At 39.7% G+C, this 46,254-nt stretch carries 49 protein-coding genes and 1 other RNA gene; 6 read left to right on the forward strand and 44 right to left on the reverse strand.

The genetic code is table 11. The annotated features are described in order from the left end of the window. Window positions 1-268 precede the first annotated feature (268 nt). Together A3O17_RS01615 and A3O17_RS01620 are read right to left on the reverse strand one after the other, a co-directional pair. Complete coding sequence (locus tag A3O17_RS01615) at window positions 269-658, reverse strand: CvfD/Ygs/GSP13 family RNA-binding post-transcriptional regulator (protein ID WP_064208528.1); 390 nt, start codon at window positions 656-658, stop codon at window positions 269-271. Window positions 659-660: 2 nt separating this feature from the next. Continuing rightward, window positions 661-1,245 carry a peptidylprolyl isomerase gene (locus A3O17_RS01620; protein ID WP_064208527.1) on the reverse strand — a complete coding sequence of 195 codons (585 nt, stop codon included), beginning with the start codon at window positions 1,243-1,245 and terminating at the stop codon, window positions 661-663. A 75-nt stretch (window positions 1,246-1,320) separates the two neighbouring features. On the opposite strand from A3O17_RS01620, the gene A3O17_RS01625 reads away from it, so the two are divergent. Both A3O17_RS01625 and A3O17_RS01630 read left to right on the forward strand, forming a co-directional pair. Next, window positions 1,321-2,328, forward strand: coding sequence for an NAD(P)/FAD-dependent oxidoreductase (locus A3O17_RS01625; protein ID WP_064208531.1), 1,008 nt, complete (start codon window positions 1,321-1,323; stop codon window positions 2,326-2,328). Between the two features lie 76 nt (window positions 2,329-2,404). Further along, the gene (locus A3O17_RS01630; protein ID WP_064208530.1) at window positions 2,405-3,052 is read left to right on the forward strand and encodes a DedA family protein; all 648 of its coding nucleotides are present in this window, start codon (window positions 2,405-2,407) and stop codon (window positions 3,050-3,052) included. Window positions 3,053-3,072: 20 nt separating this feature from the next. On the opposite strand, the gene A3O17_RS01635 is transcribed toward A3O17_RS01630, so the two are convergent. From A3O17_RS01635 to ccpA, 14 genes are all read right to left on the reverse strand, one after another. Next, window positions 3,073-3,708: a TIGR01906 family membrane protein gene (locus tag A3O17_RS01635; RefSeq protein ID WP_064208526.1), complete on the reverse strand. Its 636-nt coding sequence runs from the start codon at window positions 3,706-3,708 to the stop codon at window positions 3,073-3,075. Beyond that, on the reverse strand, window positions 3,695-4,486 hold the full coding sequence (locus A3O17_RS01640; protein ID WP_064208525.1) for a TIGR01457 family HAD-type hydrolase: 792 nt from the start codon (window positions 4,484-4,486) through the stop codon (window positions 3,695-3,697). Before A3O17_RS01640 ends, A3O17_RS01635 begins: the two co-directional genes overlap by 14 nt. Next, window positions 4,476-5,075, reverse strand: a complete 600-nt coding sequence (locus A3O17_RS01645; protein ID WP_064208524.1) for a YutD family protein — start codon at window positions 5,073-5,075, stop codon at window positions 4,476-4,478. Before A3O17_RS01645 ends, A3O17_RS01640 begins: the two co-directional genes overlap by 11 nt. A gap of 95 nt (window positions 5,076-5,170) precedes the next feature. After that, on the reverse strand, window positions 5,171-6,175 hold the full coding sequence (locus A3O17_RS01650) for a class I SAM-dependent methyltransferase (protein ID WP_064208523.1): 1,005 nt from the start codon (window positions 6,173-6,175) through the stop codon (window positions 5,171-5,173). A 69-nt stretch (window positions 6,176-6,244) separates the two neighbouring features. Then, window positions 6,245-6,532, reverse strand: a complete 288-nt coding sequence (locus A3O17_RS01655; protein WP_057826903.1) for a hypothetical protein — start codon at window positions 6,530-6,532, stop codon at window positions 6,245-6,247. Further along, window positions 6,522-6,971 (reverse strand): competence type IV pilus minor pilin ComGF, encoded by a 450-nt coding sequence (locus A3O17_RS01660; RefSeq protein ID WP_064208522.1) that lies wholly within the window; start codon window positions 6,969-6,971, stop codon window positions 6,522-6,524. The genes A3O17_RS01655 and A3O17_RS01660 overlap by 11 nt, the downstream gene beginning before the upstream one ends. Beyond that, a complete protein-coding gene (locus A3O17_RS01665) occupies window positions 6,958-7,221 on the reverse strand; it encodes a hypothetical protein (protein WP_064208521.1) in 264 nt (87 codons plus the stop codon). The genes A3O17_RS01660 and A3O17_RS01665 overlap by 14 nt, the downstream gene beginning before the upstream one ends. After that, window positions 7,199-7,621: a hypothetical protein gene (locus A3O17_RS01670; RefSeq protein WP_064208520.1), complete on the reverse strand. Its 423-nt coding sequence runs from the start codon at window positions 7,619-7,621 to the stop codon at window positions 7,199-7,201. The genes A3O17_RS01665 and A3O17_RS01670 overlap by 23 nt, the downstream gene beginning before the upstream one ends. Beyond that, on the reverse strand, window positions 7,611-7,925 hold the full coding sequence (locus A3O17_RS01675; protein ID WP_064208519.1) for a prepilin-type N-terminal cleavage/methylation domain-containing protein: 315 nt from the start codon (window positions 7,923-7,925) through the stop codon (window positions 7,611-7,613). Before A3O17_RS01675 ends, A3O17_RS01670 begins: the two co-directional genes overlap by 11 nt. Then, the gene (comGB, locus tag A3O17_RS01680) at window positions 7,925-8,971 is read right to left on the reverse strand and encodes a competence type IV pilus assembly protein ComGB (protein ID WP_081255664.1); all 1,047 of its coding nucleotides are present in this window, start codon (window positions 8,969-8,971) and stop codon (window positions 7,925-7,927) included. The genes A3O17_RS01675 and comGB overlap by 1 nt, the downstream gene beginning before the upstream one ends. Continuing rightward, a complete protein-coding gene (gene comGA, locus A3O17_RS01685) occupies window positions 8,949-9,932 on the reverse strand; it encodes a competence type IV pilus ATPase ComGA (protein ID WP_064208517.1) in 984 nt (327 codons plus the stop codon). The genes comGB and comGA overlap by 23 nt, the downstream gene beginning before the upstream one ends. Window positions 9,933-10,038: 106 nt before the next feature. After that, window positions 10,039-10,962 (reverse strand): ribokinase, encoded by a 924-nt coding sequence (rbsK, locus tag A3O17_RS01690; protein WP_057826896.1) that lies wholly within the window; start codon window positions 10,960-10,962, stop codon window positions 10,039-10,041. Between the two features lie 102 nt (window positions 10,963-11,064). Further along, window positions 11,065-11,796 (reverse strand): YebC/PmpR family DNA-binding transcriptional regulator, encoded by a 732-nt coding sequence (locus A3O17_RS01695; RefSeq protein ID WP_057826895.1) that lies wholly within the window; start codon window positions 11,794-11,796, stop codon window positions 11,065-11,067. A gap of 85 nt (window positions 11,797-11,881) precedes the next feature. Next, window positions 11,882-12,886 carry a catabolite control protein A gene (gene ccpA, locus A3O17_RS01700; RefSeq protein WP_064208516.1) on the reverse strand — a complete coding sequence of 335 codons (1,005 nt, stop codon included), beginning with the start codon at window positions 12,884-12,886 and terminating at the stop codon, window positions 11,882-11,884. A gap of 282 nt (window positions 12,887-13,168) precedes the next feature. On the opposite strand from ccpA, the gene A3O17_RS01705 reads away from it, so the two are divergent. Further along, the gene (locus A3O17_RS01705; protein ID WP_064208515.1) at window positions 13,169-14,272 is read left to right on the forward strand and encodes a M24 family metallopeptidase; all 1,104 of its coding nucleotides are present in this window, start codon (window positions 13,169-13,171) and stop codon (window positions 14,270-14,272) included. Window positions 14,273-14,323: 51 nt separating this feature from the next. Here the strand turns inward: A3O17_RS01705 and A3O17_RS01710 are convergent, their stop codons facing one another. Both A3O17_RS01710 and A3O17_RS01715 read right to left on the reverse strand, forming a co-directional pair. Next, window positions 14,324-14,812 carry a hypothetical protein gene (locus A3O17_RS01710; RefSeq protein ID WP_064208514.1) on the reverse strand — a complete coding sequence of 163 codons (489 nt, stop codon included), beginning with the start codon at window positions 14,810-14,812 and terminating at the stop codon, window positions 14,324-14,326. A gap of 37 nt (window positions 14,813-14,849) precedes the next feature. Beyond that, window positions 14,850-15,272: a DUF948 domain-containing protein gene (locus tag A3O17_RS01715; RefSeq protein WP_225354655.1), complete on the reverse strand. Its 423-nt coding sequence runs from the start codon at window positions 15,270-15,272 to the stop codon at window positions 14,850-14,852. A 175-nt stretch (window positions 15,273-15,447) separates the two neighbouring features. On the opposite strand from A3O17_RS01715, the gene A3O17_RS01720 reads away from it, so the two are divergent. Continuing rightward, window positions 15,448-16,377 carry a mechanosensitive ion channel family protein gene (locus A3O17_RS01720; protein WP_064208513.1) on the forward strand — a complete coding sequence of 310 codons (930 nt, stop codon included), beginning with the start codon at window positions 15,448-15,450 and terminating at the stop codon, window positions 16,375-16,377. Between the two features lie 41 nt (window positions 16,378-16,418). Here A3O17_RS01720 and cbpB read toward each other — a convergent pair whose 3' ends face one another. From cbpB to A3O17_RS01735, 3 genes are all read right to left on the reverse strand, one after another. Next, entirely contained in the window at window positions 16,419-16,886 is a 468-nt protein-coding gene (cbpB, locus tag A3O17_RS01725; RefSeq protein ID WP_064208512.1) for a cyclic-di-AMP-binding protein CbpB, read from the reverse strand. A gap of 284 nt (window positions 16,887-17,170) precedes the next feature. After that, entirely contained in the window at window positions 17,171-18,523 is a 1,353-nt protein-coding gene (locus tag A3O17_RS01730) for a glucose-6-phosphate isomerase (RefSeq protein ID WP_064208511.1), read from the reverse strand. 195 nt (window positions 18,524-18,718) lie between these two features. Next, window positions 18,719-19,588, reverse strand: a complete 870-nt coding sequence (locus tag A3O17_RS01735; RefSeq protein ID WP_064208510.1) for a GRP family sugar transporter — start codon at window positions 19,586-19,588, stop codon at window positions 18,719-18,721. Window positions 19,589-19,852: 264 nt separating this feature from the next. On the opposite strand from A3O17_RS01735, the gene A3O17_RS01740 reads away from it, so the two are divergent. Beyond that, window positions 19,853-22,081, forward strand: coding sequence for an LTA synthase family protein (locus tag A3O17_RS01740; protein ID WP_081255665.1), 2,229 nt, complete (start codon window positions 19,853-19,855; stop codon window positions 22,079-22,081). 83 nt (window positions 22,082-22,164) lie between these two features. Here A3O17_RS01740 and whiA read toward each other — a convergent pair whose 3' ends face one another. The 19 genes from whiA to trhA all read right to left on the reverse strand — a co-directional run bounded on the left by whiA (window position 22,165) and on the right by trhA (window position 42,957). Beyond that, on the reverse strand, window positions 22,165-23,106 hold the full coding sequence (gene whiA, locus A3O17_RS01745) for a DNA-binding protein WhiA (protein WP_064208509.1): 942 nt from the start codon (window positions 23,104-23,106) through the stop codon (window positions 22,165-22,167). A gap of 15 nt (window positions 23,107-23,121) precedes the next feature. Next, window positions 23,122-24,114 (reverse strand): gluconeogenesis factor YvcK family protein, encoded by a 993-nt coding sequence (locus tag A3O17_RS01750; protein ID WP_064208508.1) that lies wholly within the window; start codon window positions 24,112-24,114, stop codon window positions 23,122-23,124. Continuing rightward, window positions 24,111-24,998 (reverse strand): RNase adapter RapZ, encoded by an 888-nt coding sequence (gene rapZ, locus A3O17_RS01755; protein WP_064208507.1) that lies wholly within the window; start codon window positions 24,996-24,998, stop codon window positions 24,111-24,113. Before rapZ ends, A3O17_RS01750 begins: the two co-directional genes overlap by 4 nt. Window positions 24,999-25,066: 68 nt before the next feature. Continuing rightward, window positions 25,067-27,895 (reverse strand): excinuclease ABC subunit UvrA, encoded by a 2,829-nt coding sequence (uvrA, locus tag A3O17_RS01760; RefSeq protein WP_064208506.1) that lies wholly within the window; start codon window positions 27,893-27,895, stop codon window positions 25,067-25,069. A gap of 15 nt (window positions 27,896-27,910) precedes the next feature. Continuing rightward, a complete protein-coding gene (gene uvrB / locus A3O17_RS01765; RefSeq protein ID WP_064208505.1) occupies window positions 27,911-29,914 on the reverse strand; it encodes an excinuclease ABC subunit UvrB in 2,004 nt (667 codons plus the stop codon). Between the two features lie 142 nt (window positions 29,915-30,056). Beyond that, entirely contained in the window at window positions 30,057-31,784 is a 1,728-nt protein-coding gene (locus tag A3O17_RS01770; RefSeq protein ID WP_064208504.1) for a phospho-sugar mutase, read from the reverse strand. Between the two features lie 74 nt (window positions 31,785-31,858). Next, on the reverse strand, window positions 31,859-32,686 hold the full coding sequence (lgt, locus tag A3O17_RS01775) for a prolipoprotein diacylglyceryl transferase (RefSeq protein WP_404802652.1): 828 nt from the start codon (window positions 32,684-32,686) through the stop codon (window positions 31,859-31,861). 21 nt (window positions 32,687-32,707) lie between these two features. Next, window positions 32,708-33,646 carry an HPr(Ser) kinase/phosphatase gene (gene hprK, locus A3O17_RS01780; RefSeq protein WP_057826880.1) on the reverse strand — a complete coding sequence of 313 codons (939 nt, stop codon included), beginning with the start codon at window positions 33,644-33,646 and terminating at the stop codon, window positions 32,708-32,710. 71 nt (window positions 33,647-33,717) lie between these two features. Then, window positions 33,718-34,062 (reverse strand): phage holin family protein, encoded by a 345-nt coding sequence (locus A3O17_RS01785; protein WP_057826879.1) that lies wholly within the window; start codon window positions 34,060-34,062, stop codon window positions 33,718-33,720. 14 nt (window positions 34,063-34,076) lie between these two features. Then, window positions 34,077-34,403, reverse strand: coding sequence for a PspC domain-containing protein (locus A3O17_RS01790; protein ID WP_064208503.1), 327 nt, complete (start codon window positions 34,401-34,403; stop codon window positions 34,077-34,079). A 15-nt stretch (window positions 34,404-34,418) separates the two neighbouring features. Continuing rightward, window positions 34,419-35,519 carry a PDZ domain-containing protein gene (locus tag A3O17_RS01795; RefSeq protein WP_064208502.1) on the reverse strand — a complete coding sequence of 367 codons (1,101 nt, stop codon included), beginning with the start codon at window positions 35,517-35,519 and terminating at the stop codon, window positions 34,419-34,421. Window positions 35,520-35,531: 12 nt separating this feature from the next. Next, window positions 35,532-36,651 (reverse strand): peptide chain release factor 2 gene (prfB, locus tag A3O17_RS01800; protein WP_225354654.1). Its coding sequence is split into 2 segments (ribosomal slippage): window positions 35,532-36,578 and window positions 36,580-36,651, totalling 1,119 coding nucleotides; the frame shifts between segments, so codons are not numbered across the junction. A gap of 115 nt (window positions 36,652-36,766) precedes the next feature. Continuing rightward, window positions 36,767-38,278 (reverse strand): sensor histidine kinase, encoded by a 1,512-nt coding sequence (locus A3O17_RS01805; protein ID WP_064208500.1) that lies wholly within the window; start codon window positions 38,276-38,278, stop codon window positions 36,767-36,769. Between the two features lies 1 nt (window position 38,279). Further along, window positions 38,280-38,996: a response regulator transcription factor gene (locus A3O17_RS01810; protein ID WP_057826874.1), complete on the reverse strand. Its 717-nt coding sequence runs from the start codon at window positions 38,994-38,996 to the stop codon at window positions 38,280-38,282. A 79-nt stretch (window positions 38,997-39,075) separates the two neighbouring features. Beyond that, window positions 39,076-39,444, reverse strand: a transfer-messenger RNA (tmRNA) gene (ssrA, locus tag A3O17_RS01815). Window positions 39,445-39,523: 79 nt separating this feature from the next. Further along, a complete protein-coding gene (locus tag A3O17_RS01820; RefSeq protein ID WP_225354560.1) occupies window positions 39,524-40,921 on the reverse strand; it encodes a L,D-transpeptidase family protein in 1,398 nt (465 codons plus the stop codon). A 213-nt stretch (window positions 40,922-41,134) separates the two neighbouring features. After that, on the reverse strand, window positions 41,135-41,818 hold the full coding sequence (locus A3O17_RS01825; protein WP_064208498.1) for a ribonuclease H family protein: 684 nt from the start codon (window positions 41,816-41,818) through the stop codon (window positions 41,135-41,137). A 78-nt stretch (window positions 41,819-41,896) separates the two neighbouring features. Beyond that, window positions 41,897-42,232, reverse strand: coding sequence for an ArsR/SmtB family transcription factor (locus A3O17_RS01830; RefSeq protein WP_064208497.1), 336 nt, complete (start codon window positions 42,230-42,232; stop codon window positions 41,897-41,899). 95 nt (window positions 42,233-42,327) lie between these two features. Next, the gene (gene trhA, locus A3O17_RS01835) at window positions 42,328-42,957 is read right to left on the reverse strand and encodes a PAQR family membrane homeostasis protein TrhA (protein WP_064208496.1); all 630 of its coding nucleotides are present in this window, start codon (window positions 42,955-42,957) and stop codon (window positions 42,328-42,330) included. A gap of 168 nt (window positions 42,958-43,125) precedes the next feature. Here trhA and A3O17_RS01840 point away from each other — a divergent pair, with 168 nt between their 5' ends. Then, on the forward strand, window positions 43,126-43,611 hold the full coding sequence (locus tag A3O17_RS01840; protein ID WP_064208495.1) for a DUF1836 domain-containing protein: 486 nt from the start codon (window positions 43,126-43,128) through the stop codon (window positions 43,609-43,611). Window positions 43,612-43,661: 50 nt separating this feature from the next. Here the strand turns inward: A3O17_RS01840 and A3O17_RS01845 are convergent, their stop codons facing one another. From A3O17_RS01845 to A3O17_RS01865, 4 genes are all read right to left on the reverse strand, one after another. Next, entirely contained in the window at window positions 43,662-44,090 is a 429-nt protein-coding gene (locus A3O17_RS01845; RefSeq protein WP_191979130.1) for a DUF805 domain-containing protein, read from the reverse strand. A 506-nt stretch (window positions 44,091-44,596) separates the two neighbouring features. Beyond that, a complete protein-coding gene (locus A3O17_RS01855) occupies window positions 44,597-45,013 on the reverse strand; it encodes a hypothetical protein (protein WP_064208492.1) in 417 nt (138 codons plus the stop codon). A gap of 129 nt (window positions 45,014-45,142) precedes the next feature. After that, window positions 45,143-45,553, reverse strand: a complete 411-nt coding sequence (locus tag A3O17_RS01860) for a hypothetical protein (RefSeq protein WP_064208491.1) — start codon at window positions 45,551-45,553, stop codon at window positions 45,143-45,145. Between the two features lie 215 nt (window positions 45,554-45,768). Further along, a partial coding sequence (locus A3O17_RS01865) for an LPXTG cell wall anchor domain-containing protein (RefSeq protein WP_155729458.1) occupies window positions 45,769-46,254 on the reverse strand: 486 nt, incomplete at its 5' end.

A 46,254-nucleotide genomic window follows, 5' to 3' on the forward strand; every position in this document is an offset into this window, starting at 1 on the left:
CATTCATTTTCATGAATTGTCCTGCACATTTGTGTGTCGAAACATTGCTCAGTTTTCAAAGATCTACTTCATATCAATGTCTTTTAACAGACAACATTTGATATTTTATCATGCAATCAGAAGATGTCAAGAACTTTTTTCTCAACAAAATCAACTGCCGACTTTTAATAGTTTATCAAAAAAATAAATATTGTCAAGAAGCGATAAGATCAAATCTCAACAACGTTTATTATATTATCTGAATTTATTCTAAAGGTCAAGAACTTTTTTATTTTCCATTCTTTATATCTTCCAAAGCATCTTCAACCCAGCCATCTAATCGTTCTGCAATCGGCTTAAATCCTTCTTCAACATGCCGATTACTCCAGTATTTCTTATACCGATGGGTGATTTCATCACGATTATATTTAAAATTAAATGGTTGCTCTAAACACCGCAATGATAATGATATCTTTCCTGTATATTCATCGATATCGACAATCATTACTTTAACCATCTGACCAACCTTCAAATAGTCGCCAACATCTGAAATAAAACCATGCTTTAACTCAGAAATGTGAATCAGTCCTTGAGTATTATCATCCAATAAGACAAACGCTCCATAAGGTTGAATTCCGGTCACTCTTCCCGTCAGAACCATTCCAATTCGATAATCCATAACTATTCCTCAATTGTGATGCCTTCAATAACGACATCTTTTTCAGGCTTATCTCCAGGAAGCGTTTTTACATTTGCAATTTTATCAAGAACATCCCATCCTGAAATTAAATGACCAAAGACCGTGTGCCGGTGATCTAACCATGGTGTTCCACCTTCACGGTATTTTTCAATAATTTCATCAGGATAACTTGCGGCCTTCATTTCCTTGATCATCATCGGATCAAGATTTTCATTTTGAACAATAAAGAATTGACTTCCGTTTGTTCCAGGACCGGCATTCGCCATTGACAATGCCCCTCTTAAGTTAAAGGCTTGATTTGAAAATTCATCTTCAAATGGTTTTTCCCAAATACTGTTACCACCCATTCCGGTTCCAGTTGGATCACCGCCTTGAATCATAAAATCTTTAATGACCCGGTGGAAGATCACTCCATTATAATAACCTTTTTTTGACAATCCAACGAAATTTTCAACTGCTTTTGGTGCAATTTCGGGGAAAAGTTGAAATTGCATCGCACCATAGTTTGTCTTGATCGTTGCTTTTGGTCCCTTTTCATTTTCAAGGTTCAACTGTGGATAATTCAATATGGACATCTCCTTCAAATTTTTCTAATATGTAGTATAACAAACTTAGAGAACAATTAAAGATGGATGGTGAGGATTTTGGAAAATGAAATTTATGACATTACAATCGTTGGCGCAGGCCCCGTTGGATTATTTACCGCAACATATGCGTTAATGCGCCAGGCTAAAACGCAAGTTATTGAAAGTCTTTCTGAAGTCGGCGGTCAGGTAACCGCCTTATTCCCCGCAAAACAAATTTATGACGTTCCCGGATATTTTAAAATTTCTGGAACTGATTTAATTTCAAACTTAAAGGAACAAACTGATTTTTTTAAGCCTGAAATTCACCTTAACGAAACCGTTGAAAAATTTGAAAAAGATGACGATGGAATTTTCCATATCCAAACAAATAAACGAACAACCCTTTCACGATCAATTATTCTTGCAACCGGAGTCGGCGCATTTGAACCGCGAAAACTTAAGGTTGAAAATGCCTCTGACTTTGAGAACACTTCGCTCTTTTACAGTGTGCCTGACATCTTGATGTTTAAAGACAAAAACGTAGTTATTGCCGGGGGTGGCGATTCAGCCGCCGATTGGACGATTGAACTAAGTAAAGTCGCTAAAAAAGTTACGCTTGTTCACCGGCGTGATCAGTTCCGCGCCCTTGAAAGCTCAATCAGTAAAATCAAAGAACTCGCAAATGTTGAAATCCTAACTCCGTATATGATTGACGGGCTTGAACATCAAGGTAATCAAACGCAAATTCGACTTAAGCGTTCACGGACAAAAGACGAATATCAAACGCTTCTTGCCGATGCATTGATTGTAAACTACGGTTTTAAAACGGACACTTCGGTTCAAAAAAAGTGGAACCTTGAAACAGCTCATAATCAAATTAAAGTCGACAGTACCCAGCAAACATCGATCAAGGGCGTTTATGCAATCGGTGATAACGCATATCAAGAAGGTTGCGTTGATTTAATTGCTTGTGGATTTGGCCAGGCACCGGTCGCAATCAACCATGCCCTTGAAACAATTTATCCTGAAAAACGGCAGCCAACTCACAGTACTCAGCTAATGAAAAACTTTAACGTTGAATAAACTTAATTGTCATCCCTCCATTAAAAAGGTATACTTCTAGTATCACTAAAATTTTTGGAGGGATATTTTGCATTTAATTTCACAATTTATTGATTTTGTTTTACATATTGATTCACACCTTGTTGCCATCGTAAATCAATTTGGTGACTGGACATACTTAATTTTATTCGGAATTATCTTTATTGAAACTGGTGCAGTAATTCTCCCATTTCTTCCCGGAGATTCGCTGCTTTTTGCTGCAAGCGCTCTTGCAGCAAACCCGGAATATCACCTTAACATTTGGACATTCGTAATTTTATTCTTAATCGCTCCAATTGCAGGTGATTCGTTAAACTTTACGATTGGAAAAACAATTGGAAAACGCCTTACGAAGAATTCGTTTTTTGGCCGTTTCATTAAGGAAGACGATCTCAATCGAACCGAAGCCTTCTTTGAAAAACACGGCGGGATCGCAATTTCACTTGCCCGTTTCATGCCGATTATCCGAACATTTGCCCCATTTGTTGCTGGCGGAAGTGGAATGAAATATTCAACTTTTATTCGGTACAATGTTCTAGGTGCGATTGGCTGGGTCATCCTTTGTTGTGGTGGCGGCTACTTCTTCGGTAACTTCCCATTTGTAAAGGAACACTTCTCATTGATCGTGATTGCAATCATTGTTGTGTCGGTTTTACCAGCAATTTTCAGTGCAATCAAAGCAAAATTATCAAAAAAGAAAGCCTAACAAAAAAGCAAGATGTTTGTTCATCTTGCTTTTTTTAATTCATGTTTACCATACCAAATTAGGCCTAACCCCGCTAAAATCCAAATTAAAAATACTAAAAGAAAACACGCTTCAAAAAAGCTTTCTGGAAGAGCTTTAATAATTGGATCGGTTTGCGGGTTAAAGATCCAATCTCGATTTCGAAATAAGGCCTCATGAAACAAAATAAAAATCCGATCAAAGGCAATCACTAAAATAAATACAAATGTCCCTAATAAAGTCAGTCCCATCTTAACGGGTAAAATCAACTGCCACATCTGATGCTCTCTTACGCGGTTCCTAATTACGATTTCCGCTAAAATTCCAAAAATAATCAAAACGACATTATTAAATTCAATCAACTGTTTAACATTTGCAAAATGAGTCAATCCCTTTGAAGACGAAGGAAGACTTGTTTGCCAATGATGAATCCATCCACATTGAAGGTAACTAATTAAATGACGATAATTGATCATCAATTCATGATTGCTCAATCCTACGAGCCGTCCGAGGTGATCACGCACGACAAAGAAATGATATAATCCCGTAAAATTAACTGTTATAAAAATTGAAAGAGATATAACTGCAATTCCAATCACAATCATATCTCTTAGTAAAATCAAATTATTTTTCTTCATCAGATACTTGCCATTCATCTAACGAATCGATTTGATAAGTTGGTTGGATCTTTTCACGGGCGACTTCTTCCTTGGTTGATAACCCAGTGTAAACGATAATTGTATCCATTCCAAAGTTGATTCCTGCCATGATGTCCGTCCGGTAATTATCACCAACCATCGCAACCTGATCCTCCGGAAGATTCATCTTTTCAAGCGCTTTTTCCATAATAATATTTTCAGGCTTTCCAACATACGTTGCCTTTTGTTGGGTAGCATATTCAATACATGCAACGATTGATCCGGCACTTGGAATCATTCCCCGTTCACTTGGTAAATTTGAATCCGGGTTTGTTCCAATAAATTTTGCCCCATTCCGAATCGCAAGGGTTGCAAGTTCAAGTTTATGGTATGTAACGTCAGTATCTAAGCCAACGACAACATAGTCAGGATCCTGTTCATTAAACCGAAATCCGCGATCTAATAAGGCTTGTTGTAATCCTAATTGACCAACCGCATAAACCTGCCGTTTTTGTTTGTCTAAATCAGCAATGTAGTCTGCCGTTGCAAGCGCCGAAGTGTACACATTTTCCTTTTTGACGTGGATATCATAGTTTTTACTTAAATTTTCAACAATCTGTTCTGGTGTCCGGGTACTATTATTTGTTACAAATAAAAATGGAATTTCGAACTTTTGCAATCGTTCAATAAACCGTTTAGCTGCCGGAATTCGTTCTTTTCCCCGATAAATTGTTCCATCTAAATCAATCATGTATCCTTTGTATAATTTATTTGGCATTTTGATCTCTCCGCTTATTATTAGTGTTATTTTTCTTCTTTCGAATTACAAAGTGACGGCTCCCTTGACGGCGATTCTTGGACTTAACCGTTTGAATCTTAGGTTTCCGATTATTATAATTCGATTTTTTATCTGAACGTTTATGATTTGTATTTGCTCGTGATCGTGAGTTTTTCCGTCGCCTTTTTTTGTGAGCTGCTGGAGCCGGAAAACTATCATGAACCTCACAATTCTTTAAAATAAAATACGCACAGCCAAAATTACAATATTCATATAAATAATCTTGCAAATGACTGATCTTTTGAGATGGTTGAACCTTACGCTTATCATCGTAAAATCCGCGTAACCGCAATTGATCATATCCCATATCACCGACAATATAATCAAACTTGGTTAAAATTGGACTGAAACGTTCACGCAACTTATCAACCTGAAAACCTTCATGATAATTTTCAACCAATTGATACTTGCGCCCATCAATGATCACATCCGTATCATTTGGTGTAACGACCGTACTTGCGTATTCTTCAATCGCCTTTGCCTTTTTCGCAAGCTGCTCTTCCATTTTTTCACGCCTTTTTTCGTTCACAATCTCACCTCCAACTTAAACTCTTCTTTTAAAATTATACACTAAAATGAATAACTAACAAAAAAGCCGTGGCACCTGCCACAACTTTTTCAAAATTATTGATTTTCTTTTACCCACGCATTGATTTCATCAAGGAACCCGTTAAATTCTTTTTTATCCTTCAATGATGGAAAATCACCCAACAAGATTTGAGATGCTTGATGAGCCTGACCGCCCTTTTTCTGAACCATTAAAATTGCTTTGCGCGATTTTTCAGATACAAATAATTCACGCGGTAAATTCAGCAATCCCTGCAAATAACCATTCTTCTGAATCATCTTCAAGAGTGGTTGGGCTTCCTTAGTTTCAAAAATTCCACTTGGAACAACAAAAAGTCCCCAGCCATTTTCGGCGAGCTTTTCGACTCCACGCTCAATCAATAAATAATGAGCAAAGGAATGACCTTCCGCAGCATGCGTTTCAAACTGTGCTGCACGATCATCAAGCGGATAATATCCGACTGGCAGATCACTAACTACCAGATCAACTTGCGGAAGCATTAAATTATCCAATGCATCCTGATGGAAAAGTTCAACATTGCTGATTCGTTGAAGAGCAAGGGAAACATCTGCAATTGCTAATAACGTATCATCATTATCGACCCCATACGCTTTTAAACTTTGATTCCCGAGAAACTTTAAATTGTTTAAAATTACAGCAAGCAGATTCCCCGTTCCAACTGTCAGGTCTAACATTGAATTTAATTTTTCCTTTGAGGTTATTTTTTCAATCAGAAAAGTTATCAAATATCCAATTGAATCTGGTGTCATTTGATGATTAGGCTGAACTCGTTCTTTTTTATATGACCCCAATAACAATAATTGGATAACTTGACGAATCTCTTCTGAAGAAAATTCACTCAGGTCCAAATGCCGGTATAACTTTTCCAACTCACCGACCGTTGAAACGTCAATTTCTTCCTTTCCATTAATCTGGTTTTCAAGCAAGTCGCTTAACGCTTCAATCAATGCGTCAAAGTATGAAAGATCAAGTTGTTTTTGGAAAATTTCGATAATTTGACTCAGTGTTTGGTATGCTTGTTCAATATCTTTTAACTCCACGCTTTAACCCTCACGTTCTAATCAATATTCGTGTAACAGTTTAACGAGTTCCAATTCTGATTGCAAGCATTACTTAAAAGGTTCGAATGAATATCGATTTCCATTTTTCAACGTAATTTCATACCGCTGTTCATGAAAACGGACTTTTCCAGTGTTAAACTTTAATTCCTGATTATCGTGAAGGTGATGGGTTTGTGCCATGTTTCGCATTGTTTGGGCTTCCTTTAAATTGATCTCTGAACGATAAAAACTCAAGTGGTTATTGAAAAATTCAAGTTGTCCCAAAAACAGCGCACTAAAGAAGATTAAAAATAAAATTCCGCTTGCAAACAATGATCCCCTAACCTTAGTTTTCATTACTTTTCCTCTGCATTACAACTTTTCGATGGTATTGATGATCGTGAACCTTGACCCAAATTTCCAAAAAAGGCTCTGAATAACGGTAACGGAATCCATCAATATTCATCATTAATGGCATAAAGCCTTGACCATTTATTCCCTGTAAAATTAAATTTCGCCGATTTTTTTTAAGCAAGTAATCATTATGCTGGGTTTGACAATATAATACTGGCGTTCCGTTGTTTTGACTTTCTTTCCATTGAAAACGCATTTGTTCTGATTCGAGCGTTGAAATTAATTTTTCCCATTGAATGCGTTCTTTACTTCCAGAATTTGAATTCAACTGCCGGTGAATTCCATAAACACTGCCGCTGATCATCAATAATCCCAAGCTTGAAATGATTAATGCAATAATAACTTCAATCAATGAAAACGCCTTAATTCTATTTTTCAACATTGATTTGATATTCTCCCGCATCCGAATGAACTTTGATCTGGTTTAACGGCTTTCCCTGATTGATTCGCGATACGCTTTGCTGAAAAGCTTCTTGAACCTGAAGATTTTTTAAATACAATTCATCTTCATTTTTCATAAAACATGACTGGTTAAAGTAAAATGTTGCAATTGCCAATGAAATCAAGGTCAATCCAATAATCGCATCACTGATCAAAAAGGCTGAAACTTTACCACTGCTGTTTGGTAACACGGTATACCCCTCCAAAACTAAGTTCAAAAATTAAATTATATGAATAATGTCCTTTCTTTGAAACAAGCGGAATCGTCGTCGGGCGGGTCACGCCTGAAGGTGAAATATAAACACTTTCAGCTCCGTATTTAATTAATGTTGCCGGATAATCTAGTTTCTCCGTGTTTCGCCCGACTAGAATCTGAACATCTTCCTTTCCAAAAAATGCACGCACAATTTGATGACGTTCTTTTCCTTGCATCGCCGCCTTATCAAGCTTACTTGTCAAATTCTGCATAAATTGTTCTTCTTTGAATTGAGCCGAACTCCGGGGCGCAAAGTAAAAACTTAATAATAAAAACAAGAAAGCTAATGCGAGAACGATGGTTGTTTCAAGTAACGTAAAGCCCCTACTTTTCATTTAAAACATCTTGAACCGTAATCTTTTGATCAGCTAATTTCTTTGCTTGCTGGTTCGTCAAGTAATGATCCGTTACCAGCATATTCGTTGTTAACGCTGAAGCCTCAGTATTGGGATGCTCCGACAAATATAGTTGAGCCTGCGTTCGAAGTTCCGTTCGCATTGCATTTGAATTAACGTTGACCGCGTTTTTACGTTGATGATTAATATTTGGAATAATAATTAAGATCAATAAACTGATAATGAATAAAACGATTGCCATTTCGATTAAAGTAAATCCTTTTACTTTCTTAACCTTGCTCATTAAGAAATCCCTCCTAAATTTGAATAAATCGGAATCAAAATTGACAGGTAAATCCCGACAATGATGATTGCGATTATTAAAAATGCGATTGGCTGAATCAGATTAATTAAGCGATCAACCTTCTTCAGTAATCTTTGATACATTGTATTGGCATAAATTAACAGATCTTCACTCAACTCTGCACTCGTTTGACCTTTATTTAAAAAGATATTTAATTCTGATGGAATGAATGCATAATGCTTAATAAATGTTTTGATTTCTCTGCCTGAAAGCAAATGCTGATTTAACCTCTCACCAAGTTGATAAAGTAACGTTTGCGGTTCAAACCGTAATAAAAAATTACAGATTTCATGAAATCCAAGGCCGCTTTTTAAAAGTAATGCCAAATTAAAAGATAGATAGTAATAAGCATAGCAGCGGTAAACATTTCCGATTAACGGCAACCGACTTAACCATTGATGCCGGGCAATTGATGGCTGCTTTTTCAACCAGTAAATTCCATATAACAAATAGACAATGATGATCAATCCCAACACCATTCCGCCAATTTTGCCACCATCGATAAGCCATTGAGTGATTCCAGGAGATTGTTTCCCTTGTTCACTTAATGCCGTAATTGTTGGGCGCAACCATGTTAATAAAACCGTGATCATCATTATTAACAATCCAAATAAAATACATGGATAAAATAAAGCTGCCCGGATCTTTTCACGCTGCTCGACCCGTTGCCGCATGTATTTTCCCAACTGCGAAACGCTCAATTCCAACTGGCCATGGCTCTCCGCAAGCATCAGTTGATAGTAGATTTTTGAATTCAAAAACTGCTGAATACTTTCACTAAACGTTTTTCCGCTTTCTAGCTGTGCCAATGCCATCTCAAAATCGTTTTTTTGTACAGGATACAGGATTGCGAGGTTAATTAAACATTGTTTTAGTGAAAAACCACTTCGAAGCATGTCGGCAAGAGTTTCAAAAAATTCTGCTTGGATTTTTAATTTCCACTTTCGATTGTTGTTTATTTTTTTACCCATAAAGGTACCTTTCATAATCCTGATGTGTAATTTCTTGACGCTGGTAAATTTCCTTAAGATTTTGTTCCCATTCTGGAGTCATTCCGCGTTGCTCTAAAATCTCATAAGGGTCATTTTTCCATAAATCCAGCTGATCAAATAATACTTTCGTTTCATGGCTGGTTGTTGGAATCAATCGCTGATAGTTAATTAACTGCAATGTTTGTTCAAGGTCTGTTAATGATATTTCAAGATTACATAACCGGGATACAACACCATAACAGTTTGCAGCGTGGACGGTACTCAAAACCAAATGGCCACTCAACGCCGCTTGAATTGCAATTTTAGCAGTTTCCTGATCGCGAATTTCACCAATAATTAAAATGTTCGGATGGTGCCGCAATGCAACCTTAATTAAGTCTTGATAGGCCATTCCCGCCTTTTCATTTACCTGTAATTGCAAAATATCGGGGTAAAAAATTTCAATTGGATCTTCAATGCTTAAGATCTGCTGATCGCCAAATTGCTCTGCAAGCTTATACATTGAAGTGGTCTTCCCTGAACCTGTTGGTCCTGAAAAAATAACTAAACCGCGCCGCCGGCATGCCGTCTTGATCACTTGCCACTGATCAGGAACAAAGTATCGCTGATGGGTAAGCTGTGCGATTGCATAAATTAATCGAACAACCAAACTTTCACTTCCCTGAAAATCACCGACACTTGATAGCCGACAATCAACCACGGTCCTTTGAGATGAATACCGCCAAGCTCCCAGTTGGGGCCGTCGGTGCTCGCTGATATTCATATGCGCTTGAAATTTAAGGTAATTGATACATTCCAATGCAACCGTTGTTTTTAATTTTTGATAGCGAACATCCAACCCGTCAACGTTAAAGTTAATTAGGTATCCATTCCGGTGCGGTAAAAAATAAATATCACTCGCATGACGCTGAATTGCATCATCCAGGACCTTAAGCACAATTTGCTGACTTTCCATTTGCGATAACCTCCTTTCACTTATAGATACGCTAAAAGGAGATTTTTTTATAAAAAAACGAGGAAGTTCAAAACTTCCTCGTGATTGATAATTAGTTTTATTTAGTTTATTTTTCAGCTTCTAAAGCAGCTTTAACCTGTGCTTCAGTCGGAATTGAAGGAATTGCGCCAACCTTTTGAACGGCAATTGAAGAAGCCTTGCTTGCGTAAATAATCGATTCTTCAAGGTTACTGAAATCTTTATTTAACCGTGAAACCAACGCCCCAAGGAACGTATCGCCCGCCGCAGTTGTATCAATTGCATGAACTTTAAAGGCCTTTACCAATTTTTCTTCCGTTGCAGTCTTAAAGTATGCTCCTTTACCACCTAATGTGATAATTACATTTTTGGCACCTAACTCTTGAAGCCGAGTAGCAGCTTCATGCGCAGTGATTTGGTCAACAACCTTGATCTCCGTTAAAATTTCTGCTTCCGTTTCATTTGGTGTGATCAAATCAACGTTTTGCAATAATTCAGGATCAACATTCTTATGTGCAGGAGCGGGGTTCAAAACGGTTACAACCCCAGCTTCCTTCGCAATCTTGAACGCATGCGTCGCTTGATCAAATGGAGTTTCAAATTGAGTAACGATAAAATCAGACGATTGAATCATTTCACGGGCATTTTCAATATCTGCATCCTTGATTTCCTGATTGGCACCGCCATAAATAATAATACTGTTTTCGCCGCTTTCTTGAAGCATAATAAAGGCTTGACCTGTTCCCTTGCTTGAAACAGTAACCTGTTCAGTATTAATTCCGGCATCCTTTAGGAAACTGAGCATCATTCGACCATTCTCATCATCACCGATTTTACCGATAAATGAAGTTGCTGCTCCTGACCGGGCTGCTGAAATGGCTTGATTTGCTCCTTTGCCGCCGCCAGCACTCCGTTGGTCAGTCATTGCTAAAGTTTCACCGGGTTGCGGCAACCGCGGGATCTGAAGAATCGTATCAACGTTTAAACTTCCTAAAACAGTAACTTTGTTCAAAGTTATTTCCTCGCTTTTCCATTTAATTCTAAGTTATCAGTTAAAAATAAACTATCCTTTAATAAGAAAAAGCCGGACCAATTCCGACTTTTCATTCTCATATTAATCTTCGTCAGGGAATTCAGCTGTCGTGAAGACTTCTGAAACATCATCTTCGTCTTCAAGCTTGTCGATCAACCGTTGAAGTTGTTCAACCTTGTTAGCTGGAACTTCCGTTGTTGTTGTTGGTACCATTGTTAATTCAGCGGTATCTAAATCATAATCTTTTTGAAGTGCATCGCGAACACTGTCAAAGTCTTTTGGATCTGTATAAATTTCAAAGACTTCATCAGAAGTTTGAACGTCATCTGCACCTGCTTCGATTGCTGCTAATTCCATTGTATCTTCGTCAACATCTAAATCTTCACGTGAGATTGCAATGTAACCTTTCCGATTAAACATGAAACTAACTGAACCGGATTCACCTAAATTACCGCCATTACGGTTAAAGTCACCACGAACTGCTGAAGCTGTCCGATTCCGGTTATCAGTCAAGGCATGTACCAAAACAGCAACCCCTGCTGGGCCATAACCTTCATATGTGATTTCTTCGTAGTCTGCACCGCCAGCACCCGTTGCTTTATCAATCGCACGCTTGATGTTATCCTTCGGCATGTTAGCAGAACGAGCTTTATCCATAACTAGCCGTAATTGTGGGTTTCCGTCTGGATCAGGACCACCTGCCTTAGCAGCCATGTAAATTTCTCGTGAGATTTTTTGGAAAATTTTTCCACGCTTTGCATCCTGGGCGTTTTTCCGTCCTTGGATATTATGCCATTTTGAATGTCCTGACATTTCGAATACCTCTTTCCAGTTTTAGAATTTGACAATTACAGTCATCTTAGATGATACCAAAAAAGTTGCCACTTATCAATATCAATTAGCGAGTTGACCCGCGTTTAATGAATCCATATTGAAGTTCAATCGTCTTGTCTAAGTCTTCGTCTTCCTTATTCATCATCTTCGTTAGGCACCGCATTGCAACCGCACCAATATCGTAAAGTGGTTGGGTAATTGATGACAATTTTGGCCGAACGATTTGAGTTAATTTCGAATCATTTCCAGTGATCACTTCAAATTCAGTTGGAATTTGAGCACCGGCATCAACCGCACCGTTCAAAACCCCCGTTGCCAATTCATCATCAGCAACAAATGCAGCATCTGCGTGAGCAGCTGACAATGCTGGCCATAATGTTTCCCCAGCCCGGTAACTGTCGTTTGTTTCAAAAACAAGGTCCTGATCAAAATCGATTCCGTTTTCAGCAAGGGCTTCTTTATATCCCTTTAACCGGTATTCGCTATTGATTGGGTAATTCAACGGTCCTGAAACAAATGCAACCCGTTTATCGCCATGCGCAAGCAAATTATTGACGGCTTCTTTAACAGCCTTTACGTAATCGACATGCACACTTACAAATTCATTTTTATGATCGATCGATCCGGCAAGGACAACCGGGGTCTTTGAACGCTTGATTTGTTCACGTAGTTTTTCAGTCAAATGGGTTCCCATGTAAATGATCCCGTCAACCTGTTTAGCAAGTAATGTATTAAATACTTGGACTTCCTTTTCTTCATTTCCATCGGAGTTTGCAAGGATAATATTATACTTGTACATTGTTGCAACGTCATCGATTCCACGCGCTAATGATGAGAAGTAGACATTCGTTACATCTGGAATAATAACCCCGACCGTTGTTGTCTTCTTACTTGCAAGTCCCCGTGCAACTGCATTTGGACGGTAATCAAGTTCATCAATGACTTCCATGACTTTTTTCCGGGTTCCCGGTTTAACATTCGGATTTCCGTTTACAACCCGTGAAACGGTTGCCATTGAAACGCCGGCCTTTTTTGCAACATCATAAATTGTAATTGATTGTTTTTCCATAACTGAGTCCCTTCATTTAGTATTGTATATTTTCATTTTCAATAATCCATATATAAATCTATCAAGTTTTCATAATAAATGCAAGCGTTTCATTTAATATTAAACCGTGGATTTGATTTCCCTCTTAGGAATTATTTTCTCCCTGAGATTTTCATTAATAACTCCTCGATTTTCTGAAAATAAGTTTAATTAAAATTTATCTTTCTTTTTTCTCATCAGATTCTTATTTTAGGCTTAAACTATGGTATACTTAAACTAATTTAAGATGAAAGGATGAGTTAAATGTCACATATTGATACTGTTCAACAATGGCTTGCTCAAAATAATTATGATATTGCATATATCAGCAACTATAAAACAATTGCCTACTTCACCGGCTTTGAAAGTGATCCGATCGAACGGACCCTCGCCCTCTTCATTTTCCCGGATCATGAACCATTTATTTTTGCTCCTGCGCTTGAAGTCGGCTCTGTTAAGGAAGCTGGATGGAAATATCCGGTTTATGGATACCTTGATCACGAAGATCCATATGCGCTGATCAAAAATCATATTGATAAAATCAATCCTAATCCAGAAAAGTGGGCCATTGAAAAGGAAAACTTGACCGTTGAACGTTTTGAAGAAATTCAAAAACAGTATCCGAATGCTCAATTCGAGGGTGACTTAACTCCCCTTATTCAACACGAAAAACTTTTCAAAACTCCTGAAGAAATTGAAAAATTGAACCAAGCCGGCAAATGGGCGGACTATGCATTCGAAGTTGGGTTCAACGCTTTACAAATGGGCCGAACTGAACAAGATATCGTTGCTGAAATCGAATATGCCTTGATGAGAAAAGGCATCATGCAAATGAGCTTTGACACCATTGTTCAAAGCGGGGCCAATGCAGCTGATCCTCATGGTGCTCCGAAAAAGGAAAAACTCCAACCAAACAAGCTTTGCTTATTTGATCTGGGTGTAATGTATCAAAGCTTTGCTTCAGATGCTTCTCGGACAGTTGCCTTTGGAAAAATCGATGATCAACAACAAGAAATTTACAAGGTTTGCCTTGAAGCCCAATTAAAAGCTCAAGATGCTGCTAAACCTGGAGTGACCGCCGAAGAACTTGACCATATTGCCCGGAAAGTTATTAGCGATGCCGGTTATGGCGAATACTTCATTCATCGATTAGGCCACGGTCTCGGCCAAAGCGACCACGAATTTCCATCAATTATGGAAGGTAACAAGATGGAACTCCAACCTGGAATGTGCTTCTCAATTGAACCCGGAATCTATATTCCAGGCTTCGCAGGAGTCCGGATCGAAGATTGTGTCCACATTACCGAAAACGGCTGTGAACCGTTCACCCATACTTCAAAGGAATTAAAAGTTATTCCATTAAACTAAAGTAATAAAAAAAGCTGGATTTAAAATCCAGCTTTTTTATTTATCCTCATTTTATAATTGAGGTTCATTATTGTCATCTAAGCTCTTTTCGGGTTCTTCCCATCCTTCTGGGAAAAATGTGACCGTCTTTAATTCGTCTTCTTCACCGAAGTTCGGATCATCAATGAAAATATCATCTTGCATTACTTCATCATGATCTTCAAATGGTTGTTCAATATCTTCTTTACTATCTTGAATGTAAGTCTTCAAATCTGAAGTTGCTTGTTTCAATGAAGAGAACGCATCTGAAACAACTGATTCATCTTTTAAATGATTAAAACGATCAGAAATACTTTGCTTAAAGTTATTGATCGTATCCCGATTTTCGTCAAGGTAATCGTGGGCATACTTATCATACTTTACAGCTGTATCGCGTAAATTAAGCAATGTTTCGTCAATCTTCATTGCAATCCGATCTTTTTGTGATTCGGTTAACTTTTTCGAAATCACAAAAGCTGAAGCGGCTGCAGCACCTAAACCTAATAAAAAGCTCTTTTTCATTATAAGCTCCTCCATTCTTTTTCCAATTAATCAAACACTATTTCTTATCTTTTTTTGACTTGGCCTTGCTAATTGCGTTGAATGCATGCTTGCCAACACTAAATAACGTTGAGGCCTGTTTCATCTTTGAAGTATCCTTAGCGGTTGCTGCAATTTTACTTGCCATCCCGCGACTTGCTTCATTTAAGTCAGAAACACTTTCACTTAAATCAACAATCGTATCGAATAACGGTTCTACCTTTTGTGATTTTTCATTAATATCCGCCATTAACGTATTGGTCTTATCTAATAATTGTTCGACTTGATCTGAAATATTATCAGCATCTTTTGTAAGTGAACTCATTGATTTTGTAAGTTGTGAAACCGTCTTTACAAGTCGTGATAATACCCGACACATAAACACAACTAAGACAAGGAATGCAATTGCGGCAATTATTCCAGCTAATTGTCCAAATGTCATTGTCACGCCTATCCCTCCTGTCCTAATAACTACGGTTTTAGAATAGCATTTAATAGGTTAAACCGCAATCATTATTAAATTGCCTAATAATGTCATTATACCAAATTTATCCGAAAAACGGGCAGTTCTTTGATATAATACAAGCAGTTATTTATTTTTTGAAGGAGGAAATTTCGTGAACCACTTTATTCTAACTGCAACTGCCGTAAGTGCCGTAAAGAATTCAAAGATTGCAAAGGAACCTGGCATTTGGATGCGGTTCATCGAAAAAATCAATTGGGATAAAATCATTTCGCTTGTGATCTCAAAAGCGATTATCTTAGTCTTGATCTGCTTTGCATTTGTGGTGATCAATTCGCTTGGTAAAAAATTGATTCGCAAATTGATCCTCCACACCACGAAAAAGGAAAAGAAAAACAGCTACATTGCTGATGGGCGCATTCGAACGATCTACACCCTTGTGAATAACATTTTTCACTACACAATGCTGTTCTTCTTGATTTACGCGTTATTATCTCTCTTCGGAATTCCGGTTGGAACGCTGATTGCCGGTGCTGGAATTGCGAGTGTCGCCCTTGGACTTGGAGCCAAAGGGTTCGTTACAGATGTTGTAAACGGCTTTTTCATTTTGCTTGAACAGCAATTTGTCGTTGGCGATTCCGTTAAAATTGCCGGAATTGAAGGAACGGTCCATGCAATCGGGTTGCGAACGACTCAGTTGATCAGCAGCGATGGAACGCTTCATTTCATTCCTAACCGCGAAATCACAACGGTTGCTAATATGTCCCGCAACCCAATGCGGGCCGTTATCAACATTCGAATTCAACCGCAAACTGATATTCAAAAAATGACAACAATCATTGAACAGGTCAACCAAAAGCTTAATCCTGACGATAACCAGGACATTGTCAGTGGACCAACTGTGCAAGGTCCGGTTGATGTTGGTAAAGGGGAACTGGTTTACAGGGTCGTCGTCATTGCCAAAAATGGAGCCCAAGCAATTATTCAACGCGAATTCTTGCACGCTTACCTTGAAGCGCTCACGAAGGCTGGAATCAAGGTTCCAACAAGTCCAATTGAATTATCAGCAGACCAAAAAGAGTAAAAATAATGAGGATGTGACATAAGTCGCATCCTCATTATTTTTTATTTGCGTTTTTCAATTTGATACTGATGATCCAGTTCATGAACCATATAATTGACCGCCTTCATGATCTCCCGGCGAGTAATAATTCCCTGAAAGACATTTTGGTGGTCGGTAACCACCAAAAATGGCTGGTCCACAAGCAGATGCAACAGCTCTTCAACACTTTCTGTATTCGTAACCGTTGGGACATCGCGTTGCATAACGTCCGCAACTGTTTGCTCGCTTAATCCCGTTGAATCAATTCCGTTTAATCCCAGCATTGAATCAGTAATCATTGCAAGTGAAATCAATCCCTTAAAATGCTGTTCATTATCTAAAACCGGAATTTTAGAATACCGTACCTTTGTTAAAACTAAAAAGGCATGGTTCAACGGATTACTTTCAAAAACATTTGCGACCTTATCCGCCGAAATCAGAAAATGTTCTCGTTGATTTTCAATTAGCGTTTCAGCTGCATTTGCAATCATCGCGTTTCTCCCTTCCACTCCTCTTTCTTTTATTTTACATGATTTTTCGTAACAATTACGAATTTTGTGAGGAAAAATAGGAAATAGTTTTTACAAAAAAAGAAGGTGTGACAAAACGTTAAAAACGAGCGTGGTGGAAGCAGAAAAGCGAACGAATCGCGCCAGCATAGATTCGGAGGTTTTCGAACTTCCGCTCAGCTCGTTTGTTTTGGAACCCGATTATGCGGATATAGCAAAGGAGGTTGCGACTTATGCCACAACCTCCTTTTAATTTCAATTAACGATTATTTATTTAACCGTTCGTCTAATTCTTTTGTTTTTTCTTCGTAACCTGGACGGCCCAAGAGAGCAAACATGTTTTGTTTGTATTCTTCAACCCCTGGTTGGTTGAATGGGTTAACGCCGTTCAAGTAACCTGAAATTGCAACGGCAATTTCGAAGAAGTACATTAAGTAGCCTAATGTGTATTCTGTTTGGTCAGGAATGTTGATGAGCATTTCTGGAACGCCACCATCAGTGTGAGCAACAACAACGCCTTCGCAAGCTTTCTTGTTAGCGTCATCCATTGTCTTACCCTTCAAGTAGTTCAAGCCATCAAGGTTCTTGTCATCCATTGGAACATCAATGTTGTGGTTTGGCTTTTCAACATTGATAACTGTTTCCATCAAAGCACGCCGGCCTTCTTGGATGTATTGACCTAATGAGTGCAAGTCAGTTGTAAAGTTAGCTGATGATGGGTAAATGCCCTTGCCATCTTTACCTTCTGATTCGCCCATTAATTGCTTCCACCATTCTGTGAAGTACATCAATGATGGTTCGTAGTTTTCAAGTAATTCAATGTTGTAGCCCTTGCGGAATAAGATATTACGTAAAGCAGCGTATTGGTAAGCTTCGTTCTTTGATAAATCTGGATCTGAGTATGCTTCACGAGCATCTGCAGCACCCTTCATTAATTGATCAATGTCAACACCTGAAGCAGCGATTGGTAACAAACCAACTGGTGTTAATACTGAGAACCGACCACCAATGTCATCAGGAATGATGAATTCTTCATAACCTTCGTCGTCAGCTAATGTCTTCAATGCACCCCGAGCACGGTCTGTTGTTGCGTAGATCCGTTCACGAGCGCCTTCCTTACCATACTTTTCTTCCAACTTTTGTTTGAAGATCCGGAATGCCATGGCCGGTTCCAAAGTTGTTCCAGATTTTGAAATAACGTTAACTGAGAAGTCACGGTCGCCAATAACTTCTAATAAATCATATAAGTATGATGATGAAAGTGAATCGCCGGCAAAGAAAATTTGAGGAGCATTACGTTTGTCAGCGCCAATTAAGTTGTAGAAGTTGTGGTTTAAGAATTCAATTGCAGCCCGAGCACCTAAGTACGAACCACCAATTCCTAAAACAACCAATACTTCTGAATCTGATTGAATCTTCTTAGCAGCTTTTTTGATTCGTTCGAATTCATCCTTATCGTAATCAACAGGTAAATTCAACCAACCTAAAAAGTCATTTCCTGCGCCTGTACCTTGACGCAATTCTTCATCTGCAGCATTAACCATTGCTTGCATTTGTCCAAGTTCATAGTCGTTAACGAACTTGCTTAAGTTTGAGCTATCAAATTTAATGTGAGCCATCGTAATATCTCCTTTTCCTAAAAATTATTACGCTTACATTATACAATATTTTTCACCGAATGACACAGAAAAAACACGATAAATTATTATTTATGCTTATAAATCCTTAAAAATAAATGATTTGATTTCAAAATCTTCTTTAATTAATTCCAAAAAAGACTGCAACCAAATTTGGCGCAGCCTTTCGATTATTTCCTATTTAAGAATTCCTAGTAAGAATCCACCTAAAATAACCATTAATGATCCAATCACAACGTAAACCCATTCACGCTTCGTCTTCTTTTCACCCAAGAAGAAGATTGAACCAAATGTTGAAATTACGATTCCCATTTGTGAGAACGAGAAACTGATTGCCAACCCAACCATTGTTGTGGCTTCAAACATGAACAGATTCCCTGTTCCCCATACTAAACCGGTAAGAATATTTTTGTAAGTTTCCTTCTTAAATGCGTTCTTTCCAAGCGCAAACATTGAAGCTCCTAAAACCATTCCGATGGCTTGCGGTAAAACCATCGCCCGGGTATCAACATTGGCCCAGTGAACAACAACGGTATAACCTAAGTAGCCAAGCGTTGATAAGATCAATGCCCGAGCCCCGCCGTTCCAGTCTTCACTGACCCGCTCAGCATTTACGGCAGCATTCTTTTTATCACGTAAGGCAGTCAATGTTGCCCCAATAACAAGAATGATCAAAGCAAGTGAACCAATTGATAATTGGCGCTTCGTTGTCCATTCATGGAACAAAATTACGCCGGCTAAAGCGTTCGTTACCAATTGAGCTCCAGTTGAAATTGGAATTGCTTTTGAAACCCCAATCGATTTCATTGCATGGAACTGTTGATTTTGTCCTAAACTCCAGAATAATCCTGAAATCAACCCAACGATCCATAATTTCCATGTACAGTTGGCCATAAAGTGTCCCCAGCTGCACAGCGTCATCATAATTGCGAATAACAAGGCACCCCAAGTCATTCCAAGAGTTTGTTGGTTAGCAGTTCCTCCCAACTTTCCACTAATTAATCCAATACTCCCCCATGCTAATGCGGGAATTAAGGCAATTAACATTGTAAAAATTCCTTCCTTCTAAATGTAATCTCTTCCAGTCAGTATTTATCCAATATACACAAGTTTTAATTTTTACGCAAGGGCTTTCAAGAATTAAATATTCACTAAATCTCAAAATTCACTTAACTAAATAGTCCAATCTGGGGTATTATGTAATAAGTATAATGAGGAGAGTTAGGTATTTTTCCTATCTCTCCTCTTTATCCATTTTTAAATCTAAATTTGTATATTTGGTTTAAATTCAAAGGAAAGGACGCTTTAATCGTGCGTTTTAAAAAGTTTCATCAATTTTTAAACACTCGATGGGGTTATTTCACGTTACTTGCCTCACTATTTTGGTTAAAAACAATTTTAGTTTACCTCATTGATTTCCGTTTAGGTGTCAAAGGAATATATGAATACTTTGTTTTACTGATCAACCCGATTGCAACCACATTGCTTTTACTTGGGTTGGCTCTTTACGTTAAACGGGGAGTTCCCGCGTACATTTTCATGACGCTCATTGACATTGCAAACACCGCGTTGCTGATGTTCAATGTTATTTATTACCGGGAATTTACTGATTTTATGACAATCAACGTTATTTTCGGCTACTCTTCCGTTTCGGAAGGATTAAGTACAAGTTCGCTTGCCCTGCTCAAGCCGCAAGATTTAATCGTCGTTGCCGACTTGATTTTGATTGCAATTGGATTTATCACCCGTTTCTTAAAGGTTGATCCTAATCCAATTCCGAAAAAGCAAGCCGTTGCAATGACCTCATTTTCAGTTTTCATGCTGCTTTTTAACATTGTATTAGGTGAAATCAGCCGGCCGCAATTGCTTACCCGGACATTTGACCGTGAATATTTGGTCAAATTTCTTGGGCTGGATTCGTTCACCGTATATGATGCAATCAAAACAGCCAAGAACAATCACGCGCGCAATAGCGCCACGAGTTCAGATTTAAATAAAATTCTAGAATTCAATAAGGAAAACTATGCCAAACCAAATCCAAAAATGTTTGGGATTGCCAAAGGGAAAAACGTTATTATTATTCACCTGGAAAGTTTCCAACAATTCTTGATCAACTATAAATTGAACGGTCAAGAAGTTACCCCGTTCTTAAATAGTTTATATAACAGCAAGCAGTTTTATAGCTTCGCCAACTTCTTTAATCAGGTTGGTCAAGGAAAAACGTCTGACGCTGAAAACATGTTGGAAACCGGGACGTTTGGTTTACCACAAGGCTCCCTCTTCTCTGCAATTGGAACTGGAAATACCTTTGAAGCTGCTCCGGCAATCTTAAACCAAACTGAAGGATATACAAGTGCCGTTTTTCATGGAAACAATGGTTCATTTTGGAACCGGGACAACGTGTACAAGAACATGGGTTACCAATACTTCTTTGATTCAAGCTATTACAATACAAGTTCAAATAACTTAACTGAGTACGGATTAAAGGATAAATTGATTTTCCATGATTCAATCAAGTATCTTGAACACTTGCAACAGCCGTTCTATGTAAAATACATTACGCTGTCAAACCACTTCCCGTTCACGATCGACCAAAAGAATCAATCGATTCAACCGGCCAATACGGGAGATGCCTCAGTTAATAATTACTTTGTAACGGCCCATTATTTGGATCAAGCGTTGCAACAGTTCTTCGATTATCTGCATAAATCAGGATTGTACGATAATTCAGTGATCGTCCTTTATGGTGACCACTATGGAATTTCAGATACCCGGAACTTGAAGCTTGCCCCATTACTTGGAAAATCAGCTTCAACCTGGAACAACTTTGACAATGCGCAAATGCAACGGGTCCCATTAATGATCCACATTCCAGGCGACAATAACGGTGGCGTACAATACCAATATGGTGGCGAAATCGACTTCTTGCCAACATTGCTTCACCTTCTTGGAATCAATACTCAAAAGTATATCCAATTCGGAACAGACTTGTTCTCACCGCAACACAACCAAGTAGTTGCGTTCCGAAATGATAACTTTGTAACACCAAAGTATACAGTCGTTGGAAATACAATTTACGAAAACAGTACCGGTGATGTGATCACGCATCCATCTGAAAGCGTCAAGAAACAAATCGCTAAGGATCGAAAACATGTCAATGAACAGTTGACCTTATCAGATTCATTGAATAACAAGAATCTTTTACGGTATTATGTTCCAGAAGGATTCAAACCGGTTGATCCAAAAGATTATAACTACCATAATGACTTTGCTAAGGTTTTAGCACGTGAAGCTCAGCTTGGAAACAAATCAGATAGTCTGTGGACGTTGAACCATGATAAGACAACGATCGACGATTACAATAGTGATGCTCCTGAACTTCAAACAACAGATAAGAACACGCTAAACGTTGAAAGTGCCGACTCATCTGCTTCGAAGTACTTCAGTAAAATGCACGAATACACTGGATTAATGTCGAAGATCGAACAGGGTCAAGGATTAGATTCTTCCTCATCTTCAACATCGAATTCATCAAATTAAAAAGGAAAATCGGATTGGAAAAAATTCCAATCCGTTTTTTTGATATCGAAAAAAGACCTCAGGAATCATCCTGAGGTCTTTTATTAGACCTTTTCACCTTTTTGCAGCTTAGCCACCATTTCATTGATTTTTCGCAGCCGGTGATTAACCCCCGACTTTGAAATCGGGCCGCCGGGAACAAGTTCTCCGAGTTCCTTCAAACTTAATTCTGGGTGAGCCACCCGAACATATGCAACTTCCCGAAGCTTATCAGGCAACTTATCAAGGCCCAAATGTTCATCCAGGTACTTAATATTTTCAATCTGCCGGTTGGCTGCATCCGCAACTTTATTCAAATTTGCGGTTTCACAGTTAACGATTCGGTTAACTGAATTACGCATATCACGAACGATTCGAATATCTTCAAACTTCAGCATTGAATTGGTTGCTCCAATCAATGAAAGAAAGTCCGCGATCTTTTCGGCTTCCTTCAAATAAGTAATATACCCGCTGCGCCGCTCAGTTTTCCGCGCATTCAAATGATACCGATTCATCATTTCACAGATCGTATCATTATGCTCCTCATAAAGCGAATAAATTTCCAAATGATAACGTCCAGTCTCCGGGTTATTAACCGATCCGGTCGCCAAGAAGGCTCCCCGTAAGTATGAGCGAACCTTCAAATCATTATCAAGAAATTTAACCGGAACCGTTTGTTTAATTTGAAATCCATCTAAAATATTCAAATCATTCAAAACACGTTCACTATTGTTACGCAGCTTAACAATGTATAAATTGTTCTTTTTAAGTTTCATTTTTCGCCGAACGATCAATTCACTTTCAATTTGATAAAATTGTTTCAACAGTGAATAAATTCGCCGCGCCGTTGCCGGATTTTCCGTTTGAACAGCTAACACAAAATGGTGATTTTCAATGCTTAATGATCCGTTCATCCGAATCAAAGCCATTAATTCAGCTTTACCGTTCCCCTCTTCATGAATCTCAAGTGTTGTGAGTTCCTTTTTTACATCACTTGCGTAGGACAAATGAAATCATCCTTTCTAATTAATCCATGAATTTGGTCGACCGATCAGTTGCATTAACTCTTCAACCACCTGCGTTCCATTGTGGAATACCCCATGATCGCGCAGTTCAAGGAAATTATCCGAAATTACCCGGCATCCCTGAGCACGTAACCCTTTAAAGTCATGTTTAACTTGATCCAAATATTCGTCATACTTTTGCCGGTCCATGTAATTTTGCGGCACTGGTTCCGTATTGACTAAAACCGTATTAATAAAATTATGGTGCAAATGATCATGCAATACGCGAACGTGCTGCGCATCCGTAAAGTGTTCGGTTTCACCCTTCTGCGTCATGATATTGCAAATGTAAACAACTTCAGCCTTGCTTTTAAGAACCGCTTCACCGACATTACTAATCATCAAATTCGGCAAGATACTTGTAAAAAGACTTCCTGGTCCTAAGACGATTTGATCAGCATTCAAAATTGCATCGATCACTTCAGGAACGGCTTGCGGTTCGGTATCATCAATGGCAGTGACCCAAACCTTCTCAATTGTCTTTCCAGCCGCTGAAATTTCAGACTCGCCGGCTAAGTGCGTTCCATCCTTAAACTTGGCATTCAAGGTTAACGGCGTATTTGATGCTGGATAAACATGCCCATCGACTTGCATCATCTTTGAAAGCTGCTGAACGGCTTCAAAGATATCATCGTTGTCCATTTCAGATAACGCCGCAATAATCAAATTTCCAATCGCATGTCCTGAGAAAAATTGATCATCCGTTTTAAACCGATATTGAAAAATCTTTTTATATAACTCGGGAACATCTGACAATGCAACCATTGCATTGCGAATATCTCCTGGCGGAACCACGTTAATGTAGTTCCGAATCACTCCCGAAGAACCGCCGTCGTCCGCAACGGTTACAACCGCGGTAATATCGACATCTTTTTTACGCAATCCCTTTAAAATTACTGGTAGACCGGTCCCCCCGCCAATCATTACAATTTTTGGTTTTACCTTACTCATGAGCGGTTTACAGTCTCCTTTCTGCGATTAACATCCCGATGAGCGATCGTTACGTGATAGTCCTTTTTTAGAAATTCACCTGTACGGCAAGCTAAAGCAACTGAACGGTGTTGACCACCAGTACAGCCAATGGCAATGACAACATTGGTCTTGCCTTCTTTAATGTATCCCGGAATGACGGTTTGCAATAGTGCTTCAAAATGGTTTACAAATTCCGTTGTCTTATCGGAATTCATAACATAGTCATAAACTTCTTGATCAAGACCGGTCTTGTCCCGAAGTTCAGGAACATAATATGGATTTGGTAAGAAACGAACGTCCATTACAATATCCGCATCAATTGGCAATCCATATTTAAACCCAAATGACATCACATCAATGTGGAATGGATACTGGCCTTCATCCGTTTGAAAACTGTGAAAAATTTCTTCCCGTAACTGCCGCGGCGAAAGTTTGCTTGTATCAACGACCAACTGCGCCTGGGTTTTAATTCCTGAAAGCAATTCCCGTTCCCGCCGGATGCCATCTAACGGCCGGCTATCGCGTGATAACGGATGTGAGCGCCGGGTTTCCTTATACCGCGCAACCAATTCTTCGTTGGAAGCATCGAGGAATAAGATCCGAATATCAATTCCTAAATTGTGCTTTAATTCTGATAAAACCTCATTGATCTCATCATAAAAATTCCGGGCCCGCAAATCGATTACAAGGGCCACCTTATGAATTTTCCCGGTTTCCTTGATCAGTTCCCAGAATTTAGGAAGTAATTCAGGGGGCATGTTATCAACGCAAAAATACCCCAAATCTTCGAAACTTTGCATTGCAACTGTTTTACCAGCCCCGCTCATTCCCGTAACAATTACCAGTTCATCTGATTCGCTCATCATGATTTCCTCCCTTGTTCATTCACCACAATCCTTAATTTAATTATTATAATACATTTAACATTAATTTACCGCTTCTTTAAAAGATCTTTTAAATATTTTCCCGTATAGCTTTGCGGGTTAGTGGCAACTTCTTCCGGCGTTCCCGTTGCAACAACCGTTCCGCCGCCTTCACCGCCTTCAGGGCCAAGATCGATCAAATAATCGGCACTCTTAATGACGTCCAAATTGTGCTCGATCACTAATACCGTATTGCCTTTATCAACCAAACGTTGCAGTACTTTCAACAATCGATTGATGTCATCTGAATGCAACCCGGTCGTTGGTTCATCAAGAATATAAAGTGTCTTTCCCGTAGCTTTCTTATGCAATTCTGAAGCCAACTTCATCCGTTGGGCTTCACCGCCAGAAAGCGTCGTTGCTGACTGTCCCAATTGAACGTATCCTAAACCAACATCTGAAATCGTCTGCAATTTCCGCTTGATTTTTGGAATCGCATCGAAAAATTCAAGGGCTTCGTCAACTGTCATGTTCAAAACTTCCGCAATATTCTTCCCTTTATACTCAACTTCAAGAGTTTCCGAATTAAACCGGGAGCCATGACATACCTCACAGTCAACATAAACGTCAGGTAAAAAGTTCATTTCGATCTTAATGATTCCATCGCCCTTGCACGTTTCACAACGTCCGCCCTTAACGTTAAAACTAAAGCGTCCTTTATTGTATCCGCGCATTTTAGCCTGATTTGTTTGGGCAAAAAGGCCGCGGATATCATCAAATACCCCAGTATACGTTGCGGGGTTGCTTCGCGGCGTCCGACCAATCGGCGACTGGTCAATGTTAATTACCTTATCAAGATTTTCAACCCCGGTAATTTTCGAGTACTTTCCTGGCTTATCGGTTGAATTATGATTGATTTTCTGAGCCAATACCCGTTCAAAAATTTGATTGACTAATGTTGATTTTCCTGAGCCAGAAACGCCAGTTACCGCGATAAACTTTCCCAGCGGAAATTCAACATCGATGTTCTTCAAATTATTTTCTGCAGCCCCATATAACTTAATTGATTTTCCATTTCCTTCACGCCGGGTTTCAGGAACGGGGATATATTTCTTTCCTGATAAATATTGGCCGGTCAATGAATTTTTGACCTTCATTACCTCTTGCGGCGTTCCGGCAGCCATTACCTGACCGCCATTTGCCCCTGCGCCAGGACCAATATCAATTAAGTAGTCGGCCGCCCGCATCGTATCTTCATCGTGTTCTACAACGATCAACGTATTGCCAAGATCACGCATCGATTTTAACGACGCGATCAACCGGTCATTATCCCGCTGGTGCAGTCCGATTGATGGTTCGTCAAGCACATAGATAACTCCTGACAAGTTTGATCCGATCTGCGTTGCCAACCGGATCCGCTGCGCTTCACCCCCGGAAAGGGTTCGGGCTGACCGGCTAAGAGTCAAGTAGTCTAATCCGACATTTTTCAAGAATGTTAAGCGGTCATGCAACTCTTTCAAAATTGGCCGGGCAATCATTTCCTTTTGTTCACTAAACTTTTGCTTATCAAAAAATTCAAGGGCCTGATCAACCGGCAGATCTGAAACCTCGCCAATATGCATTCCATCGATTTTAACCGCCAATGCTTGCGGATTCAGCCGATACCCGTGACATGCCTTACATTCCTGACTGGTCATGTAACGGCGCAAAATATTGCGGTTAAACATGCTATTCGTATCCCGGTACCGCCGTTCAATGTTCGGGATGACCCCTTCAAACGTCATATCGACATCGCGTTTGCTGCCAAAGTCATTTTCAAAGTGAAAGTGGAACTGTTTCGTTCCAGCACCATACAATAAGGTCTCCTTCTGCTTAGCCGTTAACTTGCTAAACGGTTTATCCATCTTGATTTTCTTGGCTTTGCAAAATTGACTAAGCAATGAGTAGTAATACTTTGAACTATCCGGAGCCCACGGCGCAATTGCCCCTTCTTCAAGGGTTTTGCTTTTGTCCGGGACAACTAAATCAGGATCAACTTCAATTTTTTCACCAAGGCCATCACATTCTGGACAAGCCCCAAACGGCGCATTGAATGAAAATAGTCGCGGTTCAAGTTCCTTAATTGAAAAGCCGCAATACGGACATGCCAACTTTTCAGAAAACTGTAATACCTGGTCGCCAATCACATCAACGGCAACATAGCCATCCGTGAGTTTTAACGCCGCTTCAACCGAATCAAATAGCCGTGACCGGATTCCATCCTTGACAATGATCCGGTCAACAACAACTGAAATCGAATGTTTTTTATTTTTATCAAGTTCAATTTCATCACCGATTTCATGCATTTCGCCATCAATAATGACCCGGACAAAACCAGCCCGTTGAATTTTTTTCAAAACTTCCTTATGCTGGCCCTTTTTATCCTGGACAACCGGCGCCAAAATCTGAATTTTTGACCGTTCGGGAAGTGCTAAAATTTGATCAACGATCTGTTGCGGTGATTGACTGGTAATTTGATGACCGTCATTCGGGCAAATCGGTGTTCCAACCCGCGCCCACAAAAGCCGCAGGTAGTCGGTAATCTCAGTAACCGTTCCAACCGTTGACCGCGGATTTTTCGACGTTGTCTTCTGGTTAATTGAAATTGCCGGTGACAGTCCATCAATCGAATCGACATCCGGCTTCTCCATCTGCCCTAAAAATTGCCGGGCGTATGATGATAAACTTTCAACATACCGGCGCTGCCCTTCAGCATACAACGTATCAAATGCCAGCGAACTCTTTCCGGAGCCAGATAAACCAGTAATAACAACTAATTTATTTTTGGGGATTGTCACATCAATGTTTTTCAAATTATGCGCGCGTGCGCCATGAATTTCAATTTGATCCTTTGCCACGTCAATTCCTCCTTCTTACCCAATTTCAGCTTCTAATTCGAGAATCGTATCCCGAAGTGAAGCTGCTTCTTCAAATTTCAAGTCTTTGGCCGCCTGTTTCATTTGGGTCTTCAGCCGGTCGATCATTTCTTTTTGTTCGGCCTTGGTCATCTTGCTGAATTCAACTTCGTCACTTGCCAAATCTTCAGTTTCCTTATCTGGATTATCAAGCACTGAGATCTGGTCCCGAATATCTTTTTTGATTGTCTTCGGTGTGATGTGGTGCTTTCGGTTATATTCTTCCTGGATGTGGCGCCGCCGTTTCGTTTCATCGATCGCCGCCTGCATTGAATCCGTAATTTCATCGGCATACATAATTACATGCCCGTTAACGTTCCGGGCAGCCCGCCCGATCGTTTGGATCAATGACCGTTCATTGCGCAAAAAGCCTTCCTTATCTGCGTCCAAAATCGCAACCAGTGATACTTCCGGCACATCGATTCCTTCCCGCAAAAGATTGATTCCAACAAGCACATCAAACTTACCGAGCCGCAAATCGCGAATAATCTTCGTTCGTTCAAGCGTTTTAATGTCGGAGTGCAAGTATTTGACCTTAATTCCAAGTTCCTTGAAATAATCCGTGAGATCCTCCGCCATCTTTTTCGTCAACGTTGTTACAAAAACCCGTTCATGCCGTTCGACCCGCTTATTGATTTCGCCAACAAGGTCATCCATTTGACCCATGACTGGGCGAACTTCGATTTCAGGGTCAAGTAACCCGGTTGGCCGAATGATCTGTTCAACGACATGATCGGTTTGTTCCTTTTCGTATGGTCCCGGAGTCGCTGACATGTAAATGATTTGATGAACATGCTTTTCAAATTCTTCAAGCTTTAGCGGTCGGTTGTCAAGCGCACTTGGAAGCCGAAAACCATAATCGATCAGCATTTGTTTCCGCGAAATATCCGCATGATACATTCCCCGAACCTGCGGCATTGTAACGTGTGATTCATCAACGACAATCAGAAAGTCTTTCGGGAAGAAATCCAACAACGTATATGGCGGTTCACCTGGTTTACGCCCATCCATATGCCGGGAATAATTTTCAATTCCTGACGTATAACCCATTTCCTTTAACATTTCAATGTCATACGTTGTCCGTTGCTTTAACCGTTCTTCTTCAAGCAGTTTTCCTTGAGAATGCAATTCCTTTAACCGGTCGTCAAGTTCATGCTGAATCCCGTCAATTGCTCGTTCAAGCTGGTCATCATTCGTCATGAAGTGGGTTGCTGGGAAAATTGCAACGTGATTCCGGTCACCAAAAACTTCACCAGTCAACGGATCGATTTCCCGAATTCGGTCAATTTCATCCCCGAAAAATTCAACCCGCAGTGCCCGCTCATCATGTGAAGCGGGAAAAATTTCAACGACATCACCATGAACACGGAACCGACCCCGTTGGAAGTCAATATCATTGCGTTCGTATTGAATATCAACCAATGATTGTAATAACTTGTCACGTTCGATTTCTTGGCCAACTCGAAGTGAAATCGTGTGCTTTTGATATTCAAACGGGCTCCCTAATCCAAAAATCGATGAGACTGATGCAACAACGATCACGTCGTTACGTTCCAACAAAGCACTTGTTGCCGAGTGCCGCAATTTATCAATTTCGTCATTAATGCTTGAATCCTTTTCAATGTACGTGTCACTAGAAGGTACATATGCTTCTGGTTGATAAAAATCATAATAACTAACAAAGTATTCAACCGCATTATGCGGGAAAAACTCTTTTAACTCGCCGTAAAGCTGTCCCGCTAATGTTTTATTGTGAGCAAGGACCAACGTTGGCTTGTTATTATTTTTAATTACATTCGCAATCGTAAATGTTTTCCCTGTTCCAGTCGCTCCAAGCAAAATTTGAGATTTTTCACCCTTTTTCAATCCTTCTGTAAGTTCTTGGATTGCTTGTGGTTGGTCGCCAGTTGGTTTATATGGGGCAACCAAATCAAATTTTCGATCTGCTTGTCGTTCAATCATTTTCATTCTCCTTTCTCAATCAGATTGTTATCAATATTTTATCATAACGAACATATTTTCGCATTTTCAAAAACTTAATTTCGGCAAGCAAAAAGGCTGGAAATCCACCAGCCTTAAATGCTTTTCTATTCAATTGATTCGATTAGCCTTTAACAAATGCCATCACTGTATCTTCAAATTGTTGCCGTTTAGCAAATGCTTCATCTTGTGAATCAGCTTGCGTTCCAATGTAGAACTTGATCTTCGGTTCCGTTCCTGAAGGCCGAACAGCAATCCAAGTTCCATCTTCAAGTAAGTACTTCAATACGTTTGACTTTGGAATATTGATTTCTTCAACTGTTCCGTCAGCATTCGTTTTCGTTGACTTTTCAAAGTCTTCTAAGGCAACGACCTTGTAACCAGCAAATTCCTTTGGTGATTCTTCACGGAACTTCGTCATCAAGTCTTCAATTTCCTTGGCACCTTCAACGCCATCAAACGTTAATGCAATTGTCTTTTCAGCGAAGTAACCATACTTCTTGAAGAGTTCTTGCAAACCATCATAAAGGTTCATGCCTTGCTTCTTGTAGAAGGCAGCAACTTCGGCAAGCATTACCAATGATTGGATGGCATCTTTATCACGAACGAATGGACGAATCAAATAGCCGTAACTTTCTTCGAACCCAAACATGAATGTGTGTGAACCGTCAGCTTCAAAATTCTTAATTTGTTCAGCAATAAACTTAAAGCCTGTTAAAACGTTGATCATCTTAACGTTAAAGTTGGCAGCGACCTTCGTTGCAAATTCGCTTGAAACGATTGACTTTACAGCCACTGCATTGGCTGGCAATGTGCCGGCATCTTTCCGCGCAGTCAAAATGTAGTTCAAGAGAATAGCCGCAATTTGGTTTCCGGTCAATAACTTGTATTCTCCGTCTGGTTGACGAACAGCAGCTCCTAAACGGTCAGCATCTGGATCAACCCCAATTAATAAGTCAGCGCCTTCTTTTTTACCAAGTTCAATTGCTAAATCAAAGGCAGCTGGATCTTCAGGGTTCGGCTTCTTAACGGTTGAAAATTCTGGATCTGGTTCAGCTTGTTGAGGAACCATCGTAAAGTTTTCAAAACCAGCTTGCTTCAAAGCCTTTTCCCCTAACATTGCTCCTGTTCCGTGAAGTGGTGTAAAGATCAACTTCATTGTTTTGCCTTCTTCAGCAACTAATTCATGGTTGATCGTTACTTGGTTAACTTCTTCTAAGTATGCCTTATCAACTTCGTCACCGATGATCTTAAGGGTGCCGTCTTCGATCAAGGCATCCTTATCAGCAACTTTAACACCGAAAATATCCTTAACTTGACGGATATACTTGGTGATCATATCTGATTCCTTCGGTGGCATTTGTGCCCCGTCTTCACCGTAGATCTTGTATCCATTGTATTGCTTTGGATTATGACTTGCAGTGATCATAATTCCAGCGTATGTATGTAAATGACGAACTGTAAATGAAAGTTCTGGAGTTGGACGTAAGCTTTCAAAAACAAATGTTGGAATTCCATGAGCCCCTAAAACCCGGGCAGCATCAAACGCAAATTCTTGTGAATGGTGCCGTGAATCATAACTGATTGCAACCCCGCGTTGCTTAGTTTCATCATCAAGGGTGTCCATGAAGGTTGCAAGGCCTTCAGTTGCTTGCCGAACCGTATAAATGTTCATCCGGTTGATTCCAACCCCTAAAACGCCCCGCATTCCAGCAGTTCCAAATGAAAGAGGTTCATAAAACGCATCTTCTAATGCTTCTTGATTATCTGCTAATTGACCTAATTCAGCCTTTAAATCAGCTGCTAATTCAGGATTATCTTTCCATGTTTGATAGTTTTCTTCCCAACTCATTAATATCACCTTCCTAAATATCACTTTAATTTTACTATAAAAGCGTTTTTATCGTAACTATTTTTGATTAAATTCTATCTTTTAATTGCATCTTGGTCTAAATACCATGGCTGATCAGCTTTCCGCCGCCGCACGATCCAGATTGCCAATGCACTAAAGAAGAAAATAAATGACAGCCATTGTGAAACCCGAAGCGGCCCAAGCATCAAACTATCAGTCCGCATTCCTTCAATAAAGAACCGGCCGAATGAGTACCACATTACGTACGTTAAAAAGACTTCGCCGCGTTTAAACAGCTGTTTCCGATAACGCAATGCCATCAACAAAATGAATCCGGCAATATCCCATACTGACTCATACAAAAATGTCGGTTGGTAGTACGTCCCGTTAATGCACATTTGCTGAACAATAAAATGCGGTAAGTGCAATGTATTCTGCAAAAATGCAAACGACGTCGCAACCCCATGAGCTTCTTGGTTAACAAAGTTGCCCCACCGGCCAATTCCTTGAGCCATGATTACGGTTGGCGCAACAATGTCTAAGAACTCCCATGCTGAGATTCCCCGGTGCTTGCAAAAGATGATCAACGTAATTGCCGCCCCGATCAGTCCGCCGTAAATCGCAATTCCGCCATCCCAAATCCGATAAATCATTTCGGGGTTCGCTGAATAGTATTGCCATTGAAAAACAACGTAGTAGATTCGGGCACAAATAATTGAAATCGGTAACCCAATAATCAAATAATCATAAATGTTTTCTTCATCAAGTCCGCGGCGATTTCCTTCCCGAACTGATAAAATAACCGCAAGTAAAACACCGGTTGCGATAATAATTCCATACCAGTGAACCATGATTGGCCCAATTGTAAATGCAATTCGATTAATAATTGCTGTTGCTGCAATATTCAAAATTTTCCATCTCTCTTATTTATTCTGAGTTGAATTTTCCTTAATCAAGTTATTTAAGTTTTCATCAAAAGTCTTCGTAGCATCGTAACCCATTGTCTTTGCCCGGTAATTCATTGCCGCTGCTTCAACAATAATGGCCATGTTCCGTCCAACTTTAACTGGAATCGTGATCTTTGGAATCTTGATCCCGAGCAACTCTTGTTCTTCTTCGCCGCTGCCTAAACGATCGAACTGTTTATCCTTACTCCAATTTTCAAGGTGAACGATCAGTGAAATATGGGCATGCGTCCGAACAGCTCCTGCCCCATATAAATTCATGACGTCGATGATCCCTACTCCACGAATCTCAAGTAAGTGAGCCAAGATTTTCGGCGGTTCACCGTAAACCGTAAATTCATCCTTCTTATAAACTTCAACCCGATCATCGGCAATCAACCGGTGACCGCGTTTGATCAAGTCAAGGGCCGTTTCAGATTTCCCGACTCCGGAATCCCCGGTGATCAGAACCCCTAACCCATAAATATCAACTAAAACGCCATGAAGCGATTGCCGTTCTGCCAGTTGACCTTGCAAATAATACGTGATCCTTGAAGCAATCCGCGAAGTTGACGACTTCGTTCCCAAAATCGGGATATTCTTTTCCGCCGCTGCAGTTGCCATACTTTCGGGAACCGGTAATGACCGTGAAACAACCAGGCATGGCGTTTCATCAGTACATAACTGCCGCATAACTTTAAGTTGATTTTCAGGAGTCAACCGTTGTGAAAATGAAATTTCCGTCATTCCGAAAAGCTGAACCCGTTCAGCCGGGTAGTAATCAAAGTATCCCGTCAATTCCAATCCTGGACGAGACATATCATCGGTTTTAATTAGCCGTTTATCGAGGTATTCTTGCCCTGAATACACGGTCAATCCGCATGCATCAGCTAACTGTTTGACTGTTACACTTCGCATCCTCATTCCTCATTTCTGAAAGCCTTTTTATCATTAATATTTTACCATTAAATCTAATCAGTGCCGATTAATTATTCAATAAAATGGTCGGAAACGATCATATTAACCACACTGATAATAATCGCCGTTACCAACGTTGCACCAAAACTGCTGAAGGCAAAATCCGGTTTAAGTGCCCATGAAGCAAGTTCAAGCATAAACGCGTTGATCACCACGTAAAACAAGCCGAACGTCAGTGCAGTGATCGGCAATGACAGTAATACGATAATTGGTTTAACAAACCGGTTCAATAAACCAACAACCACTGCCGCGACAAATGCCATCCAAAGACTTGAAACGTGGAACATTGATGGAAAAAATCCTGCAATTGCAATAAAAATAAGCGTATCAAGAATTGCTTTTTTCCAGAATCCCATGAATGATTTCCCTTCTACTTCTTAATATCTTTTTCCTTAACGTCCCGAATAACTTTCCGTCCTTGATTATTCGGCCGTGCAGGACGATTTGTTGTTTGGTTTCCAAAAAAGGAACTAAAACTGTTGGCCGATTGGTTGGGATTAAGCGGCATTGCCAGGGCTAAAATAACATAAATGCCGACCGGCAAAATCGAAAGCCGGGCAAACATTGAACAAATCAAGCCAAAAATCAAGTAACCAATTCGAATATACTTCGGATCAATCCCAAAATAATCCGCAAAACCGCCGCATACTCCAAATAAAATCCGATGATCGTTTGAACGGTAAAGTTTCTTTTTCATTCAAATCCTCCCACTTTAATTCATCTTCCGAAATTGAACGATTCCAAGTTCATACGGTGAATCGTTATAAATTGCTCCTTCAGTGATCTTTAAATCACCACTCATTGTCTTGACTTTCAAATGGCAATATGCCGAATCAAGTTGTAATGCTTCATAAAATTGATTTTCATTCGTTACTGGTTGATTGTTGCATGTCAAAATCACGTCGCCAGGATTAAGGCTCATTTTTGCAGCCGGGGTCCCCGGACGAATGGCAATTACCCGAATTCCTTCGCTTACTTCAATATACTGCGCCCGGTTTTTATTTACCTGTAAATAATGGTAAAGGTGAATTCCAACCGCCATCGCCAACATGATCATGATCCATAAAATTCCAAAATGCGGCAATAACCATGCGCTAATTGTGAGGACAAAGGCCCCCGCTGCCAAAACTAAATTTTGTTTTTGCACCGTTTGCATTCGAGCTTCAATTTGTTCACCGCGAATCCGGCCTGCACTGCCGACAAAAAACGGTAGGATCAACAAACTGAAATGAACTTCGCCAAAATGGATCAACGGCAAAAAATGGAATAGCTTTTCCATTAAAGTCCCTGGAATATAAATCATTAATGGCAAAACCGTAAACTCGCTCCAACGATAAACCGCCAAGCGCCGTTTCCGCCGATTCTGCTTGATCTGCGGCGTAAACCAGACTGCATTTTCGCCGTGGGTCAATCGGCCTTTAACAAGGTAATTGAATCCCAATAACAATAAAACTACCGGTAAAATTGCTGGTTGCCGAAGAACTGCTAGAATTCCTAAAATGTAAAGCGGAACGGCACTTAGATCAATGCGGGATATGCAAAGAACGGCCACCGCCGCTAAAATTTCGTATAGAACGATTGCTTTCAGCGGTAAGTAACAGCCAATGATCAAACTGATCAGCGAACCGCTAACTCCCCATAAAATTCCCTTCTTAATAAAATGGCGAATTTCAAAGCAATCCTTATTCAACGCAATTTTAAAGTTTCGCCGGTCACTGCGAATTCGAAGCGCGTAACAAACGCCCGTCCATAAAATTCCCAACCACAATAATGGTTGAATCAAAAATGTTCCAATTAATTTTAAAAATTCCATTCATATCCCTCTTTATTGCGGATTTTCCTGTTGTAACTTCCATTGAAGATAAGCATTAATAAAGCCGTCAAGGTCGCCATCCATTACGGCCTGATTGTTGGCCGTTTCATATCCAGTCCGGTGATCCTTCACCATTGAATACGGGTGGAAAACGTAAGACCGAATCTGTGAACCCCAGCCGATATCCATCTGTTCACCTTGAATTTCGGCTTTTTGCCGCTGCTTTTCTTCTAATTCGCGCTGGTAAAGCTTGGCCCTTAACATGCTTTCCGCCGTTGCCCGGTTTTGAAATTGCGACCGCTGGGCCTGACTCGAAACCACGATCCCGGTCGGAATGTGAATCAACCGGACTGCCGATGACGTTTTATTGATGTGCTGTCCGCCGGCACCGCTTGACCGGAAAACTTCCATTTTGATATCTTCTGGCCGTAAATCGACTTCAACACTGTCATCAAGTTCCGGCATTACGTTAACGGACGCAAATGATGTGTGGCGTCTGCCAGCCGCATCAAACGGTGAAATCCGTACCAGCCGGTGAACACCCTTTTCACTGCGAAGATAGCCATACGCATTCGTACCCTTGATCATTAAGGTTACACTTTTAATTCCGGCTTCTTCACCAACTTGATAATCCGCAACTTCAACCTTAAAGTTATGCTGTTCTGCCCACCGCATGTACATCCGCATCAACATCGAACCCCAGTCTTGGGATTCGGTTCCGCCAGCGCCAGGATGAATTTCAAGAATTGCATTATCCTTGTCATACTTGCCATTTAACAGCAAGGATAATTGATACTTTTCAAGTTGCGCTTGCGTATCATTGAGCTGCGTCTCCAATTCCGTCCGAAGCTCCGCATCCGTTTCATCTTCCTGCACTAATTCAAATAAAACATCTAAATCATCAATCGATTGTGAAAGTTGATGAAAGTTATCAAACTTATTTTTTAATTCATTATTTTCATTAATTAACTTTTGAGCAGCCGTTCCATCATCCCAGAATCCAGGTTCAGCCATTTTCGACTCGTTTTCAGCAATTTGCTCTTCAAGACTTTCTAAGTCAAAGAGACCTCCCGAACTCAGAGATCTGATGGTTCATTGCTTCGATTTGATTTCGATAATCCGCAATTTCCATTTTGATTCTCCTTTGATATTAATTCTCTTTCATTATACATGAATCGCTTTTGAACGAAAACTACCATAAAATACAGAAAAGGGATCGCAGCTCTCGCCACAATCTCTTCTTTTTCCTATTTCTTCTTTGCGGTTGCAATCTTCTGATCAGGGAAGAACAGCGTAAACGTTGTTCCTTCTCCTTCAGTACTTGTAACCTTGATTTTTCCTTTATGCTGTTGAATCAACTGGTGAACGATTGCAAGTCCCAATCCGGATTCGCCTTTCGTCCGCGCCCGTGATTGGTCTGCCTTATAATACCGTTCCCAAATATTATCCAACTGCTCCTGACTCATTCCGATTCCGGTATCTGAAACCTTAATTTCTGTTCCAGCTTGCTTTTCACGACGTTTGACGGCCACCGTAATCGTTCCGTCCGTTGTAAACTGGATCGCATTTTGAATGATGTTATAGAAAATCTGCGTAAACCGGTCATAGTCAGCACATACCGGAATGTCCTCCTGCGTTTGCATTTCAAAATGGTCGTTTGCTTCATCGGCTTTCGGCGTGAGTTGCCGCATGATCTTGTTCAATGTTTCAGTTGCACTAAACTTTGTTAAGTTAAGCTGCATTGAACCGGACCGAATCCGTTCATAGTCCAAGTTATCATTAACGAGCCGAATCAATCGTTTGGTTTCGTTGCTCATTAAATCGATACTTTCGCCGACCTTGTTTTCAGGAATTGCGTTATACTTCATTCCTTCAAGCAGGCCGTTAATGGTCGTTAACGGCGTCCGCATTTCATGCGCGGCATTCGCAAAGAATTCCTTGCGCCGCTGTTCCTGCCGCTGAATTTCTTCTGACGATGCTTTCAGTGACGCGGCCATTTGATTAAAATCAATCGCGAGTTCATCAAGTTCATCTTGATTTCCGTGTTCAATCTGAACATCAAAGTTGCCCTCTGCGACTTGGCGGGTAGCAGCCTGCATCTTTTTGATTCGCTTCGTAATGTAACGGGCAATCAGGTAACTAATAATGAATCCCAAAATCGTACAGATCATTAGCGCAAACGTCAGATTTTGCTGAACCTTGCAGAAATCGTTGTGAATGTTCGAAACGGCAGATGCAACTGAAATGACGGCAACAAGCTGACCGTTAACATCAAAGCACGGCATGAAAATATCCGTCATCCGTTGTTTCGGCATCATCTTCGGGTGTTCACCATGGTGATTCTTAAATAGCCGTCCCTTCCCTGCGAGGTCATCCCGCCGTTTTAAGATTTTACCACTTTGCAATTCTTTCCAATCATTTTTGGAGATTGTTGACTTAAACCCATACTGCGGATAAAGGACCTGATCCGGACCGGTGTAAATCGTAAAATGCACATCATTGTTCTTCAAAATCATTTCACTATCCCGCAACTCTTGCGCATTCAACGTAATTTGCGTTTCGCCTTGGTCATTTGTGGTCAGTTGCAGTGCATTGTTGCGAATACTTTGAGCATAGCCTTCCATTCGTGTCCATGCATCCTGGTATACATTTTCCTTTGTCAGGTGAAACAAGGAAACCCCGACAATTGCAAGGAAACACACGATCATTGTAAAAAACAGCAGCATTTGCTGATAAAGAAGTTTGAACTTAAACTTCATTTTACTTTACCTCAGAATCATCAAACTTGTAACCGACGCCCCAAACCGTTTGAATCACTTGGGGGCCAACCTTTTCGATCTTTTGCCGAATCTTCTTGATGTGAGCATCAACGGTCCGTTCATCACCGTAGTATTCATAGTCCCAAACCAGTTGCAATAATTGTTCACGTGAAAAGACTTGCCGCGGTTTTTGAGCAAGGGTCTTTAAAAGATCAAATTCCTTGGGAGTCAAATTATTTAACGGTTTATCATCCAAAAAGACTTCCCGCGTTGTCGTACTCAATTTCAAATGATCAGTGACTACATCAAATTTTTCGGCGGTATTATCTTGGTTGGGAGTGCCGCCGCCAATCGTTGCCCGCCGGTGAAGAGCTTTGATCCGGGCAATCAACGTAATTGGTGAAAACGGCTTAACAACGTAATCATCGGCTCCCATTTCAAGACCTAAAACCTGGTCGCTTTCTGAATCCCGTGCTGTCAGAATGATGATCGGAACGGTTTTTGAAATTTTCCGAATTTCAGCGTTAACTTGCATTCCATCCATCTTTGGAAGATTCAAGTCCAACGTGATCATATCCCAACTATTAGGAGCGGCCTTGAACTTTTCAATGGCTTCTTCACCATCGTAGGCATACGTGGCATCCCAATTTTCCTTTTCAAAAAACATCGACATCATTTCACATACTGATTTGTTATCTTCAATCATTAAAATCTTCATTAAAATCTCTCCTACCTAATTATCGAGCTGAATTTAACAAAAAAGACTGAAGAAGGATCATTCCCTAGCTTCAGCCCTCTTATGGAGATGGCGGGAGTCGAACCCGCGTCCAAGCATATCGCCACCTAAACATCTACGTTCATAGTCACACTATTTAAATTTCATTGATAACTCCGCCGTGTAACATGGCCACCGTTATCAACTAGCCTGATCGATCTCTTTTGCCAATTTCAGACGGGAACTGACAACGTAGTCCACTACTTATAAAACCTTAATTAGAACGTGGACGATCCTAATCAAGATTTACGCTATACCGCGATTAGGCAGCTAAGGCGTATGAATTATTGTTATTTTTTGCAGTTATATTTAACTGAGCGTTTTATAGTAGCCGCAACCTACTAAGCGCAGTTTAAGCTCGACCTATACCTGTCGAATCCTAAACATCCCCAAAATCTGTTACACTAGTATTTTATCATAATCATACCAAAAAACAAATTTTGTGCTTGCCATCCCTTTATTTTTCCTTATTAGTACACAATTACTGGTTCATTAACTGAAAGTGAATTGTAAACTTGTCCGGCTTGGTCAGGACGAATATTAGCACACCCGTCTGATCCTTGAGTCAAGTATGCGTCCTTGGCCCAGTTTGTCCGCCACCATGCATCGTGGAAGCCGCAACCGTCGTTTGTAAATTGAGCCCAGTATTGAACCTTGCAGCTGTAAGCTTTACCGTTATAGCCAACCCCCTTCAAGGTTGAAGGTGATTGCTTGTACATAATGTAGTAAACCCCTTTAGGCGTATCATTATGTGATTGCACGTTCCCGGTTACAACGTCAACTTGATCAACTAGCTTACCATCCCGATAGAACCATGCGTGTTGATCAGCGATTGAAAGTTCAGCGTAAGTATCACCGATGCCGTCGTTTGATGTTACGCCGTAACCCGTTCCGTTTTCATTGTAGCCAATGCCATAAATATTATTCTTAGCGTCAACGGTCTTTGTGCCATTTTCGTAAGCCTTTAAGATGCTTGCAACCGCACTCTTCGTATCAATTGCCCAGCCATACGTCTTGCCTTGGACTTGAATGGTATTGCCATTTGAAGTCTTAAAGTTGAACTTCTTGCCAAGGGTCGATTGACTCTTGTTAATTTGATCGATCTTATCCGCAAGGGCCTTTGAATTGATCTGATACTTGCCGTTGACATATTTAGCCGACGTGATCATTTGTTTAGCTGGTAAATTATAATCTTGATTTTCAACCTTATAATCAACCGTTGCATTCGCCAAATCTTGCAACTTCGTCTTTTCATTTTCGACTTGTTGGCTTGATTCGGTTACCGGCTTAGCAATGATGGCTTTCAAATCAATATGATCATCGTTGACCTGATTATCATATTCCTTCATCATTGCCTTGATGTTGTATTGATTTCCGTCTTTTGCCTTTTCAACTGAAACCGTTCCGTTCTTCAAAACGGCGCAAGCATCCCGCGCAGGTGTCCGGTTAGCGTTCATTGCGGTTAACTTTTGTTGCACCGCATTGCGCAGATCAGTTGTCCGGTATTGATTATTTTGATTTGATGAAACGTTGTAATTTTTTGCCTTACTTGTTGGAATCAAAGTAAATTGTTTCTTCAAAATTGCTTTGACTTCTGGTTCATCTTGAGCGGTAACTCCGGAGACGGTTTGCTTTCCTTGGTAAATTACTTGGTCACCAACCTTAACCGTGTTATCCAGTTTCCCGTTCTCGAGTTTTGACATTGCTTGACTTGCAGTCAATCCCCCAACATTAACTCCATTAATGGCAACTCCTTTATTAAAATGGTTTGCTTGATAAGCTGCCATTCCACCGAATGCAATGGCAATTACTGCGACCACAACGATCGTAATAATTGCTCCTTTCTTTTTCGCTTTGATACCTATCAATCCCTCCATTAGTTTACTTACCTAATTATAGCTTTTAAAATTAAGTTTTCAATCCTTAATTTAACTAAATTCATTGAATTAAAAATGGGGAATTTATGACCGTTTTCTGATAAATTTATAAATCCTAATAAACCGCGATTTGACCTTGCTAACAAATTTTTGCTGGTCAAAATATTTTTTATTACCTATTGTAAATTTCTTATCCTATTAAAACTACATTTGATCCATTTTGGCATTCAGCATTTGGTCAACAATTACATTTCCCTTATTGTCCGCATGGCCTTTAGTCCAAATAAACTCAATTTGCGGGAAATACGGTAAAAGACGGTCAATTTCCTGCCACAATTCTTGATTGGCAACCGGTTCACCGGATGATTTGCGCCAGCCATTCCGTTTCCACGACTGCAGCCACTTCTTTTGAATCGCCTGCAAAACATACCGCGAATCCAAGGTAGCGTTAATTTTTTCATGATTCCATCCGCGCTGTCCCAGAACTTTCAACGCATTTTTTAAAGCCATCAATTCCATCCGGTTATTAGTTGCGCCGTATTCACCGCCCGTTCCGCGCACATTATGACCATCACGCCGAATCAAGAACGCCCAGGCTGCCTTATCATCAGCATGAACATGATCGCCCGCGTGATTGCCATGGTTGCGGGACCCACCGTCAGTAAATAGGAGAATATCCGGATTCTTCCAGCCGTTTTGGACCGCTGAAGACGGAGACTTCTTTTTGGGATTTGAAGCTTCATTCCCTTGAAGATAACTTTCGGCATCAGCTCGTTGGCGAAAACTTTTATATTCTGCTTTGGGAAATCCCTTAACTTGGGCTTCGCATTCACTCCAAGTTGAATAGATTCCCGGTTTGCGTCCCTTGCGCACAGCGTAAAATTTCATTGTGATTCCCTTCTAAAATAAAAATGAGGCTGCGCTCATCGCTCAGTCTCGCATCCGTCTTAACTTTTTACCTTTTAATTACTTTTCGAATTTCGTCCGTAACCTGTTTAAAGATTGTTCTAATCCTTTTAACGGTTCTTTCAGCGTCAAATAGTAGACACTTTGAAGTCCTTTTTTATGAAACGAAACAATCCCTGCATCCCGCAAAATCTTGAGATGATGCGAAACAGCGGGTTGAGTAATTGCCATTCTCTCCGTAATTGAAGTTACCGTCAACCCATCATCTAAGTGGTGAGCAAGGAGTACGATAATTTTTTGCCGATTTCGATCTGCCAATGCATGCATTACATTAAAGTCTTTTTCAAACGATTTAATCGCAGCTTCTTGCTGTTGATTTAACTTGCTAACTGCCATCCTTCCCCACTTCTTTCATAAACCAATTTCAATTATAGAGTACCATTATGATTTGATAACAGCAAGCGTTTACACCACAATTTTATAAATTTAAATTAAATGAACAGATAAATTGATAGAAACATGCACGCCGTCCCGCCCATGACCAGCAAATGCCAGATCACATGGGCAAAGCGTAAATTGCGAATGCTGTAGATCAATGCTCCAAGGGTAAAAATCACCCCGCCAGCAATCAATAACCATGATGAGGTAATCCCTAAACTTGTTAACAGCGGTTTAGCTCCCAGTAAGCACATCCACCCCATTAAGACGTACAGAAGAGTTTCAACCTTTTGCTGCCGGTTCTTGGCAAATAAATGATAGGCCATTCCGCCAAGCGCAAGTGCCCAAATCACAACCAGCATTCCAATTCCTAACCAGCCGCGAATCGCCAGTAAACAATACGGGGTGTAAGTCCCGGCAATCAACAAGTTGATCCCGCAATGATCAAAGCATTGAAAAATTCGGCTAACCTTTGTAAAGTACAATGAATGAAAAAGGGTTGAAAACAAATATAACCCAATTAACGTTATTCCATAAATGATCACCGTAACTGCAACCAGGATCGAATTCGTTCTGATGCCTTTTAAGATCAATAACACTAATCCCCAAATACTTAAGCCGATTCCAATTGCGTGGGTAACTGCACTTAAGATTTCATTGATAATCTGTTCTTTATGTGTCATGTTCTCGCTCCTTCATCTTTGGTATCTTAATTATACTACATCTAGATTTAAATTCTAGTTATAATCAATTTAAATCTTAAAATCATTTGGGAATCCAATTTTATTTTCAATTCAAATTCCAAAGCATGCTATAATTAAATCAGATTAATTAAAGAAGGATTTAACACAATGAAGATCGATGAATTACTTGCAAACGCGCCGCAACTGCCGCAATGGAAAGAGCTGCCTGATCTGGCCCTCTATATGGATCAGGTCGTCAGCCTTGGGAACCGGTACCTTGAACCGATTATTTCGGGCCCAATTACCGCGTCGATGGTGAACAGCTACGTCAAAAAAGGATTAATGCCGAAGCCGATCAAAAAGAAATATTCACAAGAACACGTTGCTTCGCTGATTCTGATCACCATCATGAAACAGGTCTATTCGCTTGATGACATTCATGAATGGTTGCTTACCAACGTCCAAGATAATTACCAGGAAAATTACAATTCATTTTGCAAAGCTTTCAACACTGCGTTTGCTGATCTTGATTTGCATCACTTTAACCTTGATTTGCATTTTGATGAATCGAGCCGGGCTGAATTAGCCTTGAACCTTATTATTCAAACCGTGATTTGTAAAATCATCAGTGAGCATTTAATTAATGAGCATTAAAAAACGCCCTCCATCACCGGAGAGCGTTTTTCATTCTTTTAAATTCGCTTTTAATTGTTCATAAATTTTCCCGTTGGCATGCACATAAATACAAAAAGAACGATTTGATAAAGCAATCCAAAAAGATGCAAATATATACTAATAAAATATAAAACCATTAAGAGATAGCACAAAGTATTTGGCATGCCCGTATCACGCAATCTTCTTGTTTGAAGCGCCAACCATGGAATAAAAAGTAAAACAGCTAAAATTGCAATTAAAATCAGTGATCCAATCACCAGATAATTTCTACTTTTGCCGTCAATTACATCAACGTTATTCAACATTATTTGAGTTATGCTAAGACTAAAAATCGTTCTAATAACCACATAGATAAGCAATCCCCAAAAGAATTCTTTTCGTCCCGACTGTCCGTTAAATTTGAAATAGCCTTTCCAAAAACTTTTCCATCCTTGTTTAAAAGTAACTTCATTTTCCACCAATTTTAATCCTCACAATCTTGCATAAATTCTTCAGCAGTGTCCATAATCTACAAATCCAGTATTTAAGTGTATATCTCTGATAGTCTAAACCAGTTTGGGTTACCCAATACCGTATCTTGTAATTTGTCCAAAGCATACAATTAATAAAGTTTAGAATGATTAATAATATAACTACTATAAACAGTATGCTTTTCAAATAAATTCCATGACAAATAAAGTCTTCATAAAATATCCCGGCTTCAGCAATCACCCCTATCAGCGACGCCATTACAAACCAATAAATTAAAAAAATCTTCAGATATATATAAATAAGGATGTTTGATTTTTTCGTAATTGACAACCTAATATTTTGGATTACAGCTGCTTGACCGACTAAAAAGAAAAGACAATATAATAAAGATATAAATAATGCTTCAATAACATGGAAATTTGAAGTAATAAAATATTCTAAAATCAGACATCCTTCAATTCCTAATAAATACCAGAAAACATGATTCCTAACTTTATTCATTTCTTGCCTCTAATCTTTTAATATTTTCCATATAGTTGTTCATTTCATATTTATAGAGCAAAACACACGCATAAATAACAAAGCCCTCAATAATCAGGTTAATTACAAAAAATACAATCCCAACGCAAAAAGGAAAGATCACGAAATCTATTCCAGCGGCAGATGCCAAAATGGAAATTGCAACTAAAACTTTAGGAACTGCAATCAAAAACTTGATATACCCGGCTGGCCATCCAATTCCGCTTGAAAACTTTCGAAATCCATTAACCGCGGTTGGACTTGTTACAAACAGTTTTATTAAATTCTCTAATAAATAACAGAATATTGGAATAATAAATATCGTTCCAAAATTTAGGGTAAATAAACTTACAACAAAACAAATTGACATTATTATCATGGGCTTTTTCATTTCTATCCATCCTCTAAAACTAATCTCTTATTTTGTTTCGTTTAGCGTTTAAAAATTTTAACCGGTTAATTTTTTGTTGTCATTCGTTGCACAAAGGCCAATATATTTATATTTCTGCATGGTTATCTCCTAAGCATTGTGTTTAATTTGCCATTGTTTTACCTGATAATTTACCCATCTCAATTGATTCAAAAGCAATAAAATAAATAATGGAATTTCAATCATTGATATAACTGGGATATCTCTACGAAGGCCTTCTACAAATGTTGGAAATGGGAAAAATCCCGTTATCATTGCCATAAATAAAAACAGAAAATTCCGTTTAGCTTTCACTTCCATTAATTTTTCAGCATGACCTAAAGTAGTCCACATTATTAACTGGCTTATAGCATCACCACAAATTTCGAAACCTACTATAAATAAAATGCATAAAATCATTCCTTTATCTACCTTATCGAACAAATTCCCAACAAAGATTCCTAAAATCATTAGTATCCAATAAATATATCCGTGATAATGCACAGGTTTTAATTCTTTCATTTTCTTACCCCGTTTCATTTTTTCTATTTAAGTATTTAATCACAAGAACTTACTTCAATGATTAAGCTCTCTCGCTAATTTTTATATCATTTTTTAAATATAACACGTTTTTTACCCCCCCCATTTTAATAATTTAACCTTTTTAAACATTTCTTAAACTTATCAATTGCATAAAAAAACGCCCTCCATTTCTGGAGAGCGTTTTTCATTTGCCATTATTCTTCTTTATCTTTTTTCCGTTTTCCGATTCCGAAGAATCCAAGTAATCCTGAAAGAGCGAGCAACAATTCGCCGAACAACGAATGATTTGCTGAATCTTCACCGGTTTGCGGCAAAGTATTCTTGCTTTCATTTGGTTGCGCAGCTGAATTATTTGGCATTTGTTTTTCAATCGCGGTTGACTGTTTTGCAACGCGAACCGTTCCTTCATTTGCTGATGCAGCCTGCTTCGTTAAAACAGCCTTCTTCACCGTTTCAACCTTCAATGATTGTCCTGCCGCTGGTTTAGCGGTTTGAACAGGTTCCTTCGATGGTTGAACGTGTTCAGTTGGCTTTTCAACTGATGTCTGAAGCTTCTTAGCTGGTTCACTTGGTTTGTGTTCTGGTGTGACCGGTTGCTTATCCGGTTCACTTGGCTTGTGTTCCGGTGTGGCCGGCTTCTTGTCCGGTTCACTCGGCTTATGTTCCGGTGTAACTGGCTT

It is taken from the genome of Ligilactobacillus aviarius, from assembly GCF_001654615.1.
In the GTDB taxonomy this organism is placed as follows: Bacteria; Bacillota; Bacilli; order Lactobacillales; family Lactobacillaceae; genus Ligilactobacillus; species Ligilactobacillus aviarius_B.

Excerpts from the sequence above, each read along its gene's own strand:
- hprK (WP_057826880.1), bottom strand. The coding sequence starts at position 33,646 with ATGCGAAGTGTAACAGTCAAACAGTTAGCTGATGCATGCGGATTGACC.
- A3O17_RS01640 (WP_064208525.1), bottom strand. The coding sequence starts at position 4,486 with ATGCCAAATAAATTATACAAAGGATACATGATTGATTTAGATGGAACA.
- A3O17_RS01855 (WP_064208492.1), bottom strand. The coding sequence starts at position 45,013 with ATGAAAAAGCCCATGATAATAATGTCAATTTGTTTTGTTGTAAGTTTA.
- A3O17_RS01675 (WP_064208519.1), bottom strand. The coding sequence starts at position 7,925 with ATGAGCAAGGTTAAGAAAGTAAAAGGATTTACTTTAATCGAAATGGCA.
- trhA (WP_064208496.1), bottom strand. The coding sequence starts at position 42,957 with ATGACACATAAAGAACAGATTATCAATGAAATCTTAAGTGCAGTTACC.
- A3O17_RS01805 (WP_064208500.1), bottom strand. The coding sequence starts at position 38,278 with ATGAAGTTTAAGTTCAAACTTCTTTATCAGCAAATGCTGCTGTTTTTT.
- A3O17_RS01660 (WP_064208522.1), bottom strand. The coding sequence starts at position 6,971 with ATGTTGAAAAATAGAATTAAGGCGTTTTCATTGATTGAAGTTATTATT.
- A3O17_RS01670 (WP_064208520.1), bottom strand. The coding sequence starts at position 7,621 with ATGAAAAGTAGGGGCTTTACGTTACTTGAAACAACCATCGTTCTCGCA.
- ccpA (WP_064208516.1), bottom strand. The coding sequence starts at position 12,886 with ATGGAAAAACAATCAATTACAATTTATGATGTTGCAAAAAAGGCCGGC.
- A3O17_RS01830 (WP_064208497.1), bottom strand. The coding sequence starts at position 42,232 with ATGGCAGTTAGCAAGTTAAATCAACAGCAAGAAGCTGCGATTAAATCG.
- A3O17_RS01810 (WP_057826874.1), bottom strand. The coding sequence starts at position 38,996 with ATGAAGATTTTAATGATTGAAGATAACAAATCAGTATGTGAAATGATG.
- A3O17_RS01705 (WP_064208515.1), top strand. The coding sequence starts at position 13,169 with ATGTCACATATTGATACTGTTCAACAATGGCTTGCTCAAAATAATTAT.
- A3O17_RS01655 (WP_057826903.1), bottom strand. The coding sequence starts at position 6,532 with ATGAAAACTAAGGTTAGGGGATCATTGTTTGCAAGCGGAATTTTATTT.
- A3O17_RS01770 (WP_064208504.1), bottom strand. The coding sequence starts at position 31,784 with ATGAGTTGGGAAGAAAACTATCAAACATGGAAAGATAATCCTGAATTA.
- A3O17_RS01635 (WP_064208526.1), bottom strand. The coding sequence starts at position 3,708 with ATGAAGAAAAATAATTTGATTTTACTAAGAGATATGATTGTGATTGGA.
- A3O17_RS01840 (WP_064208495.1), top strand. The coding sequence starts at position 43,126 with ATGAAGATCGATGAATTACTTGCAAACGCGCCGCAACTGCCGCAATGG.
- A3O17_RS01615 (WP_064208528.1), bottom strand. The coding sequence starts at position 658 with ATGGATTATCGAATTGGAATGGTTCTGACGGGAAGAGTGACCGGAATT.
- A3O17_RS01695 (WP_057826895.1), bottom strand. The coding sequence starts at position 11,796 with ATGTCAGGACATTCAAAATGGCATAATATCCAAGGACGGAAAAACGCC.
- cbpB (WP_064208512.1), bottom strand. The coding sequence starts at position 16,886 with ATGATTGCAAATGCAGCTGAAACGCTAATTGAAAATCAACGAGAACAT.
- A3O17_RS01710 (WP_064208514.1), bottom strand. The coding sequence starts at position 14,812 with ATGAAAAAGAGCTTTTTATTAGGTTTAGGTGCTGCAGCCGCTTCAGCT.
- A3O17_RS01715 (WP_225354655.1), bottom strand. The coding sequence starts at position 15,272 with ATGACATTTGGACAATTAGCTGGAATAATTGCCGCAATTGCATTCCTT.
- A3O17_RS01750 (WP_064208508.1), bottom strand. The coding sequence starts at position 24,114 with ATGAGTAAGGTAAAACCAAAAATTGTAATGATTGGCGGGGGGACCGGT.
- A3O17_RS01860 (WP_064208491.1), bottom strand. The coding sequence starts at position 45,553 with ATGAAAGAATTAAAACCTGTGCATTATCACGGATATATTTATTGGATA.
- A3O17_RS01825 (WP_064208498.1), bottom strand. The coding sequence starts at position 41,818 with ATGAAATTTTACGCTGTGCGCAAGGGACGCAAACCGGGAATCTATTCA.
- uvrB (WP_064208505.1), bottom strand. The coding sequence starts at position 29,914 with ATGATTGAACGACAAGCAGATCGAAAATTTGATTTGGTTGCCCCATAT.
- comGA (WP_064208517.1), bottom strand. The coding sequence starts at position 9,932 with ATGGAAAGTCAGCAAATTGTGCTTAAGGTCCTGGATGATGCAATTCAG.
- A3O17_RS01795 (WP_064208502.1), bottom strand. The coding sequence starts at position 35,519 with ATGGAATTTTTAAAATTAATTGGAACATTTTTGATTCAACCATTATTG.
- A3O17_RS01730 (WP_064208511.1), bottom strand. The coding sequence starts at position 18,523 with ATGGCTCACATTAAATTTGATAGCTCAAACTTAAGCAAGTTCGTTAAC.
- comGB (WP_081255664.1), bottom strand. The coding sequence starts at position 8,971 with ATGAAAGGTACCTTTATGGGTAAAAAAATAAACAACAATCGAAAGTGG.
- A3O17_RS01790 (WP_064208503.1), bottom strand. The coding sequence starts at position 34,403 with ATGAAAAAGAAACTTTACCGTTCAAACGATCATCGGATTTTATTTGGA.
- rapZ (WP_064208507.1), bottom strand. The coding sequence starts at position 24,998 with ATGAGCGAATCAGATGAACTGGTAATTGTTACGGGAATGAGCGGGGCT.
- A3O17_RS01785 (WP_057826879.1), bottom strand. The coding sequence starts at position 34,062 with ATGGGATTCTGGAAAAAAGCAATTCTTGATACGCTTATTTTTATTGCA.
- A3O17_RS01735 (WP_064208510.1), bottom strand. The coding sequence starts at position 19,588 with ATGTTAATTGCCTTAATTCCCGCATTAGCATGGGGGAGTATTGGATTA.